Source organism: Porphyromonas sp. COT-290 OH860, from assembly GCF_000768935.1.
In the GTDB taxonomy this organism is placed as follows: domain Bacteria; phylum Bacteroidota; class Bacteroidia; order Bacteroidales; family Porphyromonadaceae; genus Porphyromonas.
The window spans coordinates 1-57,671 of the sequence record NZ_JRAR01000019.1; the positions used below are offsets into that span (position 1 = coordinate 1).

Genomic DNA, 57,671 nt, shown 5'->3' on the forward strand with positions numbered 1-57,671 from the left:
ACCGTAAAATCCCCATCCCTGAGGGAAATATCCCTCAGGGATGGGGATAGGGGGATAGTATTCAAGGCTCCCCAAGCGGCTCAAACACTCAAAAAACACCGAGAAAGATACAAGAACCTTTGAACGGGGCATTGCGCAATAGTCTCACTATATCCACACGCCGCATCAGCCAACCCAATTCTATACATCGACAAGCCTGCAGAAGTGAAATCTACAAAGACAATTCAGGCGCTCCGAGTATCGAAAACCTTCGTATCTTTACCGAATAAAAAGTTACTCAACATCACAACACGAAGTATCACTCAAACAGTCGAGATCATATATGGATCAGCTAACCTTGAGCCGAATTAACCAACTCATACGCCGTGAGGTCGTGCCAGCAACAGGCTGTACTGAACCTGCTTGTGTCGCTCTAGCGGTGGCGTATGCGGTGGCACTCCTACCCCAGAAAGTCAGAGATATAGAAGTTTGGCTTAGCGCCAATATGCTCAAGAATGCCATGGGAGTAGGAATCCCCGGCACTGGGCAAATAGGTATCCCCATAGCTATCGCCCTAGGAGCTGTACTCAAGGCCCCCGAGCGTCAGCTAGAGCTACTAGACCACTTCACCCAAGAGGATCTAAATCAAGCCAATCAAATGGTCGAGCAGGGGCTAATGCATACCCATCTGAAGGACACTCCAAATCTAGATAAGCTATACGTAGAAGTCATAGCCCGTGACAACGCTGGCCACAAGGCTCGCTCGGTCATTGAGCGGACACATATATCTCTCAAAGAACTACAACTCGACGGGGAGGATAGACTGCCCAAGCAGGAGGAGGGCACATTCGTCGGCTGCTCCGAAACGATACAACAAGTAACGAGCATCAACGAGGAGGATATCCCCCTTACGTTTTCCCTCGTTTACGAGTATGCAACTCAAGCTCCCCTAGAGGACATTGACTTCATCTACGAGGCAGCTCAGCAAAACAAGCGTGTAGGGGAGTATGCCCTCAAGGGTAACTTCGGGCATGGTGTAGGCAAACTAATCCAAGGAGATATGGGGCAGAAATTTTTCGGATCCAGCCCTCTTGCCCATATGCTCAGCTATACTAGTGGCGCCTGCGATGCCCGTATGGACGGTGCCCCCGTTACCGTGATGAGCAACTCTGGCAGTGGTAACCAAGGCATCACCGCTACCCTACCCGTCTTAACCTTTGCCGAGAGTCAAGGGTGCGATCGGGAGCGGACAACTAGAGCCCTAATGATGAGTGGTCTGCTGGTCGTCTACATCAAGCAGCTACTAGGCCGCCTATCCTGCCTATGTGGCATGGTTGTCTCGGGCATAGGATCCTCGGCAGCAATCGTCTACCTAATGGGAGGCACTAAAGAGCAATCGAGCTACGCCATCAAGAATATGATCGGCAACGTAACGGGTATGATCTGCGACGGTGCCAAACCAAGCTGTAGTCTCAAGGCCTCTACGGGTATCTGCTCTGGGCTCATAGCTGCCATGATGGCGATGCAAAACAACTACGTCAAAGTAGTAGAGGGCATCGTGGAGGACGACATAGACGACTGCATTCGCACTCTGGCCGAGATTGGCCGTGACGGTATGCTAGAGACCGACCGCAAGGTACTCGAGGTGATGACCAATAAAAAGAAATAGAAGAGATGAAGCCATCTATCATCACCATCATACCCGCACGCTATGCCTCTACACGCTTCCCCGGCAAGCCTCTGGCCGATATGCTGGGCAAGCCGATGATACAGCGTGTCGTGGAGCGGGCTAGCAGTACAGGCTCGAGAGTCGTGGTAGCTACCGACGACCAGAGGATCTACGACTGCGTACAGAGCTTCGGGGCAGAGGCTGTAATGACATCACCCGAGCACCGCTCGGGGACAGATCGATGTATCGAGGCCTACGAACTCGTAGGCCAAGGAGAGGAGATTATGCTCAATCTACAAGGCGATGAACCGTTCATACAGCCCGAGCAAATAGAGGCACTGATATCTGCCTTCGACCGAGCAGAAACGCAGATTGCGACCCTAGCCGAGGCGTTCGCACCCGATACCCCAGACATAGCCCTCTGCGACCCCAATGTGGTCAAACTCGTACAAGGAGATTTGGGGCAAGCCCTCTACTTCAGTCGCTCACTCGTCCCACACCAGAGGGGGCGTAGCGAGCAGCTATGCCAGCACCATACCTATTATAAGCATATAGGCCTGTACGCCTTCCGAACCAATATCCTACCCGAGCTCAAAGCTCTGCCAGCCTCTCCCCTAGAGCTAGCCGAGAGCCTCGAGCAGCTCAGGTGGCTTGCAGCAGGCTATCGTATAGCAGTCGAGCAGACAGCACTCTCAACCATCGGGATCGATACCCCCGACGATATGGAGCGCGCCTGCCAGTATCTCAGAGAGCTAGAGAGAACTAGAAGTGATAGATAGCAGGACGAAGCAGCAAATCATAGATGCCGCTCAGATCCTAGATGTCGTGAGCGACTTCGTTAGCCTACGCCGTAGCGGTGTGAGCTACGTGGGTTTGTGTCCTTTTCATAGTGATAGGAGGCCTTCGTTTTACGTTTCCCCTGCCAAGAATGTCTGCAAATGCTTCTCTTGTGGCGAGGGCGGTTCGCCCATACACTTCTTGATGAAGCATGAGCAGATGACCTATACGGAGGCACTGCGTTACCTTGCCAAGAAGTACCACATTGAGATTGTCGAGCGAGAAGAAACCGATGAGGAGCGAGCAGCCGCAGACGAGCGCCAGAGCCTATTCATTGTCAACGAGTTTGCCCAAGACTTTTTCGCCAAACAGCTACACGATACCGACGAGGGGCAGCATATTGCTCTAGCATATTTCCGAGAGCGAGGCATCAGACCAGAAACAATCAAGAAGTTCGGTCTAGGCTACTCGCCAGAGGATCGTTCAGCGCTTACCGAGCAGGCACTCAAAGCTGGCTACACTCTCGAGCGACTAATCGCCGTAGGGCTGAGCTCTCAGTACGAAGAACATCAGAAGCCTATTGACCGCTTCCGAGGGCGTGTCATCTTCCCCGTCCGCAATCTTGGGGGTAAATATGTTGCCTTCGGGGGACGTATTATGGGTAAGAGCGACAAGATCGCCAAATACGTCAATTCACCCGAGAGCCCTATCTACTCCAAGAGCCGAGAGTTGTACGGCCTCTACTGGGCCAAGAGTGCGATCTCCAAAGCCAACAAATGCTATCTAGTAGAGGGCTATACCGACGTCATCTCGATGCACCAGAGCGGTATCGAGAACGTAGTCGCATCCTCTGGCACGGCACTTACCGTACAGCAGATTAGGCTCATTCGTCGCTTCACCGAGCATGTAACGGTACTCTACGACGGAGATAATGCAGGCATCAAAGCAGCCCTACGTGGGATAGACCTGTTACTCGAGGAGGGGCTAAACATCAAGATAGTACTACTGCCACAAGGCGAAGACCCCGACTCCTATGCTCGCAGCCATAGTGCCAGCGAGTTTCTGGAGTACCTCGATGAGGCAGAAACGGACTTTATCCACTTCAAGATCAACCTCTACCAAGAGGAGATGAGGCGTGACCCGCTCAAACGTGCCGAGCTCATCAGCGATATCTTGCGTAGTATTGCCTTGATCCCCGACGGCATACGGCGGGCTGTGCTCATACAGAGCTCTGCTGCTGAGCTACGTATGGACGAGCAGCTCCTCGTGGGCGAGATACAGAAGCTACGCCTCAAGGGCATCAGTGCTACGGGGCATTACGTCCCATCGGGGCAAATCCTCTCGAGTGGCCGTAGCGAGGCCCCGAGAAGTATCCCTCAGACATCGGCTCAGCAGGGAGCAATCAATCCACTTGCTCAACCAACGCCAGCCCCCATATCGGTTGCCCCTACAGAGGAAGGTGGCGTACCTAAGTATGAGTTGGAGATCCTAAAGCTCGTCATCGGACACGGGGAAGAGCCCATGCTAGTGGCTAACGAAGAGGAGGACGCCAAAGAAAATCCGTACCTAGCCTACTATGTCGCAGACTTCATCTACCGAGAGCTAGAGCTTGATGAAATCTTCGTAACACTATCGGAGGCCACACAGCAAGTAATCCGAGAGGCCTGCAATGAGTGTATTCCCCAAGGCTTAGACTCGGCTTCGCACTTCATCAACCACCCAACAGAGGCTATTCGCCGCATCTCTACCGATGTTTTGAGCAATCCTTACTCGTCCTATGAGCTAGTCGAGGACGAGGAGGAGGACACATTGCTCTTCCCCCCAACTGGCTATGGAGTACGTAGCGAAGCGGAGGAACAGGAACAGGCACGTCTGCTAGAGGAGCATCAGACCAAACAGCGCAATAGGCGTCAGCTCAAACGAGGCGTAGAGATCCTCAAAGCACTGGATAATTTGCGCATTATGATCGTGATGCAGCAGATCAAAGAAGTACAAACCGAGCTGCTCAATGCCCAGCGCAATGGAGCCAACGAGGCTCTCATCATCGAGCTGATGCAAGAGCTTAGCGAGCTTAACCAAGTCAAAACAAGTTTTGCCCAAAGCCTAGGGGAGCGAACAATCATCGGTTAGATGAGGTTCTATGAAAATCAAGTGAATATCTAACGTTATTAACAAACTGAAGCAATGACAATCAAAAAAATGGTTCTAGGGCTATCGATGCTCCTAATGGCCTCGACTTGGGCATGTGCCTCTCCATCTGCTCAGCAGAAGAAGGAAACCGAGATGAAGGAAACACTAGTACGCAATATCGACGCAGCATTTATGCGTCAGAATATCTTTGACTACAAGGAAAATCCAACGAAGTTTGTCTTCAAGGGTAAGCGTCCAGCGATCCTCGATTTCTATGCAGACTGGTGTCCTCCTTGCCGTGCACTCTCTCCCAAGCTCACTGATCTAGCCAAGAAGTACAAGGGCGAGATTGACATCTACAAGATCAATGTGGACAACGAAGGCGAACTCGCCAAGTTCTTTGGTGTGAAGAGCATTCCCATGCTCCTCTTTATCCCCATGGAGGGAACGCCTATCCAGACGCTTGGCAACCTCTCTGTCGAGGAGCTTGAGCAAACGATCGCCAAGATCAAAGTCAAGAAGTGAACCTCTGCTTTGTCAATATACAAATAGCCCCTAGTGAGTCACGGCTCACTAGGGGCTATTTGTTGTTATTGCAGGCCTATCGCCCAATTAGTTTTCTTATCCGCTTGAGAATAAAAGTACGCTCGTACTCATTCAGCCCCAAAAACCAAACCAAAAGCCCAATCAGCAGAAAGCTAATAGCACTGACCGCACAGAGCGCAAGAAAGGTTTGGCCAAAAATCTGATCAACGTAGTACATCATCAGAGCCGAAACAGAGGTAATGCCTAAGATTGGGACCCACACACGTCTGAGGTATTCCCGTGCACTAAGCAAGACTTCTCGGCGCAAAGCATAGAAATTGCCCCACACGTAGACGAGCCTTACCAACGTCGCAGCTTGCAAAGCGAAGACAGAGGCCAAACCTAGCTCAAATCCAAAGTACACTATCGGCAATACCATCAGAGATATAGTCGTACCAATCAGCACACAACGACACACATTGCCAGTGGCCTGCACACCATTCCAAAGGGGTATGCCCAGCACATTGATGAGGCAAAAGGCCAAAATCCAGCGAGCGTAGTCGGCAGCTTCGCTCGGCACTTCGCTCCCGAGCCACAGCTCTAGGACGTAATCCATACGCAGCATCAGCGGTAAGGATAGCGCCCAAGTGAGGAAATAGCTATATCGTGAACTACCGTAGATAAGTCGCTTGTAGTAGTCGATGTCCCCCGTGGTATAGCTCTGTACGAGCTGCGAACGCAAAGCCGTGAAGAACTGCACAGAGAAATTGCCAACGGCAGAGTTAATCTGAGCAGCAATCCCACGAGCTGCATTGACGATCGTACCGAAAAAGATATTAAGCAAGTAGTCTAGACCATAGTTCCACACAGCATAGGTACCAGCCTCTACCCCATTCCAGCCGATGAAGCGATACATCTGTGTGAAGCGCTCTCGATCCCATCGAATAGCTCCCCTACACTCGGGATAAGAGCGAAAGCAAATAATAGCAGGCACACACTTGACCACGATAACCAGTACCAAAGAACCCACAGCATAGAAGATCAACTTGTCATAGGGGGCAACAGACAGCAGCATAACGAGTACGAGTTTGAGCAAAGCATCTAGGATACCCGCATAAGCATAGACCCGCATATTCTCTCGGGCAATCAGTACGGAGTCGTATATCGAGCCGAGTAGCATCACCGAGAGCGAGAGGATCGTAGAGTGAAAGACCCAAAGTGCGGCATCGAAACGCTCCTCAGGGATATTCAGTTTGTGATACATCAGATACAATCCAAGGCATTCTCCGATGACAATCACTGCCAGTGCAAGAGCAATATGTATGATAAGACTAACGCCATAGATGCGCTTCAGTCCCTCTATATTCCTCTGACCTATCTCGTAAGCTAAATAACGCTGTGTGGCGGTAGCTAGCGACGAGGAGAGAAACACGAAGGTCAAGGCAATCCCCCCTACGATATTGTAGATACCATAGTCTACTGGCCCGAGTGCCTTGAAGATAAGCCGTGACGAATAGAGCATCACGCCCATCCACAGGAGCATACGCACAACTAGAAATACGGTATTAGTGGCGATGCGATCGCTACGTCCTTGACTCGTCATATCGTTTAGTTTATCTCAAGACTATTGATTTGTCTATGATTTATCCATTGCCTTGTTTGGCTCAACCCATCTACTAGATTGGGCAAGATCGAGAGAGCAAAAATACAGCAACTTGTATAGCTGGAATAGAGTGATGCGATCGGGGCGACGCCTCAGTATCTGTCGAATGATATACATAAGCGGCTGCGCTACTCTCCCTATAGTGCGTGCTAGATGATACCGCCTTAGTCCTCGGTAGTACCCTAGTAGCTTGATAGACATGCCCTCAAATGTGTCTCGATGCTCATGCAAGTTGCGCAGATATCGCTCCGTCGTCGAGAGAAAAGCTTCATCAGTTTCCTTGAGCCGATGCACTACTGACGCATCAATATGGACGACATCAAGCTGGCTTCTTCTAAGCATCTCGCCCCAATAAGTGTCCTCGTAGCCCATACCCATGCGAGGAAAAGGGTGGCTCAGTACAAGCTCTCGAGGAGCGAGGAAGCACATCGCAATAAATGACTTGTACGGCTCAGCGATACGCTGGGCGAGCGAACGCATCTCCACTTGAGTACCATAGTGATACCTAAGCCGATTATCCGCCCTACAGTCACGCTCATCATAGCGAAATCCTCCGCATACGACGGCATCTGGGTGCTCAGCCCGAGCCTTCATATAGGCTGCAATCAGCCCTTCGGTAGGCAGGACATCGGAATCAGTATAGAGCAAGCTAAAGCCCTTTGCCTTAGTGGCAAGCTCTTGGCGCATCAGTCCTGCTCCGATATTCTTAGGGGCATGGTAAACCCATACCTCAGCGTGCTGTGCCGCTAGCCTATCGTAGATTGAGGCATAGTCCTGACCAGAGGCGTCATCGCCAAGGATAATCTCCAAGCTAAGGCTCAGGGCGATACACTGCTCCAGCAAATCGGTTACGAGTCTAGTGCAGTCGTACCGATAGACAGGGATAAGGATTGATAGCGTCATCGTACCAATGTATATAATCCGCCGGGCATTACCTGTATATGTGCATCTAGCTCCAAGTCGAATAGCTGACTGCTTACCTCGCTTGCAGGCAAACCAGACTGGCGAATGAGGTCATTGAGGTGCATAGGCTGATGCTCTGCGATAAGTCTAAGCAAAGGATGATCGATTGGCGGTTCGTCCGAGAAGAGTAGCTTCTGCTGCACTGCTTGCCCTCTGCGCTCCCAACCCAGAGCTTGTACGATGTCTTCTCCAGAAGAAACAAGAACGCCTCGCATGGACGAGATCAGATGGTTGCACCCCTCGCTATAGCGATCGGTTAGTCGCCCCGGCACAGCCAACACTTCTCGATCGTAGTCTGCGGCGAGCTCGGCGGTAATGAGCGAACCACTCTTCAGACCAGCCTCTATGACTAGCGTGGCATCCGTTAGCCCAGCGATGATGCGATTTCGAGCCACGAAGTTGAATCGATCGGGCTTGGTGCCGAGTGGATACTCCGATATCCAAGCCCCACGGTTCAATATCTCGTGGGCTAGCTGCGTGTGTGCTGCTGGGTATATCCTATCGAAACCATGGGCAAGCACCGCCACCGTAGGCATGCCGAGAGCTAGTGCCCTGCGATGAGCCAGACTATCTACCCCATAGGCCAAACCACTAACGATAAGAGTCTGAGGGAATAGCTCGGCTAGCTCGCCGAGCAGGCGCTCACAGCAGATCTGCCCATAGGTTGTCATATTACGTGTACCTACGACACTGATTGCAGCAGATGTTTCCCAGTCGCTATAGCACCCCTTGGCATAGATGAGCGTTGGCGCATCGGCACAAGCGGCTAGGCGTATGGGGTAGTCATCTTCGTCTATGAAATAAGTTCGTACGCCTTCTTGCGTACACCAATCAGCGATGCGCTTGGCCTCATCCATCAGAGAGGGGCGATAGAGTTCATCGACGATCGACTGTCGTAGCTTAGGGCATCGAGCCTGTAGGGTAGCTCTATCAGCAAAGATCGCCTCCACACTCCCCATACGCTCTAGTAGCACCTTGGCGTGATGAGGGCCGATATGCTTGGCTCTAGAGAGAGCGATCTGATATACTTGTGTCATTGCTTTCATTGCATACGATAGGTTTAGGTTTTTTATTCTTAGGTAGAGCCTTGCCATAGCATAGGAATGCCAAGATGCTGTTGGCTTTGATTAGGCGTACCACCATCAGTGTGATGCTGACCACTATGGCTGCATAGAGCACCGATAAACCAATCTCCCAAGATATAGTCCGCCCTCCATCTCTCAATATTCCGAATAGGAATGGCTTAACCATAGGCACCGAGAAGAGGAAGAAGTAGTGGGTAAAGTAAATGGTTCGGCTCTCCTGTCCGAGATACCCAGCTAGCCTATTAAGGCGAGAGTCGCCTTTGCCCAAGTGGTTGACCAAGCCGAATGCCATAACCAAGCCGCTGAGCGAGGCCGGTATCCCTCCCATCACGGGAGCCGATGTACACTCCGTATAAATAAGAAGAGTGAAAAGTAAGGCCGAGAGTGCTGCTACCTCGGGGCGAATTAGTATGCGCTCAAAAGAAGAATACTTGCCAACGAAGTAGCCGATGAGGAAGTTGTGATAGAGGTAATTCATCTTCCCCCAACTGAAAGCCTCATGTGTCATGGGGCTATAGGCTTTCCACGGCAAATCGACCCATAGGACGAAAGCAAGGGTTAGCATTGCCCAGAGCGCCTCGAGCGTGACATCGCCCTCTGGATTGGTGTAGTGATTGAGGAGCTGAAAGACAAACCAAAGAACAAACATCTCAAACAGTACCCAAGTGAACCAGTAGCCTCCGTGATGTATGCCGAAGAGCATTTCGTCGAACGACACAGAGTAGAAAAGGGCATAGAGCGTAGGCAGAGTAATAAGTGGGAGGAAGAGCTGCCTTGCCTTCTTGCGCCAAAAGGCAATATGCCCACCGAAGCTAAACTCTAGTGGCTTGGAGGCTAGGTAGCCCGAGAGAAAAACAAAAATCGGCATATCAATGCTCCTAAGCACCGCTAGTAGAGGAGAGCGGTAGTAGGAAAAGCCGAAATGGAATGAATGACCAACTACCACTAAGAAAATGACGATGCCTTTGAGGACATCAATATGCTGCATATGGTGCTTACCTTGAGCCATCGAATGTTTGCTACGAAATGAAAGATGCTTGATTTACCCCCAAAAGTACAATGAATAGCCAAGACAAAGGACGCCATAGATCGATTTTATCTCGACCTATGGCGTATAGTCTGCTGCAAGGAGTGGTTGAGCACAAGAGAGCTAAGCCTTCCTCTGGCCACGTCGCTCTGCAAGCTCCAACTCCTTATCTCGTGTCATACGAAACGAATGCTTGTAGAAGATAAAGAGCGGTATAGCCACCCCTACCCCAAGGGCAAACATGATACTCCCAGCCGTGATGGCATTGCTCAAGATTTGTGGCAGGTACTCTTCTCGTTGCAAGGCGTCGTTGGTCTGCATAAAGCGAATCATGCCCAAGAGTGAGCGATAGGCATACATGCCCGGGATCATCGGCAGAAGAGCTGGGAAAGCGAAAACCTCCGACGGAAAACGAGCTCGATAAGCGAAGTAAATACCAACAAACCCAATAGTAACCGAGGCAATGAAGGTAGCGATCGCAATCTCGACGTCGGCATAGGTCATCAGCGCGAAACGTAGCATGTGCCCGATAGCCGCCAGAATAGGCACATAGATGAAAGACTGCTTGGGCGGATTGGATACCGCAGCAAATCCGCAGGCTGCTATAGCAGCGAGAACGCCGTCGAGAAGTATAGACTGAATAATCATAGACTAGAGCAGACTAAGGTTCAGAAGAACGAGAGTAAGACTAAGACCAATGGTAATGCTCACGACGATGAGGATTGCATTGATCAGACGCGACACCCCATTGAGGATATAGCCATCGAGAAAGTCTACCATGGCATTGATAAATGGAACCCCGGGAATGAGGTAGAGCACACTAGTGCTGAGCGCAACCTCTGGGGTACTACTTAGCCCGAAATGCATTCCGACCCCAACACTAAAAGACGAAACGAAAGCTGCCACCAAGACCGTCAGATAATGATAGGCATGGCGTAGGTTGAGCTCCTGACGTACAAAGAAACCTAGACAAGTGCCGACGAAAACGACCCCAGCCCCCGATAGATCCCCACCGAAGAGTAGGCAGAAAGCTCCATTGGCAAAGCTAATGAGTAGCAAAATCAACCAACGGCTCACACGAGGCGAGTTAAGCACACGCTCCAGATGCTGCTCAAGCTCCTGCATACTGGGCTTGTGGTCGTACACGTACCAGCTCAGACGGCTAAGCTCTGCATTGAGCAGGAAGTTGAGTGGCAGGGTGCGGTGGTGCGTCAGAGCCGTCACGGGGTGAGCAGAGCGCTTACGTTGCCCATCTTCGCTAGTACTCTTATCAATCAGGGTAATAGCTACGTTGCGCTGAAACATCATCATCGTTGTTTCATAGCCATACGCCTGAGCGATACGTGTCGTATTGAGTACAATGCGAGAGGTCTGTACCCCTACACTAGTCTGTATAGTGGCATAGCGCAGCAGAAAGTCGAGCAGAGCCTCCTGATCTATCTCAGGGTTTTGAGGCGAGGTTGTTGGTTTCATAACTTGAGTCATCGGACTAAAAACGCTACAAATGTATAGTTTTTCGGGCTCATACACAGGGCAAGAGCATAATCATGCCCTGTAATCGAGGGGTAATCATCTCTCGGTTACAGATTGAGTGTCGGAAATACCAGACACAAATCCTGCCTTCTACTCGACTTGTAAAACTAAGCCCTTGAGGTATTCGCCCTCGGGGTGGTAGATCGAGACGGGGTGATCTATTGGCTGGGTGAGCTGATGCAAAATGCGAACATGGCGACCCGACGCCGCAGCAGCCGTGAAGACTGCCAAGCGAAACTCCTCTCGGCTCACTGCCTGCGAACAGCTAAAAGTAAAGAGGATCCCTCCCGGTGCAATCTTATTGAAGGCTTGAGCATTGATACGGCGATAACCAATCAAGGCATTGCGAAGCACCTTACGATGCTTGGCGAAAGCTGGCGGATCAAGAATAATCATATCATATTCGCCTTGGGGCATCTCATCGAGATAGGCAAAAGCATCTTGAGTGATGCTCCGATGTCTGTGACACTGGCCGAAGTTTAGCTTAACGTGCTCCTCAGTCAGATACATCGCCTTGGTCGAGCTGTCGAGCGAGTCCACTCGCTCTGCCCCACCCCTAAGGGCGTATAGAGAGAATCCACCAGTGTAACAGAATGCATTGAGTAGACGCCTCCCCCGAGCATACTGCTCGACGAGTGCACGGTTATCTCGCTGATCGACGAAAAAGCCTGTCTTCTGCCCTCTAAGCCAGTCGGGCATAAACTTGATGCCGTTCTCCCACACGGGGGTAGCCTCTGTGTGGCCAATGAGGAAGCCGTCGTCACACATCTCTCTCTGCTCTCGTGTGGGGAGCGTACCTTGACTCTTGTAGTACACTGCGCGTATTACCTCGGGGCCACATAGGTCTTGGTACACCTGCATCAGAGCTTGGGCAATCACCTCCCTAGCATAGTGCATACCCATACTATGTGCCTGCATAACGGCTGTATCTCCGTAGACATCGATGATCAAGCCCGGGAGCTGATCGCCCTCACCATGCACGAGGCGATAGACATTGTTGGGGCTCCCTGCCTCTGGATCTACCCTAAGCAAGCCACAAGCTAGCCTTAGCTGCAGAGCTGCTGCCAAGCGAGCCTGCCAGAACTGAGGCTCGATCTCCTCATTGCCGATGAAGCTAAGCATACGCACAGCGATACTTGCCTCTGCATAGTGCCCCACACCGAGCGGTTCGCCTCGATGGCTCTCTACACGCACTAGACAGCCGTCGTAGAGCTCCCCATCGGTTGATGCGATGGCCCGAGAGAATAGCCATGGGTGGAAGCGCAGAAGGGACTCCTCTTTGCGTGGGAGTAGACGCACACTAGATATATCCATCGTGACTAGAGTAATGCAAATTGTACTGGGGCAGGATCTGGCTGAGTCATCAGCTCTCGGTAGATGCGCAGGCAGGCCCAAGCGTCTAGGGCAGCATAGTGCTGCTGAGCTGGGCTTAGGTTAGTAGCCTCCCAGTTGCTCATTCTCTGACCTTTGCTCATGTACTCGGAGAAAATGATGCCGTATATTTTCTGCAAACTGGCGTCCCTAATGCCATAACCGGGGCAGAGGCTCTGCAGCTCTACGAAGCCCTTGGGCTCGAAGTCCGCCAAACGGCGCAGGGTTGTTTTGTCATCTTTTAGGCTAAGGCCTACCTTGAGGATATTGGGATCCTCCAGTAGCTCTATTAGCTCCTCCGGCATACCTATTTTATTTAGCCGAAAGAGGTAGCAAACCTCATCGGTCGAGATCTGTAGCAGGGATACCTGATTGCGTTTGCCGGGAATGAAGCAAGGCTTCGTTTCGGTATCTATACCCAGAGCATCTGCCTGCATCAACTCGGAGATTGCCGCCTTGATATTGGCTCGTGTGTCAATGATACGTACCTGCCCTTGGAACTTAGCCACGGGCAGAGCGTCTAGCTGGTCTTTGCTGATCTGATCGGGGTAGGGGGGATCTACAAATCTATATCGTTTTTTACTCATACTCTTGCATTGATAGGTCTGTGTCTGCCTCATCTACCTCCATATCCTCCTCGTCCTGCTCTGGCAAGCTCATCGTGTAGACCTGATGTAGGGCAGAGAGTGCCGAGAGTAGCTGGACGCCCCAATGCTCTCGCCAGTAGAGGTAGCAGCGGCCGATAGCTGCTGGCAGGGCAATAGTATTCTCTGCTCTGAGGATACCTAGTAGGTTACCAATATGCTGGTAAACATCGGCTAGCGCCTCACTGATAGTAGCGGCTAGTGGCGTGTCGCTGTACTGCATCTCGGGTGAGAAGGTCGTCAAGTAGCTGTCATACTCGCCTAGAATATGCTCCAAACGGGTGCGTACACGGTCGTAGCCCTCTTGGGTGATATACTCCTCAATATAGTCTTCGTCGCTTGAGTAGAAATACTCGGGCAGGCGTAGCATCTGGGCGTATAGACGAGGGAGCAGCTCTATGAGCCGACGAATCACCTCTCGCCTCTGCCCACCTTGCTCCAGTAGAGCCGCCAGCTCTACCCCAGTACGGGCGAAGTCAATAAGCTCAGGAGTATAGAGATTGCTATGGGATTGATCTGTATTCATAGGTACAAAGGTAGCATCTTTTTGGTGCTATGTATGGCGCTCTGCATGATAGCTAGAGCGCACTAGAGGGCCACTCTCGATACGTGGGATCTTCTTCTCCATACCGAGGATACGGAGCTTGGCAAACTGCTTGGGGTGTACATACTCGACTACTGGCAGATGCTTGCGAGTAGGTTGCAGATACTGACCTATGGTGAGGACGGATACACCGACACGCTTGATATCGTCCATCAGCTCTAGCACCTCCTCTTCGCTCTCGCCCAAACCAAGCATAATGCCCGTTTTGGCTCTGACACCACTGCTGGCGATACGCTCCAACACACGCAGGCTCATATCGTAGGTCGCCACATGGCGCACCGATGGGGTCAGTCTGCGTACGGTCTCGAGGTTGTGCGAGATAACCCTTGGCTTGAGTGCTATGATTTTGTCTACCAGCTCTAGGTTGCCATTGAAGTCGGGGATAAGCACCTCGATCGTTACCTCTGGAGTCGTACGCTGTATGGCCTCTATGGTAGCCACCCAGTGGGCTGCCCCATAGTCTGGCAGGTCATCTCGGTCTACACTTGTGATGACGGCATGCCTTAGGCCCATCGTCTTGATGCTGTCGGCTACTTTTTGTGGCTCCTCTGGGTCAAGAGCAGGAGGTGTTCGGCTCGTCAGGGTATTGCAGAAGCGGCAAGCACGGGTACAGTATGCACCACCTATCATGAAGGTTGCAGTCCCTGCACTCCAGCACTCACCGAGATTGGGGCATCGCCCGCTGGTGCAGATAGTATTGAGCCCATGCCCCTCGATGGTTGTCTTGGTATCTGTAAACGTACTATTATCCCCGAGCTTGATCTTGAGCCACTCAGGTTTGCGTACGCGACCTGTTTTTGTTGTCTTGGAGTTGTCCATTTATTTTGATGTTGTCTATTGTTTAGAAAACAGCCTAGACTAATTCTTGTTTGTTCGTTTGCGCCCAAAGATAGTGGACAATACGCAATTTAGGAGCAAATAATCGGAGGTAATGGGTTCTAATCCCAGCCCAATCATACATCACCCTAGGCCTAGTGAAATGTTGGGCTGGATAGCTCTAATAAAAAACCAAAATCACAGAATTTAGATTTTCGCACACTCATCGAAGCATTGTAGAGAACGCTATCCTAAATAAGGCTCCCAAATGCCTGACCTCGTATTTGCCCTCTAGAAGGCTCTACACGGCGTCCGACCTCGCTTTGGCACTTAATAGCAGTTACCCTAAAATAGGGGCCTAAACGAGACATTTACACTAGGCTATATATCAGACATATACAAACAAGAAATACGATTTTTTATAGGTCGGTGGCACATTTCGAGGTATTTCTTCCCATCAATCCGCCGAGATTAGTGGACACATCTTGGCTGATTAGTCCACCGATCGCCAAAGATCTTCCCATCATTTTCTCAGAAGTTAATCTCCTTCTTTAGAAATCCACTAGACATTCATCTAAATTTAAGCACAAATCATTTACACACATTAACAAAAACATATGAAGAATGAGCACAAGAATAAAGAGCAATTTCTGGGGGCTACACTACTCTAGATCCAAAAATGAATAGACAAAGCGAGCAGGAAAGAATAAAAAAACCAAGAGGCTGTGACAAACTCTGAATTTGTCCACAGCCCCTTGGAGGTATTTCGGAATGCACAAAATGCAAGAAGCTAAAATAAGGTTAGAGAGAGCATACCAAGGTATGTAACCGAAACCAGCGACGAAGTCCGTGCGGAGAAAATATCGCAAGTAACACAGCAATTTACCTATTATGACATACCACCCTAAGGCTACAATAATATGTAGGCTACCTAGGTCTATACTCCGCAATCTACAAGGTCTACGAATAATAGAGGCTACTTGCCTAGAGCTCGCTGATAGCGTGCGACAGTCTGCTCTAGACCTAGGTAAAGGGCTTCGCTGATGAGAGCATGACCGATAGATACTTCGTCAAGCTCCGGAATGGCCTGATGAAAAAAGCCAAGATTATCTAGACTGAGGTCATGACCTGCATTCACACCCAAACCAAGTTGCTTGGCTAGCTGGGCAGCCTCGATATACTCTGCTACCGCACGCTGAGGGTCTTGTGGGTATAACGCTGCGTACGGCTCGGTATAGAGCTCCACACGATCAGCACCCGTGCGTGCCGCCCAGCGGATATTGTCGAGGTCTGTCCCTACGAAAATTGATGCACGTACCTGCCAGCGATGCAGATCGTCGATAATTCCCTTGAGAAAGTCGAAATTTTGCTCTACCTGCCAGCCCGCATTACTCGTCAGAGCATCGGGGGCATCGGGTACCAGTGTAGCCTGTGCAGGGCGCACATCTTGGATTAGACGCATAAAGCTCTCAATCGGATTTCCCTCGATATTGAACTCCGTAGTCAGCACTTCACTTAGCTCATAGACATCTCGATAGCGTATGTGTCGCTCATCAGGACGAGGATGCACGGTAATGCCATCAGACCCGAAGCGCTCCAAGTCTAGAGCCACTTGCTTGACGTTGGGGACATTGCCACCTCTTGCATTACGAATGGTGGCCACCTTGTTTATATTGACACTAAGTTTAGTCATGATATATTCTTTTGCTTACATTTGTATGAGTGACAAAGGTATATTTTTATCCCAAATCAAGCATATCGTATCCTATGTATAGAATAGCCGTCTTTGGTAGCACATATTCGCAGCATCATGCAGATCGTCTGCGTCTGCTCTTCGACGAACTCAGGCGGTCAGATGTGGCACTCTACTACGATGTAGCATTCCTAGAGGCACTGCAAAGCTCGTATGGCCTTACCCCTCCAGTGGCTGGGATACTCCCAGAGGGAGAGGCTATAGATGCCGACTTCGCCATTAGTCTCGGAGGAGATGGCACCCTGCTGCGTGCAGCTCGCCGTGTCGGCTCTCAGAAGATACCCATTCTCGGTATTAACCTCGGGCGGCTGGGCTTCTTGACCGATATGGACTCTGTCGATGCGGCTCCGCTCATTCATCGGCTCTTCACTGGCGAGTATCGTGTAGAGCAGAGAGGGCAGCTGCGTGTAGAGGTTGATGGGCAATACTTCGGAGAGGTGCTCAACGAGGTAGCTATCCTCAAGCGAGAAACGGGATCAATGATCAGCATTCACACCCTCATCGACGACAACTATCTCGCCAACTACGAGTGCGACGGCTTGGTCGTAGCCACCCCAACGGGGTCTACTGCATATTCGCTCAGTGTGTATGGGCCTATCATGATGCCCCAGACACAGTGTACCCTACTTGCGCCGATCGCCCCACACTCCTTGACGATGCGCCCACTTGTCGTCCCCGACGAGGTGAGGATCGACCTGAGCGTCAGCTCTCGTAACAATAGCTTCTTGATGGTACTAGACGGACAAACAAAAATACTGAGCTGCGGCGTCCCTATCCGCATCACTCGCTCCGAACACACAATCTCTATTGTACATCTAGGCCAAAGCTCCTTCGCCGAAACTCTACGCCGCAAACTCCTTTGGGGAGCTCCAGTGCGTGAGTAGTCTAGCTCCCCAAGCAGGCACAATAAAATCGGCAGTCTGAGCGAACTCAAACTGCCGAGATATAATCAAAATCCCAAAGCCTCTCTAGAGCAACTTCATCTGCCAGAGGCGATGCTCCGATAGCACCTGCCGAAGCTCTTGTAGCGACACTTGCTCTATGGGGGCACTAGCAATAGGCTCATCAGTCCGATAGAGCAGGATCGTGCCACTATGAAAAATGGTATGTGACACCTCTCCAGTAAATAAACTTAGGTTAGGCTGATTGTCTGCGTCCCACTCTATGAGCGGATAGGCAGCTCTCTGGGAGCCTACTTGTAGCCAATGGGCAGCGTAGCGAGGGCGTTTAGTCGATGTAAACATAGACCTCTACAAATCTACGACTTCATCATACGAAGCCAGTTCCTCCGTCCCAACTGGCAAGGCTTTCGGCTCCTCGGAGGCGCTCTGCCCACCGTACTTAAACAGGCGGAAACGATCAATCATCAGCATATTACCTAAACCTATCTTTGGCGTTGTGCCCTGTAGACTCCCCCAAATACGCACTGCACTTTTGCCGTTAGGCACCTGAAGAGCAATGGTATAGCGACCCGATGAACCAATAGCAAGCGACTGAGTGAGTGCGGTCGTATCTGCAAAGAAACAGCCAACCGTCAGCCTAAGACTATCCTGCTCGAGGTTAGGCATCCCAGCCAATCGAGCCTCCACACGCACTAGGGTTGTGGAGTCATAGCCGATAGATGGAGTAAGAGCGAAGTAGCGATTGATAAGCTCGCCCGAGCTATAGAAAGTAACACTGTCGGTAAGCAAATTGACTGAGTCAAGCAATCCATTGGCCATGCTAGATCTATACTCAGCTAACTGGTCTAGGCTGTCTTGCACACCTTGCAGGCGACGCTGCATTCGGCTCAAGCTATCGGCCGAGAGGCGATAGAAGTCCTTGTAGAGCGTCAGACGATTCTTGGCATACCAAGCCATAGTGCTATCCCAATCCGCTAGAGTTAGTCCACGACTTTGGAAGAAAGAACGATAGACTTCCTGTCTAATACTATCAGGCTGACCTTGCTCCGAGAGAGTCGCTGTGAGCAAACTAAACTCGGGGAGTATATCCAGTACCTCATCTACACTGAGTTTGCGCCAGCCCGACCTACCACAGCTAGCAAGCACACCTACGAGTAAACCTAATACAAGCAAAGGGCGTGAGCAACGGAGCAAAGCAAATATGGAAGTCATTGGGTTGAGTATCGAGGATAAATCCTATTGTTCGCTCGCCTTGGGGGACTTCTTGCCAATGCCATCAAGCATCTGGCTGAAGGTGCGAGGATAGAAAAGGAGCAAGGCAATTACCCCCACGCTGATGCAAGCATCTGCGAAATTGAAGATTGGGCTAAAGAAAATAAATTCCTCGCCTGCATGGAACGGGAACCAGTCAGGGTAAGTCGTCCGAATAATTGGGAAATAGAACATATCCACGACCTTACCATGTAGCAGTGTGCCGTAGCCCTCGCCCCAAGGAACGAGGCGAGCGACCTCTCCACGACTAGAAGTGAATATCTCCCCATAGAAGACCGAGTCTATGATATTGCCAAAGCCACCAGCGACGATCATCGCTAGACAAGCTACGAAACCAAAGCTATACACACGACCACGAACCAACTTGATCAAATAATAGGCAGCAGCACTCATCGCTACAAGGCGAAATACCGTCAGGAGTAGTTTACTCCCTAGAGTAATGCCATAGGCCATTCCCTCGTTCTCGATGAAATAGATCTTGAACCAAGAGGTGATCTCGTGCATCTGCGTCTCGATCATCGTGGTCTTGACCCAGATCTTGATGACCTGATCGACCAGCAACAAAAAAAGCACCATCAGGAGTAGAACAACCCCCTGATGGTGCGTAAAAAAATTACTTCTTCTGTTCACCTAGTTTTGCTTCTATACTTAGCGTGGTGTGAGGTACAGCTCGCAGACGCTCCTTAGGAATGAGCTTGCCTGTCTGGCGGCAGATACCATACGTCTTGTTCTCGATGCGGACCAAAGCACCTTGAAGTCCTTGTATGAACTTCAGCAACCTCTCAGCCATACGCCCACTCTCTCCTCGTGAGAGATTGGCAGCACTCTCTTGTAGTGACTTAAACGTAGGAGATGTATCGGCCACATCATTGCCCGAAGAGACTGCGCCACGGCGTAGCTCCTCATAGTCCTTAGTAGCTTGCTCGAGCTTACTGAGGATCAGCTCCTTAAATTCTTGGAGCTCTTCGTCGGTATACGCTAGCTTCTCTGTACTCATACTCTCGCTAATTGTTTTTGATAGGTTTATATTAGTGTTACATAATTCACATAATAGGCCTCCCGATTCTAGGCTTTAGCAATGCTGACACGAAGAATAAAACCGTCCATATCCAAATCAATCGCCTCCTGTAGGCTATTGACTTCGGTTAGGCTCACCGCCTGCACTTCGCCAGCAATGTAGTCGGCATGCTGTGCTAGCGTGAGGCTCATCTCGGGGTGCTTCTCCACAACCAAGCTAATCTTATCACTGACCTCATAGCCACTCTGCTTGCGCAGATTCTGCACTCGGTTGATCAGCTCACGACTCAAGCCTTCTAGACGAAGCTCGTCCGTTACAGTGATGTCTAGAGCAACCGTCAGAGCTCCCTCATTAGCCACAAGCCAGCCGGGGATATCCTCGCTATAGATCTCTACATCCTCTCGCTCTAGGCGCACATCCTGACCCTCTACAGTCATATCCAAATGACCATTGCGCTCAATCTTCGCAATCTCTTCCTGCGAGAGCTCTGCCACGGTAGCGGCTATCGCTTTCATGATCTTGCCATAGCGTGGGCCAAGGCGTTTAAAGTCGGGTTTGATTCTCTTGACGAGAGCTCCCTCTCCATCGCCTACGAACTTAAGCTCCTTGACGTTCACTTCGCTCAAGATGAGCAAACGAACGGGCTCAATCACGGCACACTGAGCTTCGTCTAGCACTGGGATGATCAGTGTCTGTAGTGGCTGACGCACCTTGATATTAACCTTACGGCGCAGAGCTAGCACCATAGAGCTGATGGACTGAGCCGTAGACATACTTGCCTCAAGCGGAGCATTGATATAGGCTTCTTTCACTGAGGGGAAGTCAATCAAGTGTACAGACTGCTCTCCTCTAGTTAAGTCACGGTACAGACGGTCTGCATAGAAAGGTGCAATAGGTGCCATCAATTTAGCCACCGTCAGCAAGCAGGTGTAGAGGGTCTGGTAAGCCGAGAGCTTGTCCTCGGTCATCTGACCTGCCCAGAAGCGACGGCGACACAGGCGCACATACCAGTTGCTGAGCTGCTCGCCGACAAATTCACTAATCGCTCTAGCTGCTCTTGTAGGTTCATAAGCCTCGAGCTGTGTATCTACCTCCTTGATGAGGCTATGCAGGCTAGATAGAATCCAGCGGTCGATCTCTGGACGAGATGCGAACTCTAGTTCCTCAGCCTCGGCATCAAAGCCGTCGATGTTGGCATACAGGGCGAAGAACTGATAGGTATTGTATAGCGTGGCGAAGAACTTACGACGCACCTCTTCTACCCCGTCTAGGTCAAACTTCAGATTATCCCAAGGCGAAGAGTTGGAGATCATATACCAGCGTAGCGCATCTGAGCCATATTTCTCGATTGTTTCGAAGGGATCGACAGCATTGCCTAGGCGCTTGCTCATTTTATTGCCATTCTTATCTAAGACCAGACCGTTAGAGATAACAGCCTTGTAGCTGATGGCGTCCGAAATCATCGTAGAGATAGCATGGAGAGTAAAGAACCAACCACGAGTTTGGTCCACTCCCTCGGCAATAAAGTTAGCAGGGAAGGCTCGCCCACTATCGATTAGCTCCTTATTCTCGAATGGGTAGTGCATCTGAGCATAAGGCATAGCACCAGAGTCGAACCACACATCAATCAAATCCGCCTCACGTTTCATTGGTTTGCCCGAGGCAGACACAAGCGTAATCTCATCGACAAATGGACGATGCAGATCAATCTTCTCGTAGTTCTCCGCTGTGTAAACACCTACTTCGAAGCCTGCAAAAGGATTCGATGCCATAACGCCAGCTGCTACAGCCTTCTCAATCTCGAGGTAAAGCTCCTCGACAGAACCAATACATAGCTCCTCGTGTCCGTCCTCTGTACGCCAGATCGGCAGAGGTGTACCCCAGTAGCGGCTACGTGATAGATTCCAGTCTTGCAAATTCTCGAGCCACTTGCCGAAGCGCCCTGTACCTGTACTCTCGGGCTTCCAATTGATCGTCTTATTCAGCTCAATCATGCGATCACGACAAGCCGTAGTGCGAATAAACCAACTGTCAAGTGGGTAATATAGGACTGGCTTATCTGTACGCCAGCAGTGTGGATAGCTGTGCGTATGCTTCTCGATCTTGAAAGCTAGACCTTTGCTCTTAAGTAGTAGGCTAATGGCCACATCTACACTCTCGTCCTTGTCTGTCTTGGCTGCGTCATAGGCATTCTTGACGTAGACTCCCGAGAAGTCTGCGTACTCCGTTATGTTCACTCGCTCAGCGACGAACCGCTCATCTAGATCTTCTATACGATACAGACGGCCGCTCAGATCTACCAGAGGACGCTCATTGCCGTCCTTATCAAGAACGAGAAGGCCCGGCACACCATGCTGTTTGGCCACTCGATTGTCATCTGCACCAAAAGTTGGGGCAATGTGCACGATACCTGTACCATCCTCGGTGGTCACGAAGTCACCAGTAATCACACGAAACGCTCCAGTCTCAGGTTTTACCCAAGGCAGTAGCTGCTCGTACTGCATCTCTGCGAGATCTACACCCTTGTATTCCCCCACAATCTGGTAGGGAAGTTGCTTCTGTCCTTGCACATAGCTAGCTACGGCCTCTGCGCCTTCTAGATCAGCAGAGAATAGTTTATGTAGCAGAGCTCGAGCCATCACCACCGTGATAGGAGTACCGCTATAAGGGTTGAAGCTACGTACAGCTACATACTCAATATCTGGCCCTACACACAAAGCGGTATTTGAGGGAAGTGTCCATGGCGTCGTCGTCCAAGCGAGGAAGTAGGCCTCACCATGCCCCTGCATCTCTGGCTTAGGTGCACATATACGGAACTGAGCGATGCAGGTCGTATCCTTAACATCACGGTAGCAACCGGGCTGATTAAGCTCGTGTGTACTAAGCCCCGTACCTGCTGCAGGCGAATAGGGTTGTATGGTGTAGCCCTTGTAGAGCAAGCCTTTTTTGTAAATATCTTTGAGCAGGTACCAGAGTGTCTCTATATAGCGGTTATCATAAGTAATATACGGATGCTCCATATCTACCCAGTAACCCATGCGCTTAGTTAAATCCTCCCATTCTCGAGTAAACTTCATCACATCTCGACGGCAGGCAGCATTGTACTCTGCTACGCTGATATTCTTACCTATATCTTCCTTAGTAATACCGAGTGATTTCTCCACCCCTAGCTCTACTGGCAGGCCATGAGTATCCCAGCCAGCTTTACGCTCAACAAGGAAACCCTTCATCGTTTTGTAGCGGCAGAAAATATCCTTAATACTACGAGCCATCACATGATGGATACCGGGCATACCATTGGCAGAGGGAGGACCTTCGTAGAAAACAAAAGAAGGCGCACCCTGACGCACGTTGAGGCTCTCTAGAAACAGGCTCTCAGACTCCCACTGCTCTAGCATCTGCTTATTGACTTGCGAGAGGTTTAGCTGATCGTATTCAGGAAATTTCCTACTCATTATTTGATAACTTTCTTATTGATATCCTTTATATAAAATCGCCACAAAGATAAAATTTTTCCGCCGATATACCCTTTGGTATCGGCTTACTTGTAGCGCTATGGCTGTAGTTGGAGGACTTAAAGACCGAGGCTCTACATCAACAGCAAGCAATCCTACACATCAACTAGAGCAGCATCTTGGCTGCACGATGCAGAGAGCTGATGAAGGTGTCCACCTCCTCTTGAGTATTGTACATCGCAAACGAAGCTCGTGCAATGGCAGTATGTCCAAAGCGATCTAGCAGAGGCTCCGCACAATGATGCCCAGTACGGATAGCAACTCCCATTCGGTCTAGTATTGTCCCTAGATCGAATGGGTGAATGCGACCAATACCAAAAGATATAGTCGCCTCCTTGTGCTTAGCACGCCCTAGAATATAGACCTCAGGAAACTCCTCCGTGAGTCGTCTGGTCGCATACTGCAGTAGTTCATCTTCGTAGCTAGCAATCTGCTCGACTCCAACTGAGTCTACAAAATCTAGGGCAGCAGCGAGAGCCGTGGAGCCAACATAGTCTGGTGTACCAGCCTCATACTTAAAAGGCAACTCATTGTAAGTCGTTTGCTCAAATGTCACCTTGGCGATCATCTCGCCTCCTCCCATATATGGAGGCATGGCATCTAATAGCTCCGAACGGCCATAAAGCACGCCTACCCCTGTAGGGCCATAGACCTTGTGTGCACTAAAGACGTAGAAATCCGCTCCCAAGGCCTGCACATCGACCTTGGTATGTGCTATAGCTTGAGCGCCATCAATCAGTACGGGGATACCATGCTCGTGTGCCAGATCTATGACCTGCTTAATCGGGTTGATAGTCCCAAGGACATTACTCACATGGGTGAGTGAAACAATTTTCGTCTTCTCTCCGAGCAAGCTGATATAGTGCTCAAGATCTAGCTCCCCTAGCTCATTGATCTTAATGACACGTAGCCTTGCACCCGTCCTCTGGCAAAGCATCTGCCAAGGAACGATATTGGCATGGTGCTCCATAGTAGAGATGACAATCTCATCTCCCTCTCTCACAAAAGCAGCCCCGAAGCTAGTGGCGACAAGATTGATCGCCTCCGTCGTACCACGTGTAAAAATAACCTCACGCTCGCTAGAGGCATTGATAAAGCGAGCCACACGCCGACGAGCCTCTTCATGCCGCTCGGTAGCAAGCTGACTGAGATAGTGGACGCCACGGTGTACGTTGGCGTTAGCGGTACGATAGGCTCTGTCAATAGCCTCTAGCACACAAAGAGGCTTCTGAGTAGTCGCACCATTGTCTAGGTAGACAAGGGGCCGACCATGTACTTGCGTATGTAGTATAGGGAACTCATCCCTTATTTTATCTATATCATATATCATCTTCATGAGTCATAATTGGTCTTGAAAAGAACTCAAAGATAAGCAAAAAGCAGTACATAGAGCCTTGCCCAATTCGAACCAAAACGTTACCTTTAGAGCAGATTACACTAGACTTACCCTAGAAGCTAGGGCGAGAGGTGGGCACATTCTGATTAACTGTTACTAACTATTCTCTACTATGTGGCAGCAACCATGGGGGTATCGAGAAGGGCTAATCATCGGATTGGGGCTCTTCGTCACGGGCATTCTCCTCCAGCTAAGCATCGGCGGTATCGACTGGTCGCTGATAAGCTTCCCCGTCAATGTTATTCTTGGTATAGGCCTAGTCCTAGTCGTCGTGGCGATGCATCTCTTGCGGGGGCGTATCCATCTCTTCCGTTGGCTCAGTAGCTACCAAGCTGCCGTAGCCTCTCTTCTATGGGTCGGGGGTATCACCATAGTCATGGGGCTTACCAAACAGATGCCTTCTGGGCACTCGGCAGTAGATCCCCTAGGATTCTCTCAGATGATTGCCTCGTGGCCTTTCACGCTCCTATACCTGTGGCTAGTTCTCGCCCTATGTCTGGCCACGGTACGTGTAGGTTGGCCCAGACAATGGCGGCAAGTACCTTTTTTTCTCAATCATGCTGGCCTTATCATCGCTCTAGTGGCTGGCGTGCTAGGCAATGCCGATATGCAGCGACTCAAAATGACGTGTAAGATAGGGCAAGCCGAATGGAGGGCAACAGACGAGAGCGGCCAACTTGTGGAGCTACCCCTAGCCATTGAGCTAGAACATTTCCAGATCGACGAATATCCCCCTAAGCTCATGGTCATAAGCAACGACTCGGGCAAGACGCTTCCAGAGGGCAATCCCCAGCATTTATCCCTAGAGGACAGCTTAGCATCTGGGAAACTACTGGAATGGGAGATACAGGTCACAGCCTCTATCCCGATGGCTGGCTCTATGGTCACGGAGGATACGATACGCTTCGTAGACTTCCACTCTATGGGCGACACATACGCAGCCCACATCGAGGCTACTAATAAACAGACTGGAGAGCGAAAAGCGGGATGGGTCAGTGCAGGTAGTTTCGTTTTCCCCTACAAGCCTCTACGCTTAGACTCGCTTACCAGCCTAGTAATGCCAGAGCGTGAGCCACGCAGATACGCCTCACTTGTCAAAGTCTACACCCAAGAGCAAACAATCACAGAGGGGACTATCGAAGTCAATCGCCCGATCAAGATTTCTGGGTGGAAAATCTATCAGCTTAGCTACGACGAGACCAAAGGACGGTGGAGCGATGTGAGTGTCTTCGAGCTAGTACGTGACCCATGGTTGCCAATCGTGTATGTGGGTATCGGTATGCTGATGCTCGGGGCGATAGGCTTATTCATCAACGCACAAAGAAAAAAAGATAAGGAGGAGGCACTATGATTACTTGGGACTACCTACCATACTTTGGCCTAGGAGCAACTATACTATGGGCTCTAGGCGCATACGGAGCGGCCAAAGAGCGAAGGGCTCTATGGGTGTATGGCTTTACGCTGGCGGGGCTATTGGTCTTTTTGTCTTTCGTCATAGGCATGTGGATATCGCTGGATCGCCCCCCGATGCGTACTATGGGAGAAACACGTCTGTGGTACTCTCTATTCCTCCCTGTGGCAGGTCTAATCACATACGGACGATGGCGGTATAAGTGGATCTTGAGCTTCGGCACCGTACTGTCGTTTGTCTTCATCTGCATCAACATATTCAAGCCAGAGATACACAACAAGACCTTGATGCCAGCCCTGCAGAGCCCGTGGTTTGCCCCGCACGTCATCAGCTATATGTTTGCCTACGCCATGCTTGGAGCAGCCTTCCTGATGGCCATTTACTTGCTCTTCTTCCGCCGAGGTCTGACGCAAGAGCGAGAGATCGACCTAACGGACAATCTCGTCTACGTCGGGCTCTCATTCCTTGGTCTAGGTATGCTCATGGGTGCCGTATGGGCTAAGGAGGCATGGGGGCACTATTGGTCTTGGGACCCAAAGGAAACATGGGCTGCGGTGACGTGGTTCTTTTACCTAATCTACATACACTATCGTTTGGCTAGTCCTCGTGACTACAACAAGGCGCTCGTCCTGCTGCTCATCTCCTTCGTCATGCTCCAGATATGCTGGTGGGGCATCAACTTCTTACCCTCAGCTCAGGGGTCTAGCATTCATACCTATAATATGGAGTAGGTAGTACGAGAGCAGCTATGGCAACCTCAAGGACAGGGTATCGTCAATAGCTGATCTTATCCAAAATACCCGTGAGGTACGCCAAGCAAATACCATAGTTGGTAATAGGCACCTGCTGATTGGAGGCTCGGGCGATGCGTCGTAGAACGTGTGCTCGATTGAACATGCATGCCCCACAGTGGATAATGAGATCATACTGCCCCAAGTCCTCGGGGTAGTCCATACCTGACACGACATCTATCGTCATAGACTGCCCATAGCGCTTGCGCAGGAGGGCTGGGATCTTGGCTCGACCAATATCCTCGCTCGCTGGAGCATGGGTACAAGCCTCTGCAATCAGCACCCGAGATTGGTCTGTAAGCCTCTCAATAGCACGAGCTCCCTCGACAAATAAATCTATATCCCCCTTATAAGCGGCAAAAAGGACGGAGAAGGACGTGAGCAAGCTCCCCTCTGGCTTGAGGGGATAGACCGAGGGAAATGCCTGCGAGTCGGTGATGATGAGTCGGGGAGGCACAGCCAAGCTTGCCAACGAATGTGCAAGCGTGTCGGGCGTACAGCTGACGATCGTACAACCCTTGTCAAGGAGTTCACGTGTGGTCTGGACCTGTGGCAAGATTAGCCGCCCCTTAGGTGCTGACTGATCTTGTGGCATTACCAGCACGACCACATCTCCTCGTTCGGCAAGCCCTCGAGTGATGGTCTGGCTCCCAAAATCCTCTGGGAGCATACGAGGCAGAGCATCTTTGAGCTGGGAAATGCCCTCTCTCGTATGTGCGCTCAAGGCTAGGGCTTGCATATCGGATAGGCCTAGACGAGTACTAAGCTCAGCGAGGAGCACCTCGGGCTGCTCGACTCGGTCAGTCTGGCTAAGGACAACTAGCGTAGCGATCTTACGTCCCTTGAGCTCTTGTAGCCAAGCTCTCTCTAGGCCTAGATCTTCCCCTCGGGCGACCAAAGGAGCTGCAACGAGCAAGAGGGCGATATGAGCCTGCTCCATAGACCTGAGCGATCGACTCACACGCTGCTCCCCTAGTCCACTACCGTCATCATAGCCTGCTGTATCTATAATCACACAAGCCCCCAAATGCGGGAGCTCAATAGCCTTGACCACGGGATCTGTCGTCGTGCCGGGCGTATCCGACACGAGGGCAATATCTTGCCCCGTCCAGCTATTGATCAGAGTACTCTTACCACTATTACATCTACCATAGAGGACGATATGTAGCCTCTCTGCTCTTGGTGTCTGCTGCATCTTACTATTGTTTTGTACCACTTTAAGCGAAGCAAAAATACTCAATTCACCCCATCTATATAGGTGTAGTCGGTAGAGGTTATGCCACACCAATCCCCTGCCCCTTGCTCATCTCTGCTCAGGTCAATAGGGCGCGACCTCTAATATCCCAACGGCTCAAGTTGCTTGTACCACAAGCTCTGCACGGAGTTCGGCTTCGGCTCAAGGTGACACCTACTCGGGTATGCTGTGCTCGATCCTACTACGCTCTGTATACGACTACTCGCCTCGGCATAGCTAGAGCAAACACCGCTCTACTCTCAACGGACACAATCTTTGTATTCTGAGCATTCTGATGCACAGAAAAGGGGCTGTGAACAAAATTTAATTTGCCACAGCCCCTATATTCATTGCGCTACTCTCCTCGCCTTCCTTACATCTCAATGATTGTAGAGGTGGCCCCAGAGAGCTTATGCAAGCTCTAGTCTACGATTACCTTCTGAGTAAATGTACCATAGGTATTGGTTACCTTAACTACATACACGCCCTTGGCTAGTTTGCGGTCCGCAGACTTACCTACAAGGCGACCAGCTAGGTCATAGATAGCGAGCTCCGATACATCGGCATCAACCACGAGATATCCGTCGTGAGCGTAGATACGAGGAGCCTGTGCACCTAGTAGCTGCTCGGCCGAGCCTGAGTTGTTGAAGGCCATAGTCTTGGACGAATATACCTGTCGCTGATTGATCAGAGGAGATGCCATATTCTTGTGAACGAAGAATACGATCTTCATCTTCTCGGTCTTCCACTCGGAGTCGATTTCCACTGCATCGGTTGTGATCTTGAACGAACCATCGGCATTAGGAGTAATCATTTTACCTAGGGCAGGTGTCATGAATACTCTAGCCGCACCGTCGTGAATATATCCAGCTGGTGCACCAGCTTGAGATTTAGCAGTAATACCGTCCTCTGTGATCACAGCTGTCAGATATAGGTTGTCTAGGTCTACATAACCTGTAACGCCCTCTACCTCGAGAGCGACCTTACCGTCTTTCTCTACCTTGGCATAACGGCTAAACTGTACGGGTTCTGGAGAAGCAAGTGCGGCATTAGCTCTCTCTTCCATAGTTTCTAGAGAAGCTAGCTCGGCACCATTGTCCTTAGTTGGGTCAAGGCTTGGGAAACGATTGAACATGAACGCAGGAGCGTACGTACGATTCTGCTTATTGAAAGCGTATGGCAAGAGCTCTATAGACTCATTGACAGTCAAGAAGTCGGTATGATAGCCAGAGTGATGAGCAATGAAGCTGACATCTATACCGAAACCTTGTAGCTGCTGTGTCATCTCCGCAAGAGGCTGATCCACTCTAGGACAGTTGGGGCACTTCTCTGTGGTAAAACGCTCGATAAGCATTGTTGTTCTCTTGGCTTCACCATTAGGTGTAACAACACGATAAGGCAATAGAGGCTGATTGCTGAACCAAGAAGGCTTGCCATTAGCTTTGACGAGCTTAGCAGATGCCAAAGCTATACCACGAGCTACCGTATTGATTTTTAGCTCCACCTCTGCGGTAGAAGCCTTAGCAATGTTTAGCCCTCCTATTTTTTGCTCTACTTCTGGAGATTTGGCACTTCTCTTGGTAGTGAAAGTAAGACTTGTAAGTGGCTTAAACCCTACGTTGCGTACGGTAGCTTTAATCTTGGCTTCTGTATTAGGAGCTAAATCCCCAGATGAAATAAGAGAAAGCTTGGTCACATAAGCAACATTGTCTAGCGCCGATACCTTGTCATCAATCTCAAGGAAAATCATGGCATTACCAAAATTCAGACCAGCTGCATCTAGATCAAGCAAGGCATCTCTACCAACAAGAGGTGTAGCCATATCAAAGAGGCCATTACTGAAAATGATCACATTAGCTCCGGGAGCGGTCTGATCTACTTTATTGTCAAAGGCAAGAGGTCTTGGATCGGCAGCTGCATTGACTTGGTAGCCGATGTAGTACTCTTCATTGTTAGCCATTGTGAATGGCGTACTCAAAGCAACATCATTCCAGCCTTTCTTGACTGCAAGTTTCTCGACATACTTGAGCTGGTTCGTACTAGCAGATAGGACGAAAATAGTACCATCAACTTCTTGACCGCTATTAAAACGAATCTTCTTGAGTTGATTTCCTCCCATCGCTGAGATTTTAATCGCCTCAGCGATAACCATAGGCCGACCAGTACCTACGTATGCAATATCGGCAACATCTGCGTCTGCATAACCGAAATAACGCTCCCCAGCCGCTTGTGTAACAACGGGGATCTTGACATTTTGAGCCTTGAGCTCAAACCCATCAGAGCTATTAACGCTCTGCTTCTGCGCAAAAGCTGCACTAGATGCAAGGAACAGCGCCAGAAAGCTAGTAAAGATTCTCTTCATAATAGCCAAAGAATTAATATTAGTAACTAAAACAGGACAAATATATAAATTAAAACCAACAAACTGCAAATCAAAAACATTAAAAATACACTACAAAAGCGCATCATATACACAAAATCAAAATCCAATCCCTCCTTCCGACCCTACTCCAATAGTGTTAAGGTCTGTAAACGTATCACCTAAGAATTGAATGCAAAGAGCGGAAGAGTATATTAGCCAAACCTGACAAGCAAACAAGATTGATGGGAAGATTTTTGGAGATTGATGGGTTAATCTCCAAGGGTGTGCCCACCAATCCTAGAAGATCGATGGGAAGAAAAATGCAAAATTGAGCCATCAATGCAGGTACTCACCCCAAGAACCAACCACATAACACTGAAAATCAAAACATTAAAAAGAACCTCCACATCAAGCGATCTAGGCCAAACGAGGGCTAAGTGCGCAAACCACCTAGAGGGCAATACGGAGCCTCCTAGGGGGCAAATGCGACGCCTACCCTTATTTGCTCTGTCAATTTGGAACTACTCCATCAACATTCTGAAAACTGGTCTAAAATATAAATCTAGCCATACACAAATACCGCATAGTTTTACCTCCAAAGACATACCATATCAGGGTAAATTTTATCTAAACTTGTATAGGCTCGGAGGGATATTATAGCACTTAGATTATAGGGATAGGGGCTTGTAGGCTGCAAGTATTTACTCGTTTAGGCACAGCGCTCAAGAGAGCTATTGGCTCCCAAACGCCCACCTTGGTCCCTTGCACCCTCAACCCACACAAGGCGATCTAGGGGACATAGCACTAATGTCCCTCCCCCAAGATAAGCTACTAGGGGAAGAAGAGAGATGCACATAAATACAAAAAAGTTTTTTATTCCGTAAAAACCACCTAAATTTGCACACGTGTGCAGGCAGTCTTTCTGATTAGCCTGTTTTTCCTTTGTATTAAGGGCCTAAGAGTCCGTGGAATAGAAAAAACGAAATAAATACAGAACGTATGAAAAGAAGTATCATCGCCCTAGGGATTGGGCTATGTACAGCTTCGATAGGCCACGCCCAGCAAGAGCTAACAGCCGATAGTTGCCGAAAACTAGCCCTCGAGCATAACAAAGAGCTGAGCATCGCCAAGGAGAAAATCGAAGCAGCCCGCAATGAGCGCAAAGCAGCCCTGACCAACTACCTCCCTAGCCTCACGGCTACTGGCTCGTACATGCACAACCAAAAGGAGACGGTACTGCTCAGCCACGAACAGAAGCACAACCTATCAACCCTAGGGACTACCCTAGCTGGCAGGCTGGGGCAAATGGCACACGACCCACGCCTCAAGGGTATCTTGATGAAGCACCCGGAGCTAATGCCCCTACTCGGCCCTGCACAGCAGCTCATCGCAGGGGCATTAGCCCCAGAGCTCAATCAGCTCGGAGCTTCGATCGTCGAGGACTCTCGCACCGATACACGCAACATATATGCAGGAGTGCTTACCCTGACTCAACCTATATATATGGGAGGCAAGATACGTGCATACAACAAAATAACACGCTACGCCGAGGCGCTTGCTCACGAGCAGCAAAAGGCAGATATGGCAGAGGTGATCCTCAGTACCGATCAGGCCTACTGGCAGGTTATCTCTCTGTCCAACAAGAAGAAGTTGGCAGAGGACTACTACAAACTGCTACAAAAACTAGAGCAAGACGTAACGCATCTAGTAGCCGAGGGAGTGGCAACCAAGGCAGATTTACTCTCCGTCAAGGTCAAGGTCAATGAAGCCGAAATGAATCTGGCCAAGGTAGAGGACGGTCTTAGCCTATCACGTATGCTACTCTGCCAGCTGTGTGGCATCAGCCTAGACAGCCAGATACGCCTAGCAGACGAAAATATGGAGGATATTCGCCTCTCCAGCTTCGACACCGAGATCAACGTGCAGACAGCTCTAGCCAATAGATCGGAGCTCAAGAGCCTAAGTCTGGCAACACAGATCTACAAGCAAAAGGTTAATATCGCCCGATCGGAGCATCTCCCATCGCTAGCACTAGTAGGCAACTATATCGTAAGTAACCCCTCGGTTTTCAATGGTTTCCAGAATAAGTTTGACGGTATGTGGAACTTAGGTGTCATGCTCAAAGTGCCACTCTGGCACTGGGGACAAGGCTACTACAAGGTAAGAGCCGCCAAGGCAGAGGCACGCATCGCAGACCTACGCCTCTCGGGCGCTCGAGATAAGATCGAGCTACAGGTAGCTCAATCGGCATCGAAGGTCAAAGAAGCCAACAAGCGCCTAGTTCTAGCCCTAAAGAATATGGAGCGAGCAGAGGAGAACCTACGCTATGCCAATCTTGGCTTCCAAGAGGGTATGATCACCACGAGCAACGTACTCGAGGCTCAGACCGCTTGGCTATCGGCTCACTCAAGCAAGATAGACGCACAAATCGAGGTCAAACTCACGGACGTATATCTACAGAAGGTATTGGGAGTACTATAAACAGAACAGCAACATTGACGAAATAATAGACATAAACATAGTTATGACATCACAGACACAGAGCCGCAACACACTGCTGGCATTCCTATCACTACTAGCTACCATAGCACTTGTAGCACTTGTTGGCTTCTTGATGCTCGGCAAGGAGAGCGACAGTATCCAAGGACAAGCCGAGGTCAATGAGTACAGAGTATCGAGCAAGGTACCGGGGCGTATCCTTGAGTTTCGAGTAGAGGAGGGGCAGCAGGTGCAGGCCGGAGATACACTGGCCATACTTGAGGCCCCAGAGGTACAAGCCAAGATGGAACAAGCCCGAGCTGCTCAGACAGCGGCCGAGGCACAGAATGCCAAAGCCTTGAAGGGCGCACGTAGCGAACAGATACAAGCAGCCTATGAGATGTGGCAGAAAGCCAAGGCCGGCGCCGACATTATGGAGAAGAGCTACCAACGCATCAGCAAACTACACGCCGAGGGAGTCGTAGCGGCACAGAAGCTTGACGAGATCACCGCCCAACGTGATGCAGCACTTGCTACCGAGCGTGCCGCCGAGGCGCAGTACAAGATGGCCTACAATGGAGCCGAGCGAGAGGACAAGCTCGCTGCCTCGGCACTAGTTAGCCGTGCCAAGGGGGCCGTGGCAGAGGTAGAGTCGTACATCAGAGAAACCTATCTCATCGCACAAGCCTCGGGTGAGGTGTCGGAGATCTTCCCCAAAGTCGGCGAGCTCGTCGGTACAGGTGCGCCGATCATGAATATAGCTCAGCTAGAGAAACAGTGGGTAACTTTCAACGTGCGCGAAGATCTGCTCCGAGACCTCAAGATGGGTGCCGAGTTCGATGCCCATATCCCAGCACTGGGGCTGCAAGAAGTGAAACTACGTGTACACTACATCAAGGATCTAGGCAGCTATGCTACTTGGAAGGCAACCAAGACAACGGGTCAGTTTGACCTCAAGACCTTCGAGGTGCGGGCTACTCCTATGCATCAGATCAAGGATCTTCGGCCCGGAATGTCTGTCATCATCAATCGCTAGCAATGTCCACGACCAAGACTCGGAGCTCACTATGGCAGGTTATGCAGCGTGAATGGAGGATTCTCACCTCACGGCCGCTGTATCTATTCTGTATGGTGATCGCTCCGCTATTCTGCTATGTCTTCTTCACCACACTGATGGACGAAGGGCTACCTCAGAATTTGCCAGCAGGCATCGTAGACCTAGACGACACTGCTCTCTCTAGACGTGTGGCACGCAACCTAGATGCGATGCCACAGACCGAAGTCATCGCACACTACGCCAATGTAAGCGAGGCTCGCAGAGCTGTACAGCGAGGGGAGATATACGGCTTTTTCCTCCTGCCAGAGGGACTATCCGCAGAGGCACAGACGCAGAAGCAACCAACGGTATCTTTCTACACCAACTACTCATACCTCATCGCAGGCTCACTGCTCTTCCGAGATATGAAGATGCTTGGAGAATTGACCTCCGGTGCTGCAAGTCGGTCAGTACTCTATGCCAAGGGGGCTAGCGAGGACGAAGCTATGGCATATCTACGCCCGATCGTTATAGATACGCACGCATTAGGCAATCCGTGGCTCAACTACTCGATCTATCTATCCAACATCTTGCTACCAGCAGTGCTATGCCTCTTGATCATGATGGTGACTGTGGCAGGTATTGGTATGGAGATCAAGGGAGGGACGGCTAAGGCTTGGCTCGAGGCGAGCAATGGCTCCATCGCGACAGCCCTCACGGGTAAGCTCCTCCCGCAGACGGCTGTCTTTATGCTCATGGGGATACTCTACAATGTTTACCTATACGGTTATCTAGGCTTTCCCTGCCAGAGTGGCATTGTCCCCATGCTTCTAGCTACCCTATGCCTCATTTTAGCCTCACAAGCCTTGGGTATCGTCATGATTGCGATCTTCCCTACCCTACGCCTTGGCCTCAGTCTGGCTTCGCTATGGGGGGTGATCTCAATATCCATATCTGGTTTTTCGTTTCCTGTGATGGCTATGCCGGGCGCTATTCAGGCCCTCAGCATACTTTTTCCTCTTCGCCATTACTTCCTCATCTATGTAGACGAGGCATTGCATGGCTATGGCTTCGCCTATTCGTGGCCTCACTACGTCGCACTCTTGCTATTCCTTCTGTTGCCACTGCTTATACTTGGGCGACTCAAAACAGCATTACTCCACTATAGATATACGCCATAATGAAAGATAATAGGAACCTATGGCAAAGAGCCGTACAAGGATTGCGAGATCTGCTCCTCGTATTCGTCGCAGAAACCAAGATGACCTACAAGGACATGGGGGTAATGATATTTTTCGTGGTCGTACCTCTGCTCTATCCGTTACTATATAGCTACATCTACAACAACGAAGTAGTTCGGGAAGTGCCAGCCGTCGTGGTCGATGAGTCCCTAAGTGCCACTAGCCGTGACTATCTGCGACGAGTAGATGCTACGCCAGATGTAGAGATCGTGGCTCAATGTGCCGATATGCAAGAGGCACAGCGGAGTCTTCGCAGAGGCGATGCATACGGCATCATCTACGTTCCTCGAGATTTCGATGCACAGCTTGCCTTGGGGCGTCAAGCTACAATCAGCCTCTACTGCGACATGAGCGGCTTGCTGTACTACAAGAGCATCGTATTGGCCAATACCGCCGTATCACTTGAGATGAATAGTGAAATCAAAATAGAGCGAAGCAGCAACACCACCGCCCGTCAGGACGAACTGACCGCTTACCCTATTGCCTACGAAGAAGTACCCATTTTCAACCCCTCGGGTGGTTTTGCCTCATTCCTCCTGCCAGCGGTGCTGATACTGATTATCCAGCAAACTCTGCTGCTCGGTGTAGGCCTCTCGGCAGGGACGGCCAAAGAGCGGAGCAAGCACCACGATCTAGTGCCCATAGACGACCACTACTCTGGGACGCTGAGAGTAGTACTCGGCAAATCTCTGTGCTACTTCCTCGTCTATATGCTTGTTTCATTCTATGTATTGGGGGTAGTACCTCGGATATTTAGCCTGGTACAGATCGGACAAGCAAGCGACCTCTTGCTTTTCGCCTTGCCTTATCTCTTGGCTTGCATCTTCTTTGCTATGGCAGCTTCTGCCCTAGTACGCAACCGAGAAACCTGTATGCTGCTGTTTGTATTCACCTCCGTTCCGCTACTTTTCATCTCTGGTATTTCTTGGCCGGGGGCAGCTATTGCTCCATTCTGGAAGTATGTTTCCTATCTATTCCCATCAACCATGGGGATCAACGGCTTCGTCAAGATGAACAACATGGGCGCAACGCTCTCGGAGGTGGCATTCGAGTTTAAGGCTCTATGGATACAAGCCGGTGTGTACTTCATAGCAACCTGCTGGGTGTACTACATCAACATCTCCCGTAGCCGTAGCAGAGCACTTGAGATGCAGGCAGAGTAATCCACTCGCCCCTACCAACCGTACTGAATATATAAATAAGAGCTACGCCAGAGGTCTTATCTCAACCTCTGGCGTAGCTCTTATTGTATCGTATGAGTTAGGAGATTGCTTTAGCAGCTACAACCGCCACCGCAGCATCCACCACCACTTGTTTCCTCGTCCTTGCTTCCGCAGCCACAGCCACCACCGCAGCCGCCACCAGTTTGTCCACCGAAGAACTTCTCGATCTCCTCGCTAGTCGCTTCGTGTTCCTCTACGATCTTACCGATGAAGTGTAGCGTCTCGCCAGCTAGAGGATGGTTGAAGTCCATAACGACCGTTTCGTCCTTGATCTCCACGACAGTCCCCATCACGGTCTGACCTTCCGGAGTGTAGAGAGGGAGGGTATTGCCCTCTACAACACGTACAGAGTCGAATTCTCCGTCTTCATTGGTAAAGATTTCCTTAGGCAGATCCATGATGTTCTCTTCGCTATGATCGCCATAAGCCTGCTCGCTCGTTAGGACGAAGTCGAAGCTATCGCCTGCGTTAAGGCCGAATAGATTCTTCTCAAACTCTGGGAGCATCATGCCCATACCGTGGATATACTCGAGTGGACGCTCTAGAGTTGCCTCCTCCATGAGCTCACGCTCGTTATCGTCGCCTACGTATAGCTCGTAGGTGCAAGCTACGAACTTGTTTGCTGAAATACTCATTAGGTTAGTTTTCTATTTATAAATAATTATTTGTTGTCGCTCAAAGATAACAAAAAAGGCCTAGTGTTGGTTTTGATGCCTGCGCTCTAGCTCCCTATCAGCGGCTCGTCTTTGCCTCGCTTTCTGGATCTGAACGTCCCGATGGCCTCGTAGTGCCTTCTCTTGAGCACGGCTAGCCTTGTGATGTTTGAAGTAGTTGCGTGTAAATCGCTTATTGAGCCGCTCGAGTCGAACGAGTTTCTCAATAGGGAGGACGGCAGCACACTTCTTGTAGTACACACGTTCTAGCTCTGCCTCACGTACACGATTATCTAGGCTACGCTCAAAGTGCAGGCGCATTTCGTCATCGGTGAGCGTCGTATCTCGGCGATGAATACGGAGCCTTACCTCACGCTCCTCCTGCCATAGCTTGAAGCGCAACTCATCTAGCTCATTGAGTACCTCCATCAGTCCATCGGCCTGCTTGTCATCGAGCGAAAGCTGCTCGACGAGGTAGGCTCTCTTAGCCTTCGCTATCTCCTCTCGGCTGGGTCTTTTGTCGTCCTGAGCCGAGGCGCTGCCTATACACAAGAAGAGGCAGACGGATATGATCCACAGTGTCTGTTTCATTACTTTTCGTTTTTGGTGGTTGATTTTCCGTTAGTCTAGTCGCCCTCAAGGGTGGGTTCGAACTCAAGTTCTCCGAGCGACTCGCTGTAGTCTTGTAGATAGAGCCAATAATCGTCCTCTGTCTGTACTCCTGCGTCTGCCACTTGCTGGGCGACTTGCTCTACTCGAGCCTCGGGGGTAAATGAATTGACTGCCTTGAAGCCGTAGTACAGCCCTACGAAGCTCGCCGCTAGATAGATGATTGGCTTGGCTTTGACCCACCAGCCGACGGGCTGTGCAGGCCTCACCTCTTGCTCTGGCAGAGCAGCCATAATCTGCTGCGCCAGACCATCTAGATATCCGTCTGGGGTAGTGTAGTGCTTTTGAGAGGCTTTGGCCTCGGGCAGATCGTACTGCCTATGACTTTGTTCTTTTATATCCATTACTCTTGTGCTCAATGCTGCTATTGGGTTTGTAGTAGGATAGACAACCTAGACGAAGCAAGGTTTAACCAACTAACTACAAAGCTAAAGATCCTCCCTCGATAGCATCTCAGCTATCTTGCGACTGGCGTGATGATACGAGGCCTTGAGTGCGCCTTGGCTCGTACCCGTAATCCTAGCGATCTCCTCGTAAGGCATCTCATCGTAGTAGCGTAAGCGAAAGACCAGTTGCTGCTTCTCTGGCAAGCTCACCAAAGCCCTCTGGAAGGCTTGCTCATACTCGTCGCCATCGAAGTAAGGATCGGCCTGTAGGCGAGCCATAAGGAAGCGAGCCCGCTCCTCATCGCTTAGATCGACGAAGCACTCACCCTCTCGGTTCTGCTTCTTGAGGAAGTTAAGCGCCTCATAGTGCGCAATGCGGTAGAGCCATGTAGACACTTTGGCATCTCCACGGAACCCGTCTATCGCCTCCCAAGCCTTGAAAAAAGTGTTCTGCACCAAATCATTGGCATCCTCATGACTATAAACCATACGCCTGAGTTGCCAGTAGATCTGCTGGCTATACATCTGTACTATCATAGAGAATGCTTGCCGCCTAGTATCTAGATCAGCAAGCATCTCCTGTAGTTGCTCTTCACTCACCAGAGGTTGTTTCATCGCAAGGAGCAGATTTACTTGACTTACTTATACTATGGACGATACCTCCCGCCTCATCTACGCTCAACTCTAGTACATCGCCATAAGTAGCTCCGCCATCTAAGATGAGGTCGGTCAGCTTGTCCTCTACCTCCTGCTGTATGATGCGGCGCAGTGGCCTAGCTCCATACTCGGGTTGATAACCAAGTCTACCGAGCGCATCGAGGGCTGCTTCGTCAGCTCTCACATCATAGCCCGCATGAATGAGGCGCTTGCGCACCTTGTCGAGCTCAAGCTGGACGATCTGACGAATGGCAGCCTTGTCAAGTGCCGAGAACTCAATAATATCGTCCAAGCGATTGAGAAACTCTGGGCTGAAGGTCTTGCTAAGCGCCTTGCGCATAATATCGCCAGAGCGGTTGGTCGAGGCGTGTTCGTCTTGATACCCTATAGCACGGCCGAAAGCTCTAGCCTCACGAGAGCCGGCGTTGGAGGTAATAAGGACTACCGTATTGCGGAAGTCTATCTTACGCCCCTCGTTGTCGGTAAGGACACCCTCGTCCATCACTTGTAGCAATAGATTGAAAACATCTGGGTGAGCCTTCTCAATCTCATCAAAAAGCACCACCGAGTAGGGGCGACGGCGTACTTGCTCGGTGAGCTGACCACCCTCGTCATAGCCGACATAGCCGGGAGGCGCCCCCACCAAACGGCTAGCGGCGAACTTCTCCATATACTCGCTCATATCCACACGTATCATCGCTTCGCTCGAACCGAATAGCTCCTCGCTAAGCTTTTTGGCCAGATAGGTCTTACCCACTCCAGTAGGGCCAAGGAGCAGGAAGCTACCAATAGGGCGATGCTCATCTCTTAGCCCCAGACGGCTACGTCTGATAGCCTTACTAAGTTTGGCAATGGCTACATCTTGCCCCACGACACTGGCCTTGAGCTTCTGCTCTAGTGTCCTCAGACGCTCTAGCTCGCCACCACTCACACGCTCTGCTGGGATACCTGTCATCGTAGACACGACGCTGGCGATATGCTCGCCCGTCACATCGGTCTGCATCTGGGAGAGCTCTCGTCGCCACTGATCTCGTGCAGCCTCGATAGCCACCTCCAGCTCACGCTCTCGATTGCGGTAGCTAGCGGCGAGCTCAAACTTCTGCTCTCGTATAGCCTCTAGCTTGCTCTCTATGGCTTGCTTCTTGGACTGCTCCAGCTGCTCTAGTTCACTATTGGGAGGCAGTATCGTCTGGCTTAGCTTTGCCCCTGCCTCGTCCATCAGGTCGATTGCCTTGTCGGGGAAGGCCCTATCTGTCAGATAGCGCTGCGCCAAGTCTACCATTACCTCCAGCGCCTCATCGGTATAGTGCACTCCGTGGTGCTCCTCGTACCGAGGACGTAGCTGTTTGAGTATCTCGAGTGTCTCGGTAGCAGTATTGGGCTCCACGATCAGCTTCTGGAATCGTCGCTCCATAGCCCCATCTTTCTCTATATGCTTGCGGTACTCTCCTAGGGTAGTGGCGCCGATGCACTGGATCTCGCCACGAGAGAGGGCGGGCTTGAGCATATTGGCAGCGTCCATAGTACCGCCACCACCACCAGCCCCCATCATCGTATGGATCTCGTCAATAAACAAGATGATCTCGGGGTGAGCCTCCAGCTCCTTCATCATTGCTTTGAGGCGCTCTTCAAACTGACCACGATACTTGGTGCCAGCGAGCATGGCGGCCAAATCCAGCTCTAGGATACGGCGGCCGAGGAGCTTAGTTGGTACAGCTCTAGCGATGATGCGCTGGGCCAGTCCCTCCACAAGGCTCGTCTTACCCACACCGGGCTCACCAATCAGAGCGGGATTGCTCTTCTTGCGCCGAGAGAGGATCTGCACCATACGCTCGATCTCGGCTGTACGACCAACTACGGGGTCTAGCTTGCCTGCCTCTGCGAGAGCCGTCAGATCTCGACTAAAGGAGTTGAGCGTAGGGGTATCTCCGCCTCGCCTCTTGCCCTTGCTCGGCGCCTCGGGTGCCGAGGTCGCAGACGACACCTCCCTACCCTCGCCCTCTTGATCGTCTTCGTCCTCGTCGAAGTCGTCTTGATCGAAGCGCATAATAGGGGCTAGTAGACTCTGTATATCGATAGACTTGGACATAAACACCTCATTGAGATAGCTGTGCTTGTCCGTCCTAAGGACTGCCAACAACAAGTGCAAGGGACTGACAGCCTGCTCACTAAGCTCTTGACTTAGGCGAGTAGATAGAGCAATCGCTCGGCGTGAGAGCTGGCTCAGAGAGGGCTCCTGCTCCCAATGCCCATTGGCCTCATCGTCAGCCTCGAGCCTATGGCTGATCTTGCCGAGCAAATCCTCCAAATCCAGCCCACTATCTCTGAGTAGACTGGCGCCTCGATTTTGCCCCTGCTTGAGGATCCCCCAAACAAGCAAGTCGGGATTAATCTCCTCTCGCCCGAGCCGTCGAGCCTCTGCGTATGTGAGCTCTAGAGCTAGACGGAGGGTGTTTGTATAGTTGTATGTCATCTTTTACGTCGAAACTTATCTATTTATTGTCACGCATGATCTGCGTATAACTCTTATCAAAAACCATACCAAACAGTCGAGGGTTTGCCTCTACAACGCTTTAGAGTACCGAAACATTGCCTTATCTTATCCGATATACTCCCTCTTTGCTACATGGTAGAGGTCCACGCAACCGAGTGAACATCATGATGGTTTGCCCCTGCAATTTACACATTATGATGACGAGTTGGGCGATACCGCCAAATTTATATTTTCGTTCACTTTTCAGAATGTTTATGGGGAAACACTGGAGGTAGCTGCCCAAAAGTAGAGACCTCGTATTTGCCTCCTAGCAGGCTCTAGGCTGCGTCCAACCTCTTTTTGGGGATCTCCTACTAGTGGCATGAAAATCTTCACCTAAAACAAGCCAAAGACAAACCACTAATTATCAACAATATAAAACATAAGAGTGCTACACTTCTAGACTTTCGTGTCGCCATAGCCTGATTTTCTTCCCATCAATCTCGGGGTATTGTAGGACACATCATAGCGGATTATCCCACCAATCCGAAAAAATGTTCCCATCAATTTGATTGCAAGACTGGACAGTTTCCCTCAATGCCCCCGAATCTCGGCCCAAATTCGAGGGAAAATCATTTACAGTCCTTAACACAAAAAGTGCAAAGATCACTCCGCAAATACACCGAGCTTGTGATGGCGCTATGGGCTGCCTGCCACTGCCAAGGCGAAACGCATGTACAAAGCATACATATCCACCCTACATACAGCGATGCCACACGATAGAACTAACTAAGATATAAGAACCTACCTTCTCGAACACTTAAATCATAAATCAAAGAAAACAATTACATTTGTAGAGCGACTAACAATATAACGACAACAATCGATTGGCTCTCTAAAAATCCCTTAGCCTAGGCGCAAGCGCAACCCTTAGATAGACTGTACACCTTTCGATCAAGCAAAAGAAGAACCCTCTACGACAAACAGAATAGGGTTTCCTCCTCGTCGCATAGACTATTATGAGGGAGAGGTTGCATTTTTCATATCAAGGGCAATAGAATACTCACTCATATAATATCAAATATCCCAAGATCTATGAACGAACAATTACTACGGCTAAGCCGAACGCAGGCTTTGCAACTCCTATGGCAGGGCTGGAAATTGCTTCTATGCCTACTCGTATTGACGAATCTAAATGCTTTAGCCCAATCCAACGAGCACGAATACAGCGTGCTAACTTTTGACAGCCCAATAGACTCGGAGGTTGCCATTCGTCTTGGTACCGGACCGGGATCACGCAAGCCCGTTTTCGAGGGAGCAGAGTTAGTCAGACAAGAAGAAGGCGCCATAGGTACCAATCCATGGTTTTATCTACGCCTCAAAGATCGCAAGATCCGTATTTACCGAACGTACAGTCTTGGCATTGAAAATGTCGAGTCCCTAGTCGGCCTCGATGTATCCAACAGCCCTAACATGGTTTCTTTGACTATCACCAATGCCCCTAGACTAAACCAAGTACTCGATCTATCTAGCAATAATAAGCTATCTGTCATATCTCTTAGTCAAGTTGGGATTACGGGACTTAATCTCAGTCCCAACTCCCCTCTTATTTCACTAAACCTACAAAATATCTCCTTACCATCTTTGGACGTTGCCAGCCAGAATGAGCTTTTTATGATCGACCTAGAAGGAGTGAAATTGCCTCGTCTAGAGGTCGCCGATTTAGCTAAACTATCCGTCATCAAGTGTTCGCAGAGCGAGATTGGGAGCCTGAGTCTAAGGCGTTGCCCAAAGTTGAGGGAGGTAGAGGTGCCCAATATAGGATTAACGCAGTTTGAGGTAGAAGAAACACCCGAATTATGGCGTTTGGAGCTCAACAACAATAAATTGAGCAGCCTTGATATGAGCCGAGTCAACAATACAGGGGACTATGGAATAAGATTGAATGCCAGCCACAACCAATTGACCCGTTTCACAGCAGGATCTATAAGATACAAAACGCTAGTGATAACAAACAACCAGCTAGCTGCATTAGATCTATCCACAACCTCGGCAGCAAAATTTATATCCGCTCATATCAATAAGCTAAATGAGGTTAAGCTCAACCCCAACAGCAGCATCTACTCGGCATCTTTTATCTTCAACAGCCTCAGTCTAGATGCCATGACTAGATTTATTGGGAGCTTACCACGCTACACCCCGGGCAGTGATATAAATGACTTCGACCACGAAACGAATGGACGCATCTATATAAGAGCTACAATAGAACCAATCCCCGAAGGCAATCGGATTAGCAAGTCGCTTGTAAAGCAAGCTAAGGACAAGGGTTGGATTATCGGTTTTTATGGAGAAAATGGCTTCCAAGACAACTACGAGGGCGACCCAGAAGAAGTCGTGTTCTACACGATCACAACTGAGTTTGATCGCAGCGAAGGGCAGATTAGGTTGTCTGTTACAGACCCTACTCATGTTCGAGCAAACACAGAGGTAAGCGTTACCGTAGAGCCCAATACGGGTTATGAACTCGCGACACTCACAGCCAATGGCAAGGATATTGCACAGAGCCGCAAATTCACTGTACAAGGCGATACCAAAGTCGTGGCTACCTTCCGCAAAAAGCCCGTTGAGATCAAACGCTATCCAGTGACACTAGAGCAGGGAGAGGGCGGACGCATCAGGATCAAGGGCATGTCACCCGAGGACCTAAAAGCCGTAGAGGAAGGTACCGAACTCACTGTTTCCATAGCAAGGCAAGAGGGCTACGACTTGGCAACCCTTACAGCCAATGGCGTAGACATAATGGCTAACCGCAAGTTCGTCGTACGAGAAGCTACGGTTGTCAAGGCAACCTTCAGAAAGCGCACATATAAGATTACTCTTGAGCAGGGAGAGGGCGGTACCATCTCTATTGAAGGCAAGAGCACCGAAGACCTCAACGCAGTAGAGGACGGCACCGAGCTCACCGTACTGGTGGCACCAAAGGAGGGCTACGAGCTAGAGAGGCTTACAGCCAGCGGCAAAGACATCACGGAGAGCAAGCGATTCCGAGTAGAAGCGCATACCACGGTACGAGCCATATTCCGCAAAAAGCCCGTTGAGATCAAGCGCTATCCAGTGACACTAGAGCAGGGAGAGGGTGGACGCATCAGGATCAAGGGTATGTCACCCGAGGACCTAAAAGCCGTAAAGGAAGGTACTGAGCTTACTGTTTCCATAGCAAGGCAAGAGGGCTACGACTTGGCAACCCTTACAGCCAATGGCGTAGACATAATGGCTAACCGCAAGTTCGTCGTACGAGAAGCTACGGTTGTCAAGGCAACCTTCAGAAAGCGCACATATAAGATTACTCTCGAGCAGGGAGAGGGCGGTACCATCTCTATTGAAGGCAAAAGCACCGAAGACCTCAACGCAGTAGAGGACGGCACCGAGCTCACCGTACTGGTGGCACCAAAGGAGGGCTACGAGCTAGAGAGGCTCACGGCCAGCGGCAAAGACATCACGGAGAGCAAGCGATTCCGAGCAGAAGCGCATACCACGGTACGAGCCACATTCCGCAAAAAGCCCGTTGAGATCAAACGCTATCCAGTGACACTAGAGCAGGGAGAGGGCGGACGCATCAGGATCAAGGGTATGTCACCCGAGGACCTAAAAGCCGTAGAGGAAGGTACTGAGCTTACTGTTTCCATAGCAAGACAAGAGGGCTACGACTTGGCAACCCTTACAGCCAATGACGTAGATATAATGGCTAACCGCAAGTTCGTCGTACGAGAAGCTACGGTTGTCAAGGCAACCTTCAGAAAGCGCACATATAAGATTACTCTCGAGCAGGGAGAGGGCNGTACGAGAAGCTACGGTTGTCAAGGCAACCTTCAGAAAGCGCACATATAAGATTACTCTCGAGCAGGGAGAGGGCGGTACCATCTCTATTGAAGGCAAGAGCACCGAAGACCTCAACGCAGTAGAGGACGGCACCGAGCTCATCGTACTGGTGGCACCAAAGGAGGGCTACGAGCTAGAGAGGCTTACAGCCAGCGGCAAAGACATCACGGAGAGCAAGCGATTCCGAGCAGAAGCGCATACTACGGTACGAGCCACATTCCGCAAAAAGGTCTTCCGAGTGAGCCACCGAGTAGAGGGCAAGGGCTCAATTACTTTCACGGGAGCGAATAATCTCTCTGCTGTCCCCTACGGCACAGAGCTGCAAGTAGTGACAGCAAATGGCGAGGGGCATGAACTGACCTCACTCACCGCTGGTGGCGAAGATATTTTGCAGACTAAACGCATTACCGTCAAGAGCAGCATCGAGGTCGTCGGCATCTTCACGAAGAAAGTCTATGTGGTGACTCTGCCCGAGGTGGAACATGCCACGGTACGTATCAAGGGTAATCACGACCTAAATCGGGTGCCTTACGAAACAGAACTAGAGCTAGAGGTGAAGCCAGAGAGAGGGTATATCGTCGAGGAAGTAAAAGTCAATGGTAATATTATTGTGGCACCCTACAAGTTTGTCGTCAAGGGTGACATCAAGATTGAGGTGCGCATCAAGCAAGACACTGCCATCGGCATGGTCAGTCGCTCCTCATTGCGCATCTATCCCAATCCCGCCTCTACATATATCATAATAGGAGGTAATGCAGATACAGCCAAGCAGGTTCGCCTGCTCAATCTGGTAGGGCGTGTAGTCCTAGAGGCCAGGACAGGTGCAAACAAGCGCATAGATGTGTCGCATCTAGAGCGTGGTATCTACTTGCTCCTAGTGGACGGCATGGCGCATAGGGTAGTACTGCGCTAGGGTAATCTATCATACTTATGTAAACTGATGATATGCTAGAATAAGCATTCTGGCACACTTTATAGGGGCTGCTGCAAAGACAAATCCTGCAACAGCCCCTTAATCTTGAATGAATCCAACAGAGCGATCCATCTCGACAGATATGTGCTTGCTCAAATGCGACATATATAATACATTTGTGCATATTGCTGCATAGGCCCCTAGGTCCACGCAGGTACAGATACACTCTTGCTAAATGAAGATATTACATATACTACCAATCCTATGTAGCTTGGTATGGGCAACTAGCTGCAAACCCAAGCCCAAGATGCCTAGGCTAAGTCTATCACTCGTAGCAGCAGACTCAACGGATACAATGGCACGCCTCTCCTTTTGGGGGAGGAATACAGAGCGAGAGGATAGCCTCTACTTTTACTCAGCCGACTCGATCGAGCTGTATCCCGACACTACGGGGATTATGCACCTCGTGGTTGCTCATGCTGGCGACCGACTAGCCCAATACTACAAGCTCAGCCAAGGGCAATGGAGCGCTACGGCACCCGAAACCTACACCCCAGAGCAAACACCGCAAGAAGTGTTGCCTATCTCTGGTATAGATACCAAAGGCAAGAGCCATGACATAGCCGAGCTCATCAAGAGGCGCTATGCAGTACTAGTCTTTAGCTCACTAGACCTGCGCACGCACAGCAAAGCCGAGCGAGATAGCCTACGTAAACAATATGGGGGCGATAGCCTACAACTTATATATATGATGCTCTCTCTCTCGGACAGTGCCAGCCTAGCACGTATCAAGCGGGACACGCTTTCCGGGATTGTCTACTCGGACAGCCTCTCCCTAGTGACACAGATGCGCAAGGCCTATGGGATAGATCGAGCTACCTCTCCCAAACTATTCCTAATTGATAGCCTAGGCAAAGTCAGCGCTCTATAGATCCCCCCCCCAGCTTAACCTACTCTACCACAAACTATGCTAGTCAAAACATACGCTGCTGCCCTGCAGAGCATCAACGCCCGTACGGTCACCATAGAGGTGAGCTGTACACCCGGATCATATTTCCAACTAGTGGGGCTACCAGATGCCGCTATCAAAGAGAGCCAAGATCGTATCATCTCGGCCATACAGAGCTGTGGCTACAGATATCCCGGTCGACGTATCGTCATCAATATGAGCCCAGCCGACCTACGCAAAGAAGGCTCGGCATACGACCTACCTCTAGCCATAGGCATACTGGCAGCCGATGAGCAAATACCATCGGAGCCACTCGAGCGCCTGATGATCATGGGCGAGTTATCTCTCGATGGCTCACTCCGACCCATACGAGGGGCACTCCCTATCGCCATACAAGCACGTAGCGAGGGTTACGAGGGGTTGATACTTCCCAAAAGCAACGCCCAAGAGGCCGCTGTGGTCAATCAGCTCAAGGTCTACGGAGCAGACAATCTAAGCGAGGTCATAGCCATGCTCTGCGGTCGGCAAGACATCATGCCGACCGAGGTCGATACACGAGGGGAGTTTTATCGTAACCAGCGAGCCTATCCATTCGATTTCAACGAGGTCAAGGGGCAAGAAAACGTCAAACGTGCCTTGGAGGTTGCTGCAGCGGGTGGACACAACCTGCTCATGGTAGGTGCCCCCGGTAGTGGCAAGTCGATGATGGCCAAACGACTACCCAGCATCCTACCTCCTTTCTCTCTAAGCGAATCGTTAGAAACGACCAAGATCTATTCGGTAGCGGGGAAACTAGGTAAGGACATTACGCTAATGACGGTGCGCCCCTTCCGAGCTCCACACCATTCCATATCGCCCGCCGCTCTAGTCGGAGGCGGAAGCAACCCTCAGCCCGGAGAGATTAGCCTAGCCCACAATGGGGTGCTATTCCTCGACGAGTTGCCAGAGTTTAGCCGCAACGTGCTAGAGGTAATGCGCCAACCCTTGGAGGAGCGCATGGTTACGGTAGCACGTGCTCGCTTCTCGGTCGATTACCCTGCGAGTTTTATGCTTATCGCTGCTATGAATCCCTGCCCATGCGGCTACTACAACCACCCAACTAGAGCTTGTGAGTGTACCCCACAGCAGGTACAGAAGTACCTAGGGCGTGTATCAGGTCCGCTGCTAGACCGAGTAGATATCCAAGTCGAGATCTTTCCGGTTCCCTTTGAGAAGCTCTCGGATCAAACTATGGGTGAGAGTAGTCACGAGATTTGCCAGAGGGTTATTCGAGCTAGGGAAATCCAAAATCAGCGCTTTGCACAGTGCCCCGAGGTACACTGTAACGCTCAAATGACACCCAAGTTGATGCAGCTCTATGCCAAACCCGACAAAGCGGGGCTCGCACGGCTCAAAGTCGCCATGGAGCGCCTAAACTTATCGGCAAGAGCCTACGACCGTATCCTCAAGGTAGCACGCACAATTGCCGATCTAGCAGGAAAAGAACTGATAGATCAGTCAGATATCGGTGAGGCGATCCAGTACCGCAGCCTTGATAAAGCAAGTTGGGGTACGCAAACGGCCAAAAGTCCGGTCTGATTTATTAACTTTGTAGCATACAACATCAATTACTAAAAATATAGAGACATCGCTATGGATCTAATTCAAGACATTATCGACCGTGCGAAGGCTAATCCCCAGCACATCGTATTCCCAGAAGGGACAGAGGAGCGTACACTCAAGGCAGCAGATAGGCTGCTCAGAGATGGTGTAGTGAAGCTAACTCTCATCGGGGACCCCTACTCAATACGTGCTAGAGCACACGACCTAGGACTAAAGCACATCGGCAAGGCAAACCTGCTCGACCCCAAAAACCATGAGAAGAAGCAAGAGTACATCAACCTACTTATGGAGCTACGCAAAAGCAAGGGCATGACAGAGGAGCAGGCGTCGATCCTTGTCGAGGATCCTCTATATCTTGGGTGCTTGATGATCAAAGCTGGAGATGCAGACGGTGAGCTCGCAGGAGCAATCAATGCCACTGGCGATGTCCTACGCCCTGCACTACAGATTGTTAAGACTATGCCCGGTATGAGCTGCGTCAGTGGTGTGTTCTTGATGTTCCTACCAACGGAGGAGTACGGGCACAATGGCCTAATGCTTTTCGCAGACTGCGCAGTAATGCCCAACCCCACAGCTCCAGAGCTAGCTCAGATCGCCGTTGCCTCGGCTCAATCTGCGCATGCTATTGCAGGTGTGGAGCCACGTGTGGCTATGCTTAGCTTCTCAACCAAGGGCAGTGCCAAGCACGAGATGGTGGACAAAGTCGTGGAGGCTACACGCCTTGCCAAGGAGATGGCTCCCGATCTACAGATCGATGGGGAGCTACAAGCCGATGCTGCACTCGTAGCCAAGGTTGCTGCCCTCAAGGCTCCAGACAGCACTGTAGCAGGTCAAGCAAATGTGTTGGTATTCCCTACTCTGGAAGTAGGCAACATCTCCTACAAGCTCGTACAACGCCTTGGCGGTGCAGAGGCCGTAGGTCCTATCCTGCAGGGTATGGCAGCCCCAGTCAATGACCTCAGCCGCGGCTGCTCGGTAGACGATATATATAAGATGGCTGCCATTACAGCCAATCAGGCCATTGCGATGAAGCACTAAACCGATCTTCTGGCTCACTGCAAACCGATAGACATTACATTCGTTATGAAAATACTAGTTCTAAACTGTGGTAGCTCATCACTCAAATACTCCTTGATCGAGCTACCAGAGTATCGTGTCATCACCTCTGGTATCGAGGAGCGTGTAGGCACCGCCGAGTCTTTTATCAAGTTTACTACCCCCGCTGGCAAAAAGATTGTCGAGAGCGTTTACATTCCCGACCATACTAGAGGCGTAGAAATCATTCTAGATGTCCTAACACGCCCAGAGGTTGGACACATTGCTTCTCTCAGCGAGATTGAGGCTGTTGGTCATCGGTTGGTTCACGGGGGCGAGCGCATTGCCTCTAGTGTACTGATTGACGAAACTGTCGTAGAGACCCTCAGAGAGAACATTCCTCTAGCCCCTCTACACAATCCTGCCAACATCATGGGTATAGGAGCTGCCAAAGCTGTGCTCGGTCAGGTACCTCATGTGGGGGTATTCGATACGGCATTCCACCAAACGATGCCTAAGCACGCCTACATGTACGCACTACCCTACGCCCTATATGAGAAGTACGGTCTGCGTCGCTACGGCTTCCATGGCACTAGCCACGACTACGTGAGCCATGAGGCAGCCAAGATGCTTGGCGTCAAATACGATGAGGTCAAAATCGTTACAGCACACGTGGGTAGCGGCGCCTCTATATCTGCTATCGACTGTGGCAAATGTATTGACACCTCTATGGGTATGACTCCAGCCGAAGGACTAGTCATGGGGACTCGTGCTGGCGATATAGACTCAGGGGTCATTGAGTTCCTTTTGAGCAAGCAGGACTTCGACAATGCCGAGATCCAAGAGTATATCCAAGACAAAGCCGAGCGTGACACACGCACTAGTCTGAAGCCCGAAGATGTAAGCTTCCTGCTCAACAAGCGTAGCGGACTATACGGCATCGCTTGCATCGGCAGCTCGGATATGCGTGACATCGATAGCGCAGCAGAGAAGGGTAACGAGCATGCTAAACTCGCAGCCGATATGCTCGGCTACAGAGTAAAGAAATATATCGGAGCCTATGCGGCAGCACTAGGAGGTCTAGACATTTTAGTTTTCACCGCAGGTGTTGGAGAGAATCGCTCAGAGCTACGTACAGATGCTTGCGCTGGACTAGAATATATGGGTGTGAAGATAGACGAATCGCTCAATCATTCGCTTGCACGTGGCAAAGCCGGTGTGATCAGCAGCCCAGATAGCAGAGTCAAGGTGGTAGTTATCCCAACTGACGAGGAATACATGATCGCAAAGGACACCTACGACATCGTAACCAAGAGCAAGTAATAACTCACTAGAGCTATAGTATAGGAGGCGAAGATCTTCATCGGTCTTCGCCTCTGTCAATACTCGGCACCTCGCCATCTAAACTGAACAAGACGCCAGCAGCACAAATAAAGTCGATAAGGAAATATGGTTATTGGTCATAACATAGTCGAGAATAGAATCGTCCCACATCTGCAATCTATGGCCTGTGACAGCATCTACCTACTCATTGATGCGCAAGTAGATAATCTGCATGGAGAGGCTCTAGCCCCCCTAAAAGAACTCACAACCACAGAAAGACACCTCAGCCTAGCCTCTGGAGAGGCGAATAAGCACATCGACAGCGTGCAGCTCATATGGCAATGGCTGATGCACTCGAGAGCATCTAGACGATCGGTACTAGTCATCGTGGGAGGGGGGACACTCACAGATATGGGGGGCTTCGCAGCCGCCACCTATATGCGAGGTATCCGTACGGTAAATATCCCAACCACCCTACTAGGTATGGTTGATGCCTCAGTAGGGGGCAAGACAGCCATTGACTTCGGAGGAATCAAAAACCTTGTTGGAGCTTTCCACGAACCCGAAGCCGTATTCCTTGATATTGCTTTCCTAGACACTCTGCCCCTAGATGAACTGTATTCTGGGTATGCCGAGTTAATTAAAACAGCTCTACTGGATAGCAAAGAGTTTTGGCGAGAAATTCTGCGAATCCAAGACCCTCAACACATCGAGATAGAGGGTTGGATTAGGCTAATCGAGCAGGCAGTAGCCTACAAGAAACGTATCGTCGAGGCTGACCCAACCGAGCAGGACCTACGCCGTGTACTCAATCTAGGCCATACAGTAGGCCATGCCCTAGAGGCACTCAGCCACAGCTCGGACAAACACCGCACCCTCCTGCACGGAGAAGCCATCATCGTGGGTATGATTGTTGAGATCTATGCTGGAGTTGTGCAGGCAGGTGCAGATAGAGATATTCTTAGACAGCTACATACGCTTTGCAGAGAGCTATATTCCCCCTTCCACTACACATGTAAGGACTACCCAGAGATCATCCGCCTAATGCGTAGCGACAAAAAGAATCGCCAAGACGAAATCGTGGCTATTGGACTTAGGAGAGTAGGAGAACCTATTACACTTAACCTCTCTGACCCAGATATTATCAAAGACGCACTGGATTTTTATCGAGAGAGTTTTGGCAATTAGACAAATTTATTCTACTTTTGCAATGCAATTGAGCGGGATGTAGCTCAGCCCGGTTAGAGTACACGTCTGGGGGGCGTGTGGTCGCTGGTTCGAATCCAGTCATCCCGACAAAGCGAGGGGGTGTGTCTGAAAAATGACACGCCCCCTTTCCTTTATTGCGTAGATAGTAGAGATTCAGCAGACAAATCTCTAACTTTGCATCTACTATTCATAGCCAACCGCAATACATCACTTATAGCACAGATGAACAAGACAGACTTTAAGCTCGTCTATATGGCGACTGCAGACTTTGCCCTACCATCATTGCAGGCACTGGTCGAGGGAGGATACAATGTTAGGGCTGTCGTCACCATGCCAGATAAACCGGCAGGCCGAGGCATGAAGTTGCAAGAGAGCAATATCAAACGTTACGCACAGAGCGTAGGGATCGAGGTCCTACAACCAGTGAAGCTCAAGGACGAGATCTTTGTCAATAGACTACGAGAGATTGCTCCTGATCTAGGAATAGTCGTAGCCTTCCGTATGCTTCCAGAAATCGTATGGAGCCTACCACGCTTAGGCACTATCAACCTGCACGGCTCACTACTCCCTCGCTATCGAGGCGCAGCCCCCATACATTGGGCTGTCATCAACGGTGATACACAGACAGGGGTCACAACCTTTAGACTCAAGCATGAGCTGGACACGGGGGATATCATCTTACAGACACGCATGCCCATCGCACCCGATGAAACCACAGGACAAGTACACGACCGCATGATGTACCTTGGAGCCAAGACTCTACTCAAGACTGTAGACCTATTCCTTGAAACAGAACCCAGTGTGACAGCTCAGAAAACTATGGACGAGCCCCCAACAGAGGCACCTAAACTCACCAAAGAGAATACTAAAGTAAATTGGAAGCAACCAGCACGAGAGCTCTATAACTTCGTAAGAGGTCTTTACCCCTACCCCTGTGCATGGACTGAGCTTCGGCTCCCGCTACTTGACGAGGCCATAACTTACAAGCTACACGCCTGTGAGGTAATTGAGCCTACAGCTGATCATCTAGGCAAAGCAGTGGGAGAAGTCGTAATCATAGGTAAGAAACACCTAGACGTTGTCTGTGGAGAGGGTGTGCTACGCATCACACAGCTACAGCCGGCAGGTAAGAAATCAATGCCCACGTCCGCATATCTCAACGGACTTAGGTAAAAGCTCACCTTAACAAACTGTTTACTATATTTGCCAAGGAATCAAAACATAACTAAATGGATCTTCACGCAAAAGTTTTATCTCCCTCGGAGCTTACCCGATCGTCTAACGAAGCCCTCTTACTAGTAACCTTTGGGAGCACATACCCCGGGCCACATCGTACCTTCGCCCGTATCCGCAAGTATTTTGCCGATGCCTTCCCCCATCGAGATATTTTTATGGCCTTTACTTCTGGTATGTGTATGAAACGCTGGTTCCAGAAGAGCGGCGAGCAATATTACCCTGCCGACAAATGGCTTTATGCCATCGGAGCAGCAGGATACAAGCACGTCAGTATCCAGAGTCTGCACATCATTCCCGGGCTAGAGTATTCATTTATATATGATCGGTACCTTCCTCCTTTTTCGGCTAAGTACCCAGATATATCTGTGGTAGTTGGGGAGCCTCTCCTATACGACAATGAGGATATCAGATCGGTAGGGGACGTTCTATATACAGCTTTTGCCAATCGGCTAAGCAAAGGAGAGGGATTAGTACTTATGGGGCATGGCAACCACACGGATAAATTCCCCATAGCCAATAGTAAGTACAAAGAGCTCAACGCCTATCTGCAATCACTTGACCCCAAAATCGTGATTGGGACTGTGGACTACGAATCCATGCTGTACGAGCATGTATCGGAGCACCTACACCAACATTGCCCGCCACCTGCGACTATCAACTTCTTACCTCTGATGTCTGTGGCTGGCGACCATGCGCTCAATGACATGGTAGGTGAATGGGAGGAAGACGAGCCTCTGGAAGAGCAGAGCTGGCGTAGCCGTCTGCTACACGAGGGGTTCTGCGCAGAAGAAGAAAATAGCCATATGCACGGACTTGGCGACTATGATGAGATTTGCCAAATCTGGGTAAACCACCTGCTGAGAGCCGAGGCGAGAGATAGGCATCAACTAAGCAATCAAACTCAATAACGAAACCGCTATGCTACGTAAACTATATCTAATTGTACTCGTACTGACGCTAACCATTAGCCCAAGCCATGCGATGCATATCATGGAAGGATACCTACCTCTAGGCTGGTGTATCTTCTGGTACTTAGTGTCGCTTCCATTCGTGATCTTAAGCTATCGTACTATCAGTCGCAAGCTCAAGTCTTCGCCCAAGGAACGCATCACGCTTGCTCTCAACACGGCTTTCGTCTTCATCCTATCTGCGCTCAAGCTCCCCTCGGTGACTGGTTCAAGCTCTCACCTAACGGGAACTACCCTCGGCACACTCACCTCTGGCCCTATGTCTATGCCTTTGATCGGGGTGATTGTACTACTCTTCCAGGCGTTACTACTGGCCCATGGCGGCATCAGTACACTCGGGGCTAATGTCTTCTCGCTAGCAATTGCTGGGCCATTGGTAGCCTACGCAATCTATACATTGTGCCGTCGTTTAAACTTGGGCAAGTCCATCGGAATTTTCCTTGCTGCCTTCATCGGCAGTATGGCTACCTATGTAACCACCTCCTTACAGCTAGCTATTGTTTTCCCAGATGCCCAAGAAGGAATATGGGCAGCATTTACGAAGTTTATGTCCATCTTCGCTGTCACACAAATGCCACTATCCCTACTTGAAGGGGGCATGACACTCGCCGTCATTCGCTTACTCGAACGCACCGGTAGCTCTACGACGTCAAGTATCACAACCTCGTCCAAGCCAGTCTTCGGCATACGCGAGTTCCTACTCAGCCTTGGTGCTCTCATCTGCCTTACAGCACCTATACTCAGCGCCTATATTGATTTCGGAGAGGGTTCAGACGATCGTGCAGGAGCAATGGTTGAGTCTCTTGCGCCAGACTATATGCCTATGCCTCTATTTGAGGGCTACGAACCAAGCGAAGCTCTCGAACCTTGGCTATTCGTACTACAAGCAACCCTAGGGATCGCCCTATTCATCTGGGGATATAGACTGTTCGCTAAGCGTAGAGGCATGAAACAACCTTAACTTCGGGAGAAAAGTATTTAGCCCTCTCTGAAATTCACCCAAGAGAGAAGGAAGGTGCTATGTCTGGATTTTTATTCAGTCACAGTACCTTCTTCGTTATCTAGTTTGACACATGAGTAAACTTGAAGGTAGGCTCTCTGAGCAGGATTTCTCTAGACATTATAGTGTACACTCTTTCTCAAGTAGCGATGATTAAGTACCTTTGCCTTAGCAGATGGTCGTTTAATTGCGACCTTTCAGTTAGTTTGAAATAATCAAAATATGAAATCATTGAAGATTTGCCTCATTGGCTATGGCCGTATGGGGCAAATGGTAGAGCGGGTTGCTCGTGAACGTGGCCACGAGATTGTCCTACGTATAGACAAGGCTAATACAAATATTCTGGACAATGAACGAATAGCCGAGGCTGATGTAGCCATTGAGTTTACCACGCCCGAGGCAGCATACACCAACTGCCACAGAGCTCTGAAGAGAGGAGTAGCCGTCGTATCTGGCACCACAGCTTGGACTGACGGTGTTGCTCAGCTGCAAGAGCTATGTTCACGCAACAAGACGATGAGTTTCTTGTGGTCCTCCAACTTCAGTTTGGGCGTCAATCTGTTTTGGGAACTAAATAGGCAAGCGGCTCGTCTAATGCAGTCTATCTCTGGCTACCGCCTCTCTATCGAGGAAATACATCATAACCAAAAACTTGATGCTCCCAGCGGTACTGCTATTACATTGGCTGAAACCGTTTTATCCGAACGAGCAGACTTATCTAGTTGGTCACCCTTCTATGGGGAAGATGAGGCTAAGGAGGGAATTCTACCGATCAAGTCAGTCCGAAAAGGAGAAGTCGCAGGGATACACCGCCTAGTTTATACCTCTTCTGTTGATAAAATCACTCTAGAACACGAGGCCTTTAGCCGAGAAGGCTTTGCGTTAGGCGCCGTTGTCGCGGCTGAGTATGCCAGCACACATTATGGAGCACATCGCATGCAAGACGTAATGGACTACCTCTGCTCTAGCACGACGCAAGACAATAAGCAAAATACCTAACCCTTTTATTTTGAACTAAGTTTTGATGAAAAGATATATTGACCCAGCCGAGAGTTCGAGTAAACGTATGCGTAGATATATTGTGGGCGCTATTATTGTCGTAGCCTACATCCTATTCTGTTTTTGGGCAGGGTGGGGTTGGCTTGTTCTTCTGCCTCTAATTATTGATAACTATTTCACCAAGTTCATCAACTGGGGCTGGTATCGCAATAGCCCATACCCCATCGTTCGCTCTGTTTGTAAGCTTATGGATGACATCCTTTTCGCTGTCATCGGGGTAACTTTCTTGACCACGTTCTTCTTCCAGAACTTTGGCATCCCCTCCTCTTCTCTAGAGAAAACAATGCTTATTGGGGATTATCTATGGGTCAATAAGCTGAGCTATGGCCCTCGTATGCCAATGACACCTCTAGCTTTCCCCCTAGTTCATAATGAAATTTTCGGGCACAAGTCCTACAGCGAGACCCCTACACTAGGCTACCACAGGCTCCGAGGACTAGGCAAAGTGGAACGAAACGACTTGGTAGTCTTCAATTTCCCTGCAGGCGATACTGTCGCTCTGCGTATGCCTAACCCAGACTATTACAGCTTATGCAAGATCTATGGTAGAGAGGCTATTCACAATAATCCTAAGGAGTTTGGCGAAGTTGTCTACCGCCCTATAGACCGGCGCGACCACTATGTAAAGCGTTGCATAGGAATGCCGGGAGAAACGATTCAGATTATAAACAATCAGGTATACATCAACGGCAAAGCCCTCGTAAATCCCAAGTACCTACAGCTCAACTACCTTGTACAGACTAATGGAACAGTCATTGGCAAAGAGATCCTTGATGCTCTCGAAATCAACTATAGAGATGTAAGCGAGATACCCATTGCCTCAGACAACTCAGCTACCGACAGTGTCATCGCAGCACAAACGGGCCTCAAACCAATAGACGATAGCCATATCTATGGACGTGTCTATCACATTCCACTAACGCAAGAGATGAAGCAGAAGCTTGGCTCTGAACCGTATGTCAAGGCAATCATCGTGGAGCAATTACCCCAAATGGAGGGAGATTTCGTCTACCCTCTTGACCTAAATAAAGGGTGGAATAGAGATAACTATGGCCCTCTTATGATACCACGTGCAGGACTCAGAGTAGAACTAACTCCAGACAATCTCAAAACCTATGCTCGCTGTATCCATGCTTACGAAGGACATCGACTAGAGGTGCAAGCCGATGGTACGGCTCTTATCAACGGACAACCAGCTACGCACTACACGTTTAGCCAAGATTACTACTTCATGCTGGGTGA

48 protein-coding genes and 1 tRNA gene (1 of these 49 running past the window's edge) are annotated in these 57,671 nt (G+C 50.2%); 25 read left to right on the forward strand and 24 right to left on the reverse strand.

Annotated features, from left to right (window positions below; all coding sequences use genetic code 11):
- Window positions 1-322: 322 nt before the first annotated feature.
- Genes HQ41_RS02305 through HQ41_RS02320 form a run of 4 tightly spaced genes read left to right on the forward strand, consistent with a single transcriptional unit; the run spans window position 323 to window position 5,080 of the window.
- Window positions 323-1,648, forward strand: a complete 1,326-nt coding sequence (locus tag HQ41_RS02305) for a serine dehydratase subunit alpha family protein (RefSeq protein WP_044187362.1) — start codon at window positions 323-325, stop codon at window positions 1,646-1,648.
- A 5-nt stretch (window positions 1,649-1,653) separates the two neighbouring features.
- Window positions 1,654-2,427: a 3-deoxy-manno-octulosonate cytidylyltransferase gene (kdsB, locus tag HQ41_RS02310; protein WP_044187363.1), complete on the forward strand. Its 774-nt coding sequence runs from the start codon at window positions 1,654-1,656 to the stop codon at window positions 2,425-2,427.
- A complete protein-coding gene (gene dnaG / locus HQ41_RS02315; RefSeq protein ID WP_044187364.1) occupies window positions 2,417-4,555 on the forward strand; it encodes a DNA primase in 2,139 nt (712 codons plus the stop codon). The genes kdsB and dnaG overlap by 11 nt, the downstream gene beginning before the upstream one ends.
- Window positions 4,556-4,609: 54 nt before the next feature.
- A complete protein-coding gene (locus HQ41_RS02320) occupies window positions 4,610-5,080 on the forward strand; it encodes a thioredoxin family protein (protein ID WP_044187366.1) in 471 nt (156 codons plus the stop codon).
- 76 nt (window positions 5,081-5,156) lie between these two features.
- On the opposite strand, the gene HQ41_RS02325 is transcribed toward HQ41_RS02320, so the two are convergent.
- From HQ41_RS02325 to HQ41_RS02375, 11 genes are all read right to left on the reverse strand, one after another.
- Window positions 5,157-6,683: a lipopolysaccharide biosynthesis protein gene (locus tag HQ41_RS02325; RefSeq protein WP_044187367.1), complete on the reverse strand. Its 1,527-nt coding sequence runs from the start codon at window positions 6,681-6,683 to the stop codon at window positions 5,157-5,159.
- A gap of 33 nt (window positions 6,684-6,716) precedes the next feature.
- A complete protein-coding gene (locus tag HQ41_RS02330; RefSeq protein WP_044187369.1) occupies window positions 6,717-7,646 on the reverse strand; it encodes a glycosyltransferase family 2 protein in 930 nt (309 codons plus the stop codon).
- Window positions 7,643-8,743, reverse strand: a complete 1,101-nt coding sequence (dprA, locus tag HQ41_RS02335; RefSeq protein ID WP_044187371.1) for a DNA-processing protein DprA — start codon at window positions 8,741-8,743, stop codon at window positions 7,643-7,645. The genes HQ41_RS02330 and dprA overlap by 4 nt, the downstream gene beginning before the upstream one ends.
- Window positions 8,712-9,800, reverse strand: a complete 1,089-nt coding sequence (locus HQ41_RS02340) for an acyltransferase family protein (protein WP_044187374.1) — start codon at window positions 9,798-9,800, stop codon at window positions 8,712-8,714. Before HQ41_RS02340 ends, dprA begins: the two co-directional genes overlap by 32 nt.
- A 141-nt stretch (window positions 9,801-9,941) precedes the next feature.
- Window positions 9,942-10,466: a threonine/serine exporter family protein gene (locus tag HQ41_RS02345; RefSeq protein WP_044187377.1), complete on the reverse strand. Its 525-nt coding sequence runs from the start codon at window positions 10,464-10,466 to the stop codon at window positions 9,942-9,944.
- 3 nt (window positions 10,467-10,469) lie between these two features.
- Window positions 10,470-11,291: a threonine/serine exporter family protein gene (locus HQ41_RS02350; protein WP_044187457.1), complete on the reverse strand. Its 822-nt coding sequence runs from the start codon at window positions 11,289-11,291 to the stop codon at window positions 10,470-10,472.
- A gap of 150 nt (window positions 11,292-11,441) precedes the next feature.
- Window positions 11,442-12,665, reverse strand: coding sequence for a class I SAM-dependent rRNA methyltransferase (locus HQ41_RS02355; RefSeq protein ID WP_044187381.1), 1,224 nt, complete (start codon window positions 12,663-12,665; stop codon window positions 11,442-11,444).
- A gap of 5 nt (window positions 12,666-12,670) precedes the next feature.
- Window positions 12,671-13,309, reverse strand: coding sequence for a 3'-5' exonuclease (locus HQ41_RS02360; protein ID WP_044187383.1), 639 nt, complete (start codon window positions 13,307-13,309; stop codon window positions 12,671-12,673).
- Window positions 13,302-13,892: a DUF5063 domain-containing protein gene (locus HQ41_RS02365; RefSeq protein WP_044187385.1), complete on the reverse strand. Its 591-nt coding sequence runs from the start codon at window positions 13,890-13,892 to the stop codon at window positions 13,302-13,304. The genes HQ41_RS02360 and HQ41_RS02365 overlap by 8 nt, the downstream gene beginning before the upstream one ends.
- 27 nt (window positions 13,893-13,919) lie before the next feature.
- Window positions 13,920-14,789 (reverse strand): lipoyl synthase, encoded by an 870-nt coding sequence (gene lipA, locus HQ41_RS02370; RefSeq protein ID WP_044187387.1) that lies wholly within the window; start codon window positions 14,787-14,789, stop codon window positions 13,920-13,922.
- Window positions 14,790-15,762: 973 nt separating this feature from the next.
- Window positions 15,763-16,479, reverse strand: a complete 717-nt coding sequence (locus HQ41_RS02375; protein WP_044187389.1) for a pyridoxine 5'-phosphate synthase — start codon at window positions 16,477-16,479, stop codon at window positions 15,763-15,765.
- Between the two features lie 74 nt (window positions 16,480-16,553).
- On the opposite strand from HQ41_RS02375, the gene HQ41_RS02380 reads away from it, so the two are divergent.
- Window positions 16,554-17,423: an NAD kinase gene (locus HQ41_RS02380; protein ID WP_044187392.1), complete on the forward strand. Its 870-nt coding sequence runs from the start codon at window positions 16,554-16,556 to the stop codon at window positions 17,421-17,423.
- Window positions 17,424-17,507: 84 nt separating this feature from the next.
- Here the strand turns inward: HQ41_RS02380 and HQ41_RS02385 are convergent, their stop codons facing one another.
- The 6 genes from HQ41_RS02385 to HQ41_RS02410 all read right to left on the reverse strand — a co-directional run bounded on the left by HQ41_RS02385 (window position 17,508) and on the right by HQ41_RS02410 (window position 24,576).
- Complete coding sequence (locus HQ41_RS02385; protein ID WP_044187394.1) at window positions 17,508-17,783, reverse strand: hypothetical protein; 276 nt, start codon at window positions 17,781-17,783, stop codon at window positions 17,508-17,510.
- A 6-nt stretch (window positions 17,784-17,789) separates the two neighbouring features.
- The gene (locus HQ41_RS02390; protein ID WP_044187397.1) at window positions 17,790-18,653 is read right to left on the reverse strand and encodes a DUF4296 domain-containing protein; all 864 of its coding nucleotides are present in this window, start codon (window positions 18,651-18,653) and stop codon (window positions 17,790-17,792) included.
- Window positions 18,654-18,677: 24 nt separating this feature from the next.
- The gene (locus tag HQ41_RS02395) at window positions 18,678-19,289 is read right to left on the reverse strand and encodes a lipoprotein signal peptidase (RefSeq protein WP_044187400.1); all 612 of its coding nucleotides are present in this window, start codon (window positions 19,287-19,289) and stop codon (window positions 18,678-18,680) included.
- Window positions 19,290-19,326: 37 nt separating this feature from the next.
- Window positions 19,327-19,710, reverse strand: a complete 384-nt coding sequence (locus HQ41_RS02400; protein WP_044187402.1) for a TraR/DksA C4-type zinc finger protein — start codon at window positions 19,708-19,710, stop codon at window positions 19,327-19,329.
- Window positions 19,711-19,778: 68 nt separating this feature from the next.
- Entirely contained in the window at window positions 19,779-23,186 is a 3,408-nt protein-coding gene (gene ileS / locus HQ41_RS02405; RefSeq protein ID WP_044187404.1) for an isoleucine--tRNA ligase, read from the reverse strand.
- A gap of 166 nt (window positions 23,187-23,352) precedes the next feature.
- Window positions 23,353-24,576, reverse strand: coding sequence for an aminotransferase class V-fold PLP-dependent enzyme (locus tag HQ41_RS02410; RefSeq protein WP_044187459.1), 1,224 nt, complete (start codon window positions 24,574-24,576; stop codon window positions 23,353-23,355).
- Between the two features lie 178 nt (window positions 24,577-24,754).
- Here HQ41_RS02410 and HQ41_RS02415 point away from each other — a divergent pair, with 178 nt between their 5' ends.
- Together HQ41_RS02415 and ccsA are read left to right on the forward strand one after the other, a co-directional pair.
- The gene (locus HQ41_RS02415) at window positions 24,755-25,993 is read left to right on the forward strand and encodes a cytochrome c biogenesis protein ResB (RefSeq protein ID WP_044187406.1); all 1,239 of its coding nucleotides are present in this window, start codon (window positions 24,755-24,757) and stop codon (window positions 25,991-25,993) included.
- A complete protein-coding gene (gene ccsA / locus HQ41_RS02420; RefSeq protein WP_369794212.1) occupies window positions 25,990-26,784 on the forward strand; it encodes a cytochrome c biogenesis protein CcsA in 795 nt (264 codons plus the stop codon). The genes HQ41_RS02415 and ccsA overlap by 4 nt, the downstream gene beginning before the upstream one ends.
- A 43-nt stretch (window positions 26,785-26,827) precedes the next feature.
- Here the strand turns inward: ccsA and hydF are convergent, their stop codons facing one another.
- Window positions 26,828-28,039 carry a [FeFe] hydrogenase H-cluster maturation GTPase HydF gene (gene hydF / locus HQ41_RS02425; protein ID WP_044187408.1) on the reverse strand — a complete coding sequence of 404 codons (1,212 nt, stop codon included), beginning with the start codon at window positions 28,037-28,039 and terminating at the stop codon, window positions 26,828-26,830.
- A gap of 460 nt (window positions 28,040-28,499) precedes the next feature.
- The gene (locus HQ41_RS02430; RefSeq protein ID WP_044187411.1) at window positions 28,500-30,440 is read right to left on the reverse strand and encodes an Omp28-related outer membrane protein; all 1,941 of its coding nucleotides are present in this window, start codon (window positions 30,438-30,440) and stop codon (window positions 28,500-28,502) included.
- A 999-nt stretch (window positions 30,441-31,439) separates the two neighbouring features.
- On the opposite strand from HQ41_RS02430, the gene HQ41_RS02435 reads away from it, so the two are divergent.
- Genes HQ41_RS02435 through HQ41_RS02450 form a run of 4 tightly spaced genes read left to right on the forward strand, consistent with a single transcriptional unit; the run spans window position 31,440 to window position 36,358 of the window.
- Complete coding sequence (locus HQ41_RS02435; protein ID WP_044187413.1) at window positions 31,440-32,921, forward strand: TolC family protein; 1,482 nt, start codon at window positions 31,440-31,442, stop codon at window positions 32,919-32,921.
- A 43-nt stretch (window positions 32,922-32,964) separates the two neighbouring features.
- On the forward strand, window positions 32,965-33,954 hold the full coding sequence (locus tag HQ41_RS02440; RefSeq protein WP_044187415.1) for an HlyD family secretion protein: 990 nt from the start codon (window positions 32,965-32,967) through the stop codon (window positions 33,952-33,954).
- A gap of 2 nt (window positions 33,955-33,956) precedes the next feature.
- Window positions 33,957-35,135, forward strand: a complete 1,179-nt coding sequence (locus HQ41_RS02445) for an ABC transporter permease (protein WP_044187417.1) — start codon at window positions 33,957-33,959, stop codon at window positions 35,133-35,135.
- Complete coding sequence (locus tag HQ41_RS02450; RefSeq protein WP_044187419.1) at window positions 35,135-36,358, forward strand: ABC transporter permease; 1,224 nt, start codon at window positions 35,135-35,137, stop codon at window positions 36,356-36,358. Before HQ41_RS02445 ends, HQ41_RS02450 begins: the two co-directional genes overlap by 1 nt.
- Before the next feature lie 110 nt (window positions 36,359-36,468).
- On the opposite strand, the gene HQ41_RS02455 is transcribed toward HQ41_RS02450, so the two are convergent.
- The 5 genes from HQ41_RS02455 to HQ41_RS02475 form a co-directional block, all read right to left on the reverse strand.
- Window positions 36,469-37,053 (reverse strand): peptidylprolyl isomerase, encoded by a 585-nt coding sequence (locus HQ41_RS02455; protein ID WP_044187423.1) that lies wholly within the window; start codon window positions 37,051-37,053, stop codon window positions 36,469-36,471.
- Window positions 37,054-37,113: 60 nt separating this feature from the next.
- Window positions 37,114-37,662, reverse strand: a complete 549-nt coding sequence (locus HQ41_RS02460) for a hypothetical protein (protein ID WP_044187425.1) — start codon at window positions 37,660-37,662, stop codon at window positions 37,114-37,116.
- A 35-nt stretch (window positions 37,663-37,697) separates the two neighbouring features.
- Window positions 37,698-38,084: a hypothetical protein gene (locus tag HQ41_RS09250; protein WP_052405242.1), complete on the reverse strand. Its 387-nt coding sequence runs from the start codon at window positions 38,082-38,084 to the stop codon at window positions 37,698-37,700.
- Between the two features lie 84 nt (window positions 38,085-38,168).
- Window positions 38,169-38,741, reverse strand: coding sequence for an RNA polymerase sigma factor (locus HQ41_RS02470; protein WP_044187427.1), 573 nt, complete (start codon window positions 38,739-38,741; stop codon window positions 38,169-38,171).
- Window positions 38,719-41,256: an ATP-dependent Clp protease ATP-binding subunit gene (locus HQ41_RS02475; protein ID WP_044187429.1), complete on the reverse strand. Its 2,538-nt coding sequence runs from the start codon at window positions 41,254-41,256 to the stop codon at window positions 38,719-38,721. The genes HQ41_RS02470 and HQ41_RS02475 overlap by 23 nt, the downstream gene beginning before the upstream one ends.
- 657 nt (window positions 41,257-41,913) lie before the next feature.
- Here HQ41_RS02475 and HQ41_RS09925 point away from each other — a divergent pair.
- The 14 genes from HQ41_RS09925 to lepB all read left to right on the forward strand — a co-directional run.
- Window positions 41,914-42,039, forward strand: a complete 126-nt coding sequence (locus tag HQ41_RS09925; protein ID WP_255327507.1) for a hypothetical protein — start codon at window positions 41,914-41,916, stop codon at window positions 42,037-42,039.
- 312 nt (window positions 42,040-42,351) lie between these two features.
- The gene (locus HQ41_RS09255) at window positions 42,352-45,144 is read left to right on the forward strand and encodes a leucine-rich repeat domain-containing protein (RefSeq protein WP_052405243.1); all 2,793 of its coding nucleotides are present in this window, start codon (window positions 42,352-42,354) and stop codon (window positions 45,142-45,144) included.
- On the forward strand, window positions 45,035-46,048 hold the full coding sequence (locus tag HQ41_RS02485; RefSeq protein ID WP_052405244.1) for a T9SS type A sorting domain-containing protein: 1,014 nt from the start codon (window positions 45,035-45,037) through the stop codon (window positions 46,046-46,048). Before HQ41_RS09255 ends, HQ41_RS02485 begins: the two co-directional genes overlap by 110 nt.
- 235 nt (window positions 46,049-46,283) lie before the next feature.
- Window positions 46,284-46,979, forward strand: coding sequence for a hypothetical protein (locus HQ41_RS02490; RefSeq protein ID WP_044233083.1), 696 nt, complete (start codon window positions 46,284-46,286; stop codon window positions 46,977-46,979).
- A 36-nt stretch (window positions 46,980-47,015) separates the two neighbouring features.
- The gene (locus tag HQ41_RS02495; RefSeq protein ID WP_044187433.1) at window positions 47,016-48,575 is read left to right on the forward strand and encodes a YifB family Mg chelatase-like AAA ATPase; all 1,560 of its coding nucleotides are present in this window, start codon (window positions 47,016-47,018) and stop codon (window positions 48,573-48,575) included.
- A 54-nt stretch (window positions 48,576-48,629) separates the two neighbouring features.
- The gene (gene pta / locus HQ41_RS02500) at window positions 48,630-49,637 is read left to right on the forward strand and encodes a phosphate acetyltransferase (RefSeq protein ID WP_044187434.1); all 1,008 of its coding nucleotides are present in this window, start codon (window positions 48,630-48,632) and stop codon (window positions 49,635-49,637) included.
- Between the two features lie 45 nt (window positions 49,638-49,682).
- Window positions 49,683-50,957, forward strand: a complete 1,275-nt coding sequence (locus HQ41_RS02505) for an acetate kinase (RefSeq protein ID WP_044187436.1) — start codon at window positions 49,683-49,685, stop codon at window positions 50,955-50,957.
- A 126-nt stretch (window positions 50,958-51,083) separates the two neighbouring features.
- Window positions 51,084-52,145 (forward strand): 3-dehydroquinate synthase, encoded by a 1,062-nt coding sequence (gene aroB / locus HQ41_RS02510; RefSeq protein WP_044187438.1) that lies wholly within the window; start codon window positions 51,084-51,086, stop codon window positions 52,143-52,145.
- A 33-nt stretch (window positions 52,146-52,178) separates the two neighbouring features.
- Window positions 52,179-52,253, forward strand: a tRNA-Pro gene (locus tag HQ41_RS02515).
- Between the two features lie 135 nt (window positions 52,254-52,388).
- Entirely contained in the window at window positions 52,389-53,339 is a 951-nt protein-coding gene (gene fmt, locus HQ41_RS02520; protein WP_044187472.1) for a methionyl-tRNA formyltransferase, read from the forward strand.
- A 56-nt stretch (window positions 53,340-53,395) separates the two neighbouring features.
- Entirely contained in the window at window positions 53,396-54,310 is a 915-nt protein-coding gene (locus tag HQ41_RS02525; protein ID WP_044187440.1) for a sirohydrochlorin cobaltochelatase, read from the forward strand.
- 10 nt (window positions 54,311-54,320) lie between these two features.
- Window positions 54,321-55,331 carry an energy-coupling factor ABC transporter permease gene (locus tag HQ41_RS02530; protein ID WP_081964730.1) on the forward strand — a complete coding sequence of 337 codons (1,011 nt, stop codon included), beginning with the start codon at window positions 54,321-54,323 and terminating at the stop codon, window positions 55,329-55,331.
- A gap of 261 nt (window positions 55,332-55,592) precedes the next feature.
- Window positions 55,593-56,369, forward strand: coding sequence for a 4-hydroxy-tetrahydrodipicolinate reductase (gene dapB / locus HQ41_RS02535; RefSeq protein WP_369794213.1), 777 nt, complete (start codon window positions 55,593-55,595; stop codon window positions 56,367-56,369).
- A gap of 25 nt (window positions 56,370-56,394) precedes the next feature.
- On the forward strand, window positions 56,395-57,671 hold the 5' portion of the coding sequence (gene lepB, locus HQ41_RS02540) for a signal peptidase I (RefSeq protein ID WP_044187443.1). Its footprint extends 163 nt past the window's final position; only the first 1,277 of its 1,440 coding nucleotides appear in the window; it begins with the start codon at window positions 56,395-56,397; its stop codon lies off the right edge, out of view.

Coding starts and splice junctions, on each gene's coding strand:
- HQ41_RS02305 (WP_044187362.1), top strand. CDS start 323: ATGGATCAGCTAACCTTGAGCCGAATTAACCAACTCATACGCCGTGAG.
- kdsB (WP_044187363.1), top strand. CDS start 1,654: ATGAAGCCATCTATCATCACCATCATACCCGCACGCTATGCCTCTACA.
- HQ41_RS02320 (WP_044187366.1), top strand. CDS start 4,610: ATGACAATCAAAAAAATGGTTCTAGGGCTATCGATGCTCCTAATGGCC.
- HQ41_RS02325 (WP_044187367.1), bottom strand. CDS start 6,683: ATGACGAGTCAAGGACGTAGCGATCGCATCGCCACTAATACCGTATTT.
- HQ41_RS02330 (WP_044187369.1), bottom strand. CDS start 7,646: ATGACGCTATCAATCCTTATCCCTGTCTATCGGTACGACTGCACTAGA.
- dprA (WP_044187371.1), bottom strand. CDS start 8,743: ATGACACAAGTATATCAGATCGCTCTCTCTAGAGCCAAGCATATCGGC.
- HQ41_RS02340 (WP_044187374.1), bottom strand. CDS start 9,800: ATGGCTCAAGGTAAGCACCATATGCAGCATATTGATGTCCTCAAAGGC.
- HQ41_RS02345 (WP_044187377.1), bottom strand. CDS start 10,466: ATGATTATTCAGTCTATACTTCTCGACGGCGTTCTCGCTGCTATAGCA.
- HQ41_RS02350 (WP_044187457.1), bottom strand. CDS start 11,291: ATGAAACCAACAACCTCGCCTCAAAACCCTGAGATAGATCAGGAGGCT.
- HQ41_RS02355 (WP_044187381.1), bottom strand. CDS start 12,665: ATGGATATATCTAGTGTGCGTCTACTCCCACGCAAAGAGGAGTCCCTT.
- HQ41_RS02360 (WP_044187383.1), bottom strand. CDS start 13,309: ATGAGTAAAAAACGATATAGATTTGTAGATCCCCCCTACCCCGATCAG.
- HQ41_RS02365 (WP_044187385.1), bottom strand. CDS start 13,892: ATGAATACAGATCAATCCCATAGCAATCTCTATACTCCTGAGCTTATT.
- lipA (WP_044187387.1), bottom strand. CDS start 14,789: ATGGACAACTCCAAGACAACAAAAACAGGTCGCGTACGCAAACCTGAG.
- HQ41_RS02375 (WP_044187389.1), bottom strand. CDS start 16,479: ATGACTAAACTTAGTGTCAATATAAACAAGGTGGCCACCATTCGTAAT.
- HQ41_RS02380 (WP_044187392.1), top strand. CDS start 16,554: ATGTATAGAATAGCCGTCTTTGGTAGCACATATTCGCAGCATCATGCA.
- HQ41_RS02385 (WP_044187394.1), bottom strand. CDS start 17,783: ATGTTTACATCGACTAAACGCCCTCGCTACGCTGCCCATTGGCTACAA.
- HQ41_RS02390 (WP_044187397.1), bottom strand. CDS start 18,653: ATGACTTCCATATTTGCTTTGCTCCGTTGCTCACGCCCTTTGCTTGTA.
- HQ41_RS02395 (WP_044187400.1), bottom strand. CDS start 19,289: ATGGTGCTTTTTTTGTTGCTGGTCGATCAGGTCATCAAGATCTGGGTC.
- HQ41_RS02400 (WP_044187402.1), bottom strand. CDS start 19,710: ATGAGTACAGAGAAGCTAGCGTATACCGACGAAGAGCTCCAAGAATTT.
- ileS (WP_044187404.1), bottom strand. CDS start 23,186: ATGAGTAGGAAATTTCCTGAATACGATCAGCTAAACCTCTCGCAAGTC.
- HQ41_RS02410 (WP_044187459.1), bottom strand. CDS start 24,576: ATGATATATGATATAGATAAAATAAGGGATGAGTTCCCTATACTACAT.
- HQ41_RS02415 (WP_044187406.1), top strand. CDS start 24,755: ATGTGGCAGCAACCATGGGGGTATCGAGAAGGGCTAATCATCGGATTG.
- ccsA (WP_369794212.1), top strand. CDS start 25,990: ATGATTACTTGGGACTACCTACCATACTTTGGCCTAGGAGCAACTATA.
- hydF (WP_044187408.1), bottom strand. CDS start 28,039: ATGCAGCAGACACCAAGAGCAGAGAGGCTACATATCGTCCTCTATGGT.
- HQ41_RS02430 (WP_044187411.1), bottom strand. CDS start 30,440: ATGAAGAGAATCTTTACTAGCTTTCTGGCGCTGTTCCTTGCATCTAGT.
- HQ41_RS02435 (WP_044187413.1), top strand. CDS start 31,440: ATGAAAAGAAGTATCATCGCCCTAGGGATTGGGCTATGTACAGCTTCG.
- HQ41_RS02440 (WP_044187415.1), top strand. CDS start 32,965: ATGACATCACAGACACAGAGCCGCAACACACTGCTGGCATTCCTATCA.
- HQ41_RS02445 (WP_044187417.1), top strand. CDS start 33,957: ATGTCCACGACCAAGACTCGGAGCTCACTATGGCAGGTTATGCAGCGT.
- HQ41_RS02450 (WP_044187419.1), top strand. CDS start 35,135: ATGAAAGATAATAGGAACCTATGGCAAAGAGCCGTACAAGGATTGCGA.
- HQ41_RS02455 (WP_044187423.1), bottom strand. CDS start 37,053: ATGAGTATTTCAGCAAACAAGTTCGTAGCTTGCACCTACGAGCTATAC.
- HQ41_RS02460 (WP_044187425.1), bottom strand. CDS start 37,662: ATGAAACAGACACTGTGGATCATATCCGTCTGCCTCTTCTTGTGTATA.
- HQ41_RS09250 (WP_052405242.1), bottom strand. CDS start 38,084: ATGGATATAAAAGAACAAAGTCATAGGCAGTACGATCTGCCCGAGGCC.
- HQ41_RS02470 (WP_044187427.1), bottom strand. CDS start 38,741: ATGAAACAACCTCTGGTGAGTGAAGAGCAACTACAGGAGATGCTTGCT.
- HQ41_RS02475 (WP_044187429.1), bottom strand. CDS start 41,256: ATGACATACAACTATACAAACACCCTCCGTCTAGCTCTAGAGCTCACA.
- HQ41_RS02490 (WP_044233083.1), top strand. CDS start 46,284: ATGAAGATATTACATATACTACCAATCCTATGTAGCTTGGTATGGGCA.
- HQ41_RS02495 (WP_044187433.1), top strand. CDS start 47,016: ATGCTAGTCAAAACATACGCTGCTGCCCTGCAGAGCATCAACGCCCGT.
- pta (WP_044187434.1), top strand. CDS start 48,630: ATGGATCTAATTCAAGACATTATCGACCGTGCGAAGGCTAATCCCCAG.
- HQ41_RS02505 (WP_044187436.1), top strand. CDS start 49,683: ATGAAAATACTAGTTCTAAACTGTGGTAGCTCATCACTCAAATACTCC.
- aroB (WP_044187438.1), top strand. CDS start 51,084: ATGGTTATTGGTCATAACATAGTCGAGAATAGAATCGTCCCACATCTG.
- fmt (WP_044187472.1), top strand. CDS start 52,389: ATGAACAAGACAGACTTTAAGCTCGTCTATATGGCGACTGCAGACTTT.
- HQ41_RS02525 (WP_044187440.1), top strand. CDS start 53,396: ATGGATCTTCACGCAAAAGTTTTATCTCCCTCGGAGCTTACCCGATCG.
- HQ41_RS02530 (WP_081964730.1), top strand. CDS start 54,321: ATGCTACGTAAACTATATCTAATTGTACTCGTACTGACGCTAACCATT.
- dapB (WP_369794213.1), top strand. CDS start 55,593: ATGAAATCATTGAAGATTTGCCTCATTGGCTATGGCCGTATGGGGCAA.